The organism is Leminorella richardii, assembly GCF_900478135.1.
GTDB lineage: Bacteria > Pseudomonadota > Gammaproteobacteria > Enterobacterales > Enterobacteriaceae > Leminorella > Leminorella richardii.
Window position 1 is genome coordinate 427,501 of the sequence record NZ_LS483470.1, and the last position, 57,671, is coordinate 485,171.

Consider the following 57,671-nt stretch of genomic DNA (forward strand, 5'->3'; position numbering starts at 1 on the left):
GCCGAAAGGCGTAGTCGATGGGAAACGGGTTAATATTCCCGTACTTGGTGTTACTGCGAAGGGGGGACGAAGAAGGCTAGGCCGGCCGGGTGACGGTTATCCCGGTTTAAGCGTGTAGGTGGGCAGTCCTGGTAAATCCGGTCTGCTGTATAACACTGAGGCGTGATGACGAGTCTCTACGGAGATGAAGTGGTTGATGCCCTGCTTCCAGGAAAAGCCTCTAAGCATCAGGTAACACGAAATCGTACCCCAAACCGACACAGGTGGTCAGGTAGAGAATACTCAGGCGCTTGGGAGAACTCGGGTGAAGGAACTAGGCAAAATGGTGCCGTAACTTCGGGAGAAGGCACGCTGGCAGTAGGTGAAGTGGCTTGCCCATGGAGCCGAAGCCAGTCGAAGATACCAGCTGGCTGCAACTGTTTATTAAAAACACAGCACTGTGCAAACACGAAAGTGGACGTATACGGTGTGACGCCTGCCCGGTGCTGGAAGGTTAATTGATGGGGTTAGCGTAAGCGAAGCTCTTGATCGAAGCCCCAGTAAACGGCGGCCGTAACTATAACGGTCCTAAGGTAGCGAAATTCCTTGTCGGGTAAGTTCCGACCTGCACGAATGGCGTAATGATGGCCAGGCTGTCTCCACCCGAGACCCAGTGAAATTGAACTCGCAGTGAAGATGCTGTGTACCCGCGGCAAGACGGAAAGACCCCGTGAACCTTTACTATAGCTTGACACGGAACATTGAACCTTGATGTGTAGGATAGGTGGGAGGCTTTGAAGCATGTACGCCAGTACGTGTGGAGCCAACCTTGAAATACCACCCTTTAATGTTTGATGTTCTAACTTAGCCCCGTTATCCGGGGTGAGGACAGTGTCTGGTGGGTAGTTTGACTGGGGCGGTCTCCTCCCAAAGAGTAACGGAGGAGCACGAAGGTTGGCTAATCCTGGTCGGACATCAGGAGGTTAGTGCAAAGGCATAAGCCAGCTTGACTGCGAGAGTGACGGCTCGAGCAGGTACGAAAGTAGGTCTTAGTGATCCGGTGGTTCTGTATGGAAGGGCCATCGCTCAACGGATAAAAGGTACTCCGGGGATAACAGGCTGATACCGCCCAAGAGTTCATATCGACGGCGGTGTTTGGCACCTCGATGTCGGCTCATCACATCCTGGGGCTGAAGTAGGTCCCAAGGGTACGGCTGTTCGCCGTTTAAAGTGGTACGCGAGCTGGGTTTAGAACGTCGTGAGACAGTTCGGTCCCTATCTGCCGTGGGCGCTGGAAGATTGAGGGGGGTTGCTCCTAGTACGAGAGGACCGGAGTGAACGCACCGCTGGTGTTCGGGTTGTGATGCCAATTGCATTGCCCGGTAGCTACGTGCGGAAAAGATAAGCGCTGAAAGCATCTAAGCGCGAAACTTGCCCCGAGATGAGTCTTCCCTGGGATTTTAAGTCCCCTAAAGGAACGTTAAAGACCATGACGTAGATAGGCTGGATGTGTAAGTGCAGCGATGTATTGAGCTAACCAGTACTAATGAACCGTGAGGCTTAACCTTACAACGCCGAAGGCGTTTTGAGACGAGAGACGAAGAGAATTATTGAGCTTGTTGAAGGATTGAAGTTCGTGGTTGGGTTGTTGGTAGAACAACAGCGTCAACGGTGAACAATACAGACTTTGCCTGGCGGCGATAGCGCGGTGGTCCCACCTGACCCCATGCCGAACTCAGAAGTGAAACGCCGTAGCGCCGATGGTAGTGTGGGGCTTCCCCATGCGAGAGTAGGGAACTGCCAGGCTCTTAATTTAAAGAAGAAACAGAAGGCCACTCGAGAGAGTGGCCTTTTTGTGTTTGTAGGGTTTATAACGGCGATTGCGGAGTGTTGTGATAAAAAGCTGTAGCGCCGAGGGTAGTGTGGGGCTTCCCCCTGCGAGAGTAGGACAAAAGGCAAAGCCTTTTGAACGTTGCAACGCAACGGCCCGAAGGGTGAACCTTGAAGAGGTTCATCAACTGCCAGGCTCTTAATTTAGAAAGAAACAGAAGGCCACTCGGAAGAGTGGCCTTTTTGTGTTTGTAGGGTTTATAACAGCGCGTGCTGCATTTGTATCCTTCTTAGTAAGTCCCATTTTTATTGTGTTCTACAATTCAAGTTACTCGCAGTATCTCGCAACATCGAACACAATCAATTCTTCATTTTCCTTTTCACTAAAGAAAAGTCGCTGATTGCAGCAGCTTTTTTACTTTTTAGCATTAGGTAAATCGCCCTTAGGGCGCGTTTGGCTCTCGACAGCTGATACAAAAGACGTTATCTTTAGCGGTATAGAAGTCTAAATGTATAAACGTATAAATGGATATTTGAGGATCTAGCAATGCCAATTCGTATTCCTGATGAACTGCCCGCCGTTAACGTATTGCGTGATGAGAACGTCTTTGTGATGGAATCTTCACGCGCAAGCCATCAGGACATCCGTCCGCTAAAGATCCTTATCCTTAACCTGATGCCGAAAAAAATTGAGACTGAGAATCAATTTTTACGCCTGCTTTCTAACTCGTCCCTGCAGCTGGACATTCAACTTCTGAGAATAGACAACCACGAGTCTAAAAATACGCCCACAGAGCATCTGGATAGCTTCTATTGCAATTTTGAAGATATCCGTGAGCAAAACTTCGACGGTCTGATTGTTACCGGCGCACCGCTGGGGCTAGTTGAGTTTAAAGACGTCTCTTATTGGGATCAGATCGAGCGTATTACGCTGTGGGCTAAAGAGCACGTCACGTCGACGCTGTTTGTGTGTTGGGCGGTGCAGGCCGCGCTAAACATTCTTTATAATATTCCTAAAATTACAATGACCGAGAAGCTCTCCGGCGTTTACTGGCATTCTGTTACCCAGCCGCTGGCGCTGCTCACCCGCGGCTTTGACGATCGCTTCCTTGCTCCCCATTCACGCTATGCGGGTTTTCCCTCTGAGGCTATTCGCCAGCATACGGATCTGGATATTTACGCAGAATCAGAGCAGACCGGTGCATATCTGTTTGCCAGCCGCGATCGCCGCTTTGCCTTTGCGACCGGGCATCCTGAATATGATGCTCACACGTTGGCGGCGGAGTTCTTTCGCGATTTGAACGCTGGACTGAATCCCGCACTGCCCGAGAACTATTTTCCTAACGATGATATTGAGTCAGAGCCGAAGGCTACCTGGCGCAGCCACGGCTATTTACTGTTTAACAACTGGCTTAACTATTTTGTTTATCAGAGAACACCGTATGATTTAAGCCAGATGAATCCGACTATGGATTAGTATTTCACTGGCGGTGGGCGAAGTATTACGGGGTCTGAAACAATTCATTTATCGTTAGAGGTTATTTTGGCAAACCATACTGAGACGTTAGCGCAACAACTGTCAAAGCGTATTCTGATTCTGGACGGCGGCATGGGCACGATGATCCAAAGCAATCGTCTTGAAGAACAGGATTATAGAGGAGAGCGGTTTGCTGACTGGCCGTGCGATCTGAAGGGTAACAACGACCTACTGGTATTAACTAAGCCGGATGTTATCTCTGCTATTCACGACGCCTACCTTGAGGCCGGTGCGGACATTCTTGAAACAAACACCTTTAACGCTACTGCTATCGCGATGGCCGACTACCAGATGGAGTCTTTGGCTGCTGAGATTAACTATGAGGGAGCTCGTCTGGCCAGAGCCTGTGCCGATGTGTGGTCGGCCAAAACGCCGGACAGGCCTCGCTACGTTGCCGGCATCTTGGGACCGACTAACCGCACAGCCTCCATCTCCCCTAATGTCAACGATCCTGCCTTTCGCAACGTCACGTTTGACGGGCTGGTAGAGGCCTATACCGAATCGACGACCGCGCTGATTCAAGGCGGCGTCGATCTCATTATGATCGAGACTATCTTTGATACGCTAAATGCCAAGGCGGCGATTTTTGCCGTAGAGGGCGTTTTTGAGGCACTTGGTGTCAGGCTGCCGGTGATGATTTCTGGAACAATCACTGATGCGTCAGGCCGGACGCTGTCAGGGCAGACAACAGAAGCCTTCTATAACTCTTTGCGCCACGTGAAGCCTATCTCTTTCGGCCTTAACTGCGCCCTAGGCCCTGATGAGCTACGCCAGTACGTGGCGGAGCTGTCTCGTATCGCTGAATGCTTTGTTTCCGTTCACCCTAACGCGGGTCTACCTAACGCCTTTGGCGGCTACGATCTTGAGCCTGATGAGATGGCTGCGCAGGTTGCTGAATGGGCTCGTTCAGGCATGGTGAATATCGTTGGCGGCTGTTGTGGAACGACGCCAGCCCATATCGCAGCAATGGCAAACGCGGTTGCTAGCATAGCTCCCCGTAAAGTGCCTTCCCTTTCTGTCGCCTGTCGTTTGTCTGGGCTAGAGCCGCTTAACATTGATTCGTCTACGCTGTTTGTTAACGTTGGCGAACGCACTAACGTAACTGGCTCGGCAAAGTTTAAACGACTGATAAAAGAAGAAAAGTATTCAGAAGCGCTGGATGTAGCGCTTCAGCAGGTAGAAAACGGCGCCCAAATTATTGATATCAATATGGACGAGGGCATGCTGGATGCAGAAGCGGCAATGGTGCGCTTCCTCAACCTGATTGCAGGGGAGCCGGATATTGCACGGGTGCCCATTATGATCGACTCTTCTAAATGGGAAGTTATTGAGAAGGGGCTTAAGTGCATTCAGGGGAAAGGCATTGTTAACTCTATCTCGATGAAAGAGGGAGAAGACAAGTTTATCCAACAGGCTCGACTGGTGCGCCGCTACGGTGCTGCCATGGTTGTTATGGCCTTTGACGAACAGGGGCAAGCAGACACCCGAGCTCGCAAGATTGAAATTTGCCGCCGCGCCTACCGGATTTTGACGGACGTTGTTGGCTTCCCGCCGGAAGACATCATTTTTGACCCTAACATTTTTGCCGTTGCGACCGGTATTGAAGAGCACAATAACTACGCGCTCGACTTTATTGAAGCCTGCGGCGACATTAAGTCTGAGCTTCCCCACGCGCTGATTTCCGGCGGCGTTTCTAACGTTTCCTTTTCTTTCCGCGGTAATGAGCCGGTTCGTGAAGCTATTCACGCCGTATTTCTGTACCACGCTATCAAGAACGGCATGGATATGGGGATCGTCAACGCCGGCCAGCTGGCGATTTATGACGACTTGCCTGCCGAGCTGAAAGAGGCGGTTGAAGACGTGGTGCTAAACCGTCGTTTGGATGGAACGGAGCGGCTGTTGACGGTAGCGGAAAAATATCGAAGCAGCTCAGCGGACGATGAGTCAAACAAGCAGCAGGCAGAGTGGCGAGGCTGGCCGGTCAACAAGCGTCTGGAATACGCGCTGATTAAAGGCATCACGGAATTTATTGAAGCCGATACCGAAGAGGCTCGTCAGCAGGCGACACTGCCGCTGGAAGTGATTGAAGGGCCACTGATGGCCGGTATGAACACCGTCGGCGATCTGTTTGGTGAGGGGAAAATGTTCCTGCCGCAGGTTGTGAAGTCTGCGCGCGTTATGAAACAGGCTGTGGCCTATCTTGAGCCCTATATTGAGGCGAGCAAGCAGAAAGGCGCAACGGCGGGAAAAATTCTGCTGGCGACAGTTAAAGGCGACGTTCACGACATTGGTAAGAATATCGTCGGCGTTGTTTTGCAATGTAATAACTACGAGATTATCGATCTTGGCGTAATGGTGCCGACCGAGAAGATCCTGAAAACCGCCAGAGAAGAGAAGGTTGATATTATTGGCCTATCAGGGCTGATTACTCCTTCACTGGATGAAATGGTGAACGTCGCCAAAGAAATGGAGCGTCAGGGCTTTACTCTGCCGCTACTGATCGGTGGGGCGACTACGTCCAAGGCTCATACTGCGGTTAAAATCGAGCAGAACTACAGTGGGCCTACGGTATACGTTCAGAATGCATCGCGCAGCGTCGGCGTTTGCTCCGCTTTGCTTTCCGATGCGCAGCGGGATGACTTTGTTGCAAGAACGCGTAAAGAGTATGAAACCGTCAGGATCCAGCACGCTCGGAAAAAGCCCAGAACGGCGCCTATCGTACTGCAGGCTGCCCGAGACAACGGATGGACGTGTGACTGGAACAGCTACGTTCCGCCAGTGCCAAAGACGCTGGGCGTACAAGAGGTCGAGGCCAGTATCGAGACGTTAAGACGCTATATCGACTGGACACCGTTCTTTATGACCTGGTCGCTAGCGGGTAAATACCCTCGGATCCTTGAGGATGAGGTGGTGGGTGAGGAGGCCACTCGCCTGTTTGCCGATGCTAACAGCATGCTAGACCAGCTTGCTGAAGGACAGAAGATTACGCCTCGCGGCGTGATGGGTATTTTCCCGGCTAATCGCGTGGGAGATGACGTTGAAATATACGCTGATGAAGATCGTCGAAACGTGTTGACTGTAGGCCACCACCTGCGCCAGCAAACCGAGAAAACCGATTTTCCTAACTACTGTCTGGCTGATTTTGTCGCAGCGAAAGAGAGCGGTCTGGCAGACTATATCGGCGCGTTTGCGGTAACCGGTGGCTTAGAAGAAGACGCGCTGGCGCAGGCCTACGAGGCAGTTCATGATGACTATAACAAGATCATGGTGAAGGCGCTTTCCGACCGCTTGGCAGAGGCGTTTGCTGAGTATTTACACGAGCGAGTGCGTAAAGATATTTGGGGCTATGCCGCGGATGAAGCGCTCAGCAACGAAGAGCTTATTCGGGAAAACTATCAGGGTATTCGACCTGCGCCGGGCTATGCAGCATGTCCAGAACACACTGAAAAGAGCGCCATTTGGCAGCTGTTGGTGGTTGAAGAGCGGATTGGCATGAAGCTAACGGAGTCTTATGCCATGTGGCCGGGAGCTTCGGTATCCGGCTGGTACTTTAGCCACCCAGACAGCAAATACTTCGCTGTTGCTCAAATCCAGCGGGATCAGGTGGAAGACTACGCCGCGCGTAAAGGAATGAGTATTGCCGACGTTGAGCGCTGGCTGGCGCCAAACCTAGGGTACGATGCGGATTAGTGTCTGAAGTCTATCTACAGAAGTATTCTGGATAATATAAGAAAACGGTAGCCAATTTATTCAGATTGGCTACCGTTTTTCTTAAGCGATCAGTAAAGACCGATAATTTTCCACCAGGCCAGACCGAGGGTCAGGAAAATGGCCTGATTGAACAGACTGACGACAAACCCCGTTTTCCACCAGGTGCCCGTTGGCACATAGCCTGCACCAAACAAAATCGGGCCGCGGGCGTGAGAGTACTGAGTCAGCGAACAGTAGAGGCTGCTGGTAAAGGCCAGCATCAGCGCCATTGGCGCGGCAGGAATGTGCAGGCTAATCCCTACGCCGAGGAATACAGCATACAGCGCCGCAATCTGCGCGTTGCCGCTGGCGAAGAAGTAGTGGGTGTAGAAATAGGCCGCGTTCAGTATCAGCAGGATCAGGATCCAGCTGCTGTCTCCCATGACGATACCCACATATTTTCCGATTTCGTCGCCAAACCAGCTGGTAAAACCAAGTTTTTTAAGTTGGTTAGCCATCATTAGCAGGGCTGCGAACCAGATTAGTGTATCCCAAGCGCCTTTTTCGCTTTTTACGTCTTCCCAGGTCAATACGCCGGAAAGCAGCAAGAAAGAGAGGCCAACGAAAGACGCGGTAGTGGCGTCGACGCCTAAAGCATCGCCGAAAATCCACAGTACCAGCAGTAAAACGACGGTCGCTGCCATGATCCACTCGCTGCGGGTCATGTTCCCCATTTTTGCCAGTTCGCTTTTCGCCAATTCCGGTGCGTCAGGCGTGTATTTGATTTCCGGCTTAGTCAGCCAGTACACCAGCAGCGGCACGATGATGAGCGATGCCAGACACGGAACGACAGCGGCCACAAACCAGCTGCCCCAGGTTAGCGTTACGCCGGCATTCGCCGCAAGCTTCATGGCTAGCAGGTTGCCGGTATAGCCCGTCATAAACATGGCCGCAGTGACATCGTTAACGTTGCCGATACAGGTGATCAGGAATGTGCCGATTTTATTGCGGGACTCGTCTTCAGGCCTAGAGTCAAAGCTGCGGGCCAGAGAGTCGGCAATAGGGTATATCACGCCGCCGCAGCGAGCGGTATTGCTTGGCATCGCCGGCGAGAGGATCAGGTCAGCTACGGCAAGCCCATAGGCCAGTCCTAGCGTTCTTTTTCCCAGCAGGCGGATCATCTGTAGCGCGATGCGGCGCCCGAGACCGGTTTTAATAAAGCCTCTGGCGATCATAAAGGCTACGACGATAAGCCAGATAAGTGAGCTGTTGAGATCGCTGAGAGCGACTAGGATCGCGTCCGAGGCAGTTTTAGAACCTGCTGCGTAGGTGAGAGCAAAAACGGTAATGCCGATAAGGCCAACGGCACCAATGGGAAGCACCTTGGCGACAATACAGGCGATAGTGGCGATGAATACAATGGCAGAATGCCAGGCTGGAGCGCTCAGCCCTTCGGGCGGCGAGATATGCCACAGAACGGTAGCACAGGTCGTGATGATGATGAGCGGGAGCCATTTAACTGGGGAAAGCTTAGTTGAGGCCACGAGACGTCCTTACTATGAACGGAAAACGAAAAAAAGGACAAAGACATGTGCCTTTGTCCAGCTATATTAGAATAGTCACCCGTTGGGATTTTTTCGTTTGTAAGGTTGTGACCAAATGTAAACAGAAAGGCGTCTTGTTGCTTGACCGCTAAGCGAACGGATTAGCCCGCTCGCTTAGGGTAGGTGAAACGCTTCAGTCAGGGCTATTTGTTACACTTTTCGTGGGTTTTCCCTGCCAGTAACCGGCCAGAAGAGATCCAGACAGGTTGTGCCACACCGAGAATAGAGCTCCCGGTAGTGCGGCAACGGCAGAGAAGTACTGTGCTCCTAGCGTAGCGGCAAGGCCGGAGTTCTGCATGCCGACTTCAATGGCCAGTGTCCGGCAGGTAGACTCATCAAATCCGCACAGTCTCCCGCCCCAGTAGCCACCTAATAGGCCAATGGCGTTGTGTAATACAACGGCGATAGCGACGACAAATCCTACTGAAGCGATGTGGCTTTGGCTCTTGGCAACTACCGCACTGATAATGGCGAGTATGCAAATCATGGATAGTGCCGGAAGGAATGGCTCTATGCGCTTCACCAGATTGGGCAGAGTATGGTGAATAATCAGGCCTGCGCCGATCGGAATAACGACGATTTGTAAAATGGACATCAGCATGCCCATGACGTCAACATTGATCGATGCGTCTACATATAAGTAGGTCAGCAAAGGCGTTGCAAAAACGCCGACCAGCGTTGAAACAGAAGAAATAGTCACTGAAAGGGCAACATCTCCACGAGCCAGATAGATCATCACGTTAGATGCTGTGCCGCTGGCAACGCTGCCCACCAGAATCATCCCCGCAGCGAGATCTGCCGGCATGCTAAACAGCTTAGCCAGAATCCAGGCCGCCAGAGGCATGATGAGATAGTGAAGCAGGGTACAGGCAATAACGGGCATCGGGCGCGTAACGACTCGCTTAAAGTCACCAAGATTAAGGGTAACGCCCATAGCGAACATAATCAGCATCAGCAAGTAGCTAACGTTGGGCGCAATGCCCGTAAAGGTGCTAGGGGTAAAATAGGCTGCCGCTGACAGCAGAACCGCCCACAGCGGAAACAGGCGCGTAATTTTAGCTAACATGTTGTGTGTATTCCTTATTGAGACGTATGTTGTGCTTTGCAGGGGGTTTGCCCGCCCTGTTTTTGTTTTTATTTACGTTACCAGTGTCGTGCTGAAGGCGTTGGTAAAAATAAATGGGCAACGAGAGTCGTTGCCCATTCAACATTATTGCAAAATAACGCTGTCATTCAAACAGATTGCGGTGCAGCGTCTTCACTACATGTTCAGCATCGCTACCGGGAACCAGCAGGCAAAGGTTATGGCTGCTGGCGCCGTAGGAAATCATGCGGATGTTAAACGGCTCCAGAACGCCAAATACCTCTTTGCCGACGCCACGAGCCTGAGCAAGCTGGTTGCCGATAAGCGCGACCAAAGCCAGATCTTCCTCAACTTCAACGCGACAGAGTGAAGACAGTTCTGTCAGCAGCGCGCTGGTCAGAAGGCTGGCACCGCAGGTTGATGAGCCCGCGGTATCCAGCGTTAGCGCAATGCTGACTTCTGAGGTAGTAATCAGATCCACGGAGATGTGGTGATTGGCCAGAATGCTGAAAATTTTGGCCAAAAAGCCGCGTGCGTGCAGCATATTCAGGCTGTGCAGAGTGAGTAGAGTTTGCTTACGGCGCAGCGCAAGAGCGCGAAACAGCGGTGGATTCGTCGTTTTATCACAGACTAGCGTGCCGCCAGCGGCAACGTCTTTGCTAGAGCCGACAAACACTGGGATCCCACGGCGGACAGCGGGAATCAGCGTCGCAGGGTGAAGAATTTTAGCGCCAAAGGTGGCCATTTCTGCCGCTTCTTCAAAGCCAATTTCATCAATACGCTGCGCGTTGGGAACGATTCGCGGATCGGTGGTGTAAATGCCGGGAACGTCAGTCCAGATATCTACGCGCTTTGCGTTGAGGGCTTCGCCCAGCAGTGCTGCGGTATAGTCGCTGCCGCCTCGACCCAAAGTCGTGGTTCTTCCCTTGCCTTCACTGCCGATAAAGCCTTGGGTGATCACTAGCGCGCCGGAGCTAATTCTCGGGGCAAGATGCTGTTCACTGAGAGAAGACAGGGCTTCGACTTCAGGTTCAGCCTTGCCGAAGCGGTCATCTGTCTTCATGACGCGGCGAACGTCAAACCATTCAGCGTTAACGCTGCGGCTTCTTAATAGCTCAACGAACAGCAGTGTCGACATCAGTTCGCCGTGGCTGACCAGCTCATCGGTCAGCGCCTCGGAGGTGGCGAGGCTAGCTGCTTCTGAAAGGGTGGTAATGTTTTCCAGCATTCTGTCGATTTCTTCTCTTACCACGTCAGAGCCCGGCAGAGTGTCCAGAATTTGGTACTGAATGGCGCGGATCTGCGCGATTTTATCGGTGCGGAGATCTGGGTTACAGCCGTTGGCTAGGTCGACCAGCAGATTGGTCACGCCCGCAGACGCCGACAGTACGACGACGCGCACGTCTGGGTTTGATAAAACGACGTTAGCGGAGTTGTTCATGGCGTCGCTGTTTGCAACGCTGGTGCCGCCAAACTTGGCAATAACGATTTGAGACATGTAAAAATTCCCCGTGTCAGGTGGGGCCAACGAGGCCCTTATTATTCATCAGCCTTGGCACAAAGGAAGCGCGGTAAACAGGGAGCAGGCGTAGGACGGAAGCACTACGATACACCCAGAAGCGCCCCACCTTGCCAGAACCTTTTACTGCGAAACGCAATCGCGGCGCGGGTTCTACTTTCCGCAATATGTCTGCGGAGTACATTGGTGACAACCCAAGGGATTCAGCCCTTGTGGTCGACGACATTCCCATTCGGTAGGAAAATCGCCTCGGCGTCATATCCCCTAGAGTGTCTTCTTCGGATACCGATTCCTCTGACACTTTACCTGAATGACGCGCCTCTTCTGGCTTGCGTACAGGATACGCAAGTAGGCCTTAACAAATAGCGGGTTATGGCGGCGGTGTCAATGGCGAGGCTTTGTTTACTCTTGTTTTTTGTCATTTTTTGAAGAGATATTCGATTTGTTTTTGCTGATTTCAGTATAGGCTTCAGCTGAAAGCGTTAGGCTGATTTGCTTTTTCGATATGAGAATCTGGCTTTCGCCCTATTAGTATAATTATTAATTAAAATGACTGGTTAAAGGCGCATTGAAAGAATGATCTAACGAGAAGAGCATCGACGCGTGGGTAGCACGTGCCGATGCTTTGACGAGAAGATGAGTTTCAGGTGCTACCGTTAGTCTGCAACTACGGTAAAACGCTGGCGTATATGTTTACCCTGTTCCACTTCGTCAATCATTGCAATGGCATAGTCTGAGTAGCTGATGGTGCTGTTCCCCTCAGCATTAACCAGCAGTCGATCTCTTCCGAGCGTATAGACGCCAGTACGCTTGCCGTCGGCAATAAACATCGCCGCTGGGCTGAGGTAGGTCCAATTCACATCCGGACGCGCTCTCAGCTTAAGGAAGGCTTCCCCCATATTGCTGGCAGTCGGCTTATAGGCGTCGGGGAAATCTGGCGTATCTACCACTCGCAGAGTAAGGGCGTCGTCAAGGTAGAGGCTACCTGCACCGCCAACAACCAACAGTCGCGTTTTGGGCTGGTTAGCCAACAGGTCGGCCAAATGAGCTAGCGAAGTCTGATGCTGAACCTCATGCCCGGCTGGCGCATTAAAAGCGTCGATGACTGCGTCAAAAGAGGCTAAATCCTCAGTCGTCAGATCGAACAGGCTTTTTTCCAGCACGTTTACCGACAGGTTAGCTACGCTTGCCGCACGCCTGACGATAGCGGTAACGTGATGACCTCGCGCTAAGGCTTCTTGTGCAATAAGGCTGCCGGCTTTGCCGCCAGCGCCAATGATAGCGATATTCATAATGTGTTCTCCGTTATGCGCCAAGCAGTAGGGGCGCGTTTCTGTGGCTTAAACTAAGCCTATGCTCTTTCTATTGTTTTAAAAATAGAGTATTTAAATATGCTCTGTTGCAGAAATTGAGCGAATAAATGGACCAGTTAACCGCAATGAAGGTTTTCGTTGAGGCCGTTGAACGAGGAAGCCTAACGTCAGCCGCAGACAGACTGGGGCTGTCGCGAGCAAAGGCCTCTCGGTATTTGGCATTTCTAGAACATCAGATGGGAGTGCGGTTGCTACACCGCTCGACCCGCAGTCTTAGCCTAACGGGGGAGGGGCAGCAGGCGCTGGTGGACTGCCGCCAGATTCTGGATGTGCAGGAAAGAATGTTCTCTAGACGCAGTGAGCAAGCCTCGAAGCCTAAAGGTGAACTGCGTATCACCTGCAGCCAGTCTTTTAGTCAGGCCTACTTAGCGGGCGTCATTGCGGAATATGCGCTGCGCTATCCCGACGTCAGTATCGATATACAGTTGCTGGAGCATAGCGTCAATTTGGTGGATGAACGCATTGATCTGGCGATTCGGATAACGAATACACTGGATCCCAGCGTTATTGCTAAGCCATTGGGAACCTGTCATGCGCCTCTCCAGCCTACCTAAAGGCAAAAGGAAGACCCGACGAGCCGGACGCGCTGCTAAACCACGTTTGCCTGACTCACTCGCAGTTTGAAACCTACCGCTGGCGCTTTCAGTCTTTGCCGTCTGAGGAGTGGATTAAAGTTGCGGTGAAAGGGCAGATTCGGGCTAATGACGTAACGGTTCTGAAGCAGGCTGCGCTGGCGGGGGTTGGTATCGCTATGTTGCCGACCTATCTGGTGAGAGAGGAAATAGCCTCTGGTCAGTTGGAGGCTTTACTGCCGAACTGGCCTCTGTTACCGCTGGGGATCTATGCGATTTACACCTCCCGTTTGCATATGCCGGCCTCAATGAGAACTCTGCTGGATTTTCTTGATGAAAAGTTCAGCGCTGACGACTTTTGGCAAAATAACAGATTGTTGTAACAGATTTTTTTTCGAGTACGCGTCTATAATTTAAAAATCAGCGCTAAAGGCTGAATCCAGCCAGCGTTCATCCTGTCGATAGAATGTGGCTATTGGTGAAAGTCATATTTCCGAAGCGCAAACGGGATACAATCGGCAGCGCACTATCTTTGTCTTATGAATTCAGGGGAGCCACAATGAAAAGCATTAACCCAACGACAACGGCAGCATGGCGGGCGCTAGACGCGCACTTTAGCGCGATGAAGGACGTCACAATAGGCGAGCTTTTTGCCAAGGATACAGCGCGGTTTTCCCGCTTTAGCACCGAGTTTGAAGGGCAAATGCTGGTGGATTTCTCTAAAAACCGCATTACCGATGAGACGCTGTCTCTTTTAAGGGCGCTGGCGGAAGAGTGCGACCTGTCGGGGGCTACCAAAGCGATGTTCAGCGGCGAGAAAATTAACCGCACCGAAGATCGCGCCGTGCTGCATGTGGCTTTACGCAACCGCACCAATACACCGATTCTGGTCGACGGCAAAGACGTTATGCCAGAGGTTAACGCGGTGCTGGAAAAAATGCGTTCATTCTGCCGTCGCGTAATCAGCGGCGAATGGAAAGGCTATACCGGTAAAGCGATAACAGACATTGTAAACATCGGCATTGGTGGCTCCGATCTGGGGCCTTATATGGTGACTGAAGCGCTACGGCCCTATAAGAATCACTTAAACGTACACTTTGTTTCCAACGTTGATGCCACCCATATGGTGGAAACCCTGCGAGACCTGAGCCCAGAAACTACGCTGTTTTTGGTGGCGTCAAAAACCTTTACCACGCAGGAAACCATGACGAACGCCCATACCGCTCGGGACTGGTTCCTCAGCGCGGGCAAGCCGGAGGACGTCGCCAAGCACTTCGCTGCACTGTCGACGAATGCGAAGGCGGTGGCTGAATTTGGCATTGATACTGACAATATGTTTGAGTTCTGGGACTGGGTCGGCGGGCGCTACTCTCTGTGGTCTGCTATTGGCCTGTCAATCGCCCTTTCCATTGGTTTCGACAACTTTGAGAAATTGCTGTGCGGTGCCCACGCGATGGACAACCACTTTGCCCACACGCCGCTGGCGCAGAATCTCCCGGTGACGCTGGCGCTGATTGGTCTGTGGTACAGCAATTTCCACGGTGCCGAGACGGAAGCCATACTGCCTTACGATCAGTATATGCATCGCTTTGCGGCCTATTTCCAGCAGGGAAATATGGAATCCAATGGCAAATATGTCGACCGCAATGGAGAGGTCGTTTCCTACCAAACTGGGCCGATTATCTGGGGCGAGCCGGGGACTAACGGTCAACACGCGTTTTATCAACTGATCCATCAGGGAACTAAGCTGATCCCCTGTGACTTTATCGCACCGGCTAAAAGCCACAATCCGCTGGGAGATCACCACGCGAAGCTGCTGTCGAACTTCTTTGCTCAAACGGAAGCGCTGGCATTCGGTAAGTCAGTGGACGAGGTGCGCGCAGAGTTCGACAGGGCGGGAAAGGCGCCTGAAGAGGTTGCATCGGTTGTTCCCTTTAAGGTTTTTGAAGGCAACCGCCCGACTAACTCTATTTTGTTGAAAGAGGTTACGCCTTATAGCCTAGGTGCACTGATAGCGCTCTATGAGCACAAGATATTTACTCAAGGCGTGATTTTAAACATATTCAGCTTTGACCAGTGGGGCGTTGAGCTGGGCAAGCAGCTGGCGGGGCGTATTCAGCCAGAACTGGTAGACAATAAGGACATCAGTAGCCACGACTCCTCTACCAACGGCCTGATTAATGCCTATAAGCGCTGGCGCTAGTGCGGCTGAATGCTATTTTCGGGAGGCGTAGTGCCTCCTGTTTTATTGGGATCTTTTCAGAGGCGAAGAATTATGTCGGATAACGCAAAACGCAGAATGTGGATAGCCAACGTGATGCAAACGGTGTTGAACATCGGCCTACTGCTGCTGGGCGCCATTCTGATTGTGTTTCTGGTGAAAGAGACCTACGCGTTAATTCAGGTGCTGTTTGTTAACTCAGCTCAGTCATCAAGCTACTTGCTGATTGAAGGCATCGTTATCTACTTTCTCTACTTCGAGTTTATTGCCCTGATAGTTAAGTATTTTCAATCAGGTTATCATTTCCCACTCCGCTATTTTATCTATATCGGCATTACCGCCATTATTCGACTGATCATTGTTGACCACAAAGATCCGATGGATACGCTTGTGTATGCCTGTGCCATCCTGGTGCTGGTAGTGGCGCTGTATTTAGCCAATACTGATCGCCTAAAGCGTGAGTAAAAATACGCCAAATATTGCAGGGTCATTAGGCTGTGGCTGCATTAAATGTGTCCATCGTGTTTGCTGCCGTTTGTTTTACGCTACAATAGTCGCGTTTTTTCTGTCGAAGCCCTTTTCGCGGGCTAACTAAAGGCTCAAGCACAAATGAAACAGACGCTCTCCGTACCTCGCTGGAAAGAGAGACATTGGCGACCCTCGCAGCGCGGTGAGCTAAATCAGCGACAGTCTGAATGGCTGCTGGAAACAGGCTCGATGACCTGTCGCTGTGAACAGTTTTGCCAGTCCGTGACGGTTCAGCCGCAGTTTGAAGGCTTTGTTGCCGCATCGCAGCTGGGAAATGAAGGTGCGGAGCTGCCAGCAGACGATCGCTATTGGATTCGTGAGATCTTTCTGTTTGGTGATACTATTCCGTGGATATGGGCTCGCACGGTAGTGCCCGCGAAAACGCTCGACGGGCCGCTGGCTGAGGTCGCCTCTTTAGGAAAAATACCGCTAGGGCGCTATCTGTTTGGCCACGCGGAGCCTGAGCGGGACTATATTCACGTGTCGTTAGATGATGGGCTATGGGGCAGGCGTTCTCGCTTTCGTCTGTCGGGAAGCCCTTTGCTGCTGACGGAAATTTTTTTGCCAGCGGCACCGCTGTACTGACTGGGGGAGAAGGTGACTCAAACCAAATGGCTGGCATACTGCCGTTTGATGCGTATCAATAAGCCTATCGGCGCTCTGCTGCTGCTTTGGCCAACGCTCTGGGCGCTATGGCTGGCGGGCAGTGAAATGCCGAACGTGTCGATTTTACTGATTTTTGTTGTTGGCGTTTTTTTAATGCGGGCTGCGGGCTGCGTGATAAACGACTTTGCCGATCGTCACTTTGACGGGCACGTTGAACGCACACAGTCTCGCCCTATGCCGAGCGGCGCGGTTACGGAGAAAGAGAGTAAAGTGCTGTTTTTAGCGCTGGTGACGCTCTCTTTTCTGCTGGTGCTGATGCTAAATCATCTAACCATTGGGCTCTCTTTTGCCGCGCTGCTGCTGGCTTGGATGTACCCTTTCATGAAGCGCTTTACCCACTTTCCTCAGGTAATTTTGGGGGTAGCGTTTGGCTGGTCGATTCCTATGGCCTATGCGGCAGTTAGCAATGCTCTACCGATGAGCTGCTGGCTACTGCTGTTTGCCAATATCTGCTGGACTGTCGCCTACGATACCCAGTACGCCATGGTGGATCGTAATGACGACATTAAAATTGGCGTTAAGTCGACGGCTATTCTGTTTGGCCGATACGACAAGCTGATTATTGGCCTGCTACAGTTTGTGGCGCTGCTGTCTCTGTGTGCGGTTGGCTACCTTAACCATCTTGGTGGGCCTTTTTACTGGTCGCTGCTGTTGGCGGGAGCGATGTTTGTCTATCAGCAGCAGCTGATCGCAGAACGCGAAAGGGATAAATGCTTCCAGGCCTTTATGAATAATAACTATGTTGGGCTGGTGGTTTTTCTGGGTGTCTTTATGGACATTGTTATGAAGTAAACGTTATGAAGTAAACATCAGCTATCTGAATATAAAACAAAACGGGCCGCAGTGGCCCGTTTGCTTTTCTGCCAGAAGCTTATGAGGCTTCTGCTTCTTGAGACGATTCCCCCAGAGACTGACTAACGCTCTCTATGGTCAGCGTAACCTCAGGCGTCATCAGGTGAGTCAGCATGTCGTACATTGACTGGATGTTCTCTGGAATAGCGTCGCCGTGGTCATTGATATAGCCAGCGCTGCGCAGCGTTGCAACCAGAGTAGAGAATACCGCCTTGTCGAAAAACTCCGGCGCGTTGATGCCGTGAAGCACGGACAGACGCTGGGCAAGCTGGCGACTTTCTTTTTCCAGCACGCCGCGGCTGATGCTCGGGTTATTACGCAGTAGGGATAGCGTAATTGTGTAGCGTTGGAGGGTTTCTCTTACTCCGGCAGCCAACAGCTGCAGAGGCCTGATTTTGGCCGGATTTAGCACCAACTGGCCGTCTTCGCGCTGTTTGATGAGGCTCTGACGCAGTAGTTCATTAATGAGCGTTTCGATAACCTGCGGGAGCTCGCTCTCTTCATAGTGCATAAAGAGTTCTGCGCGCAGCAGGGGATAAATGAGAGAAATTTTGTTAGCAACGTCTTTTCGGGACACGCCGTCATGGTGCATAACGATACTGGCAAGCAGCGATGGCAACACCAGCATGTGGTGAATGTTGTTGCGGTAGTAAGTCATCAGGACAGCCTGCTCGCGAGGCAGAATAATAATTTCTCCTGCACCGTCCTTCTCAACGTCAAACTTGCTCATCTTAAGCGCGTGAGCCAGCATTTGCTCCGGCGTATCGCTGGAGACAGTGGCGTCCTGTGCGTAAGGTACGTTGCGCAGAAGCTGAACGTAGCAGTCAAGCTGTTCAAGCAGCTGTTCACGCGTTAAGGCGCGCTGGCGAGAGGCAAGCAGTGCCGTACAGCACAGGTTCATGGCATTGGCGGCAGCGGCATTGTTAATGTTGGTCATCAGCCGGTCAGCAATTTGGTTAACCGTTGGAGTCAGCCAGCTTGGGCGAGGCGTTTCGATTGGGTCAATGTACTCTCGCCAGTCAGGAACGTTCTGATTGAGATAGGTCATCAGGGGAATTGGTTCACCAAAGTTAACGTATCCCATGCCCAGATTCCGCAGCTTGCGCATTGTGCGAACGACCTGCCAGAGGCTCTCTTTTTCCTTCGTCGCCCCGCGTAGCTCTTTGGCGTAAGTACCTACTTCCATAACGTGTTCATAGCCGATATAGACAGGAACAACGGTAATAGGGCGAGTGCCTCCGCGCAGCATGGCCTGAATGGTCATCGACAGCGTACCCGTTTTAGGCTCCAACAGACGGCCGGTGCGCGAGCGCCCGCCTTCAACGAAGTACTCTACAGAATAGCCGCGGCTAAATAGCTCGCCGAGGTATTCACGGAAAACGGTGGAGTAGAGCTTATTGCCTTTGAACGTCCGACGAATAAAGAAGGCGCCCAGGCGGCGGAAAATTGGCCCGGCTGGCCAGAAGTTCAGGTTGATGCCTGCGGCGATGTGCGGCGGAACCAGCCCTTGATGATAGAGCACGTAGGAAAGCAGCAGGTAGTCCATATGGCTACGATGGCTCGGTGCATAGACAATGCCGTGGCCGTCCTGCGCCAGCCTGCGAACGCGTTCTGCGTTGTGAACCTTAATCCCCTGGTAGAGGCGGTTCCAGGTCCAACTTAGCACCCTGTCAGTAACGCGTAGGGTTTCATAGGTAAAGTTAGCGGCGATTTCTTCCATCATGTCTACGGCGTTTTGCTGCGCCTTAGCAATAGGGATCTTCTTGGATGCCGCTTCTTCCTCTACGGCTTTCTCAATGGCCTTAGAGGTTAAAAGCTTATTAAATAGATCCTGGCGAACGGGAAGCTTAGGGCCGGTGGCGGCAAGCCGCAGACGGGAGAAGTGCATGCGCGCTACGCGAGCCAGCTTCTGGGCAATCGTCTTATCAGTACCGTGTTCGTCAGCCATGTGGCGGAGCGAAACGATGCGCGAGAAGCGGACAAAGCTATCGCGGCCAAGCCAAAGGATGACGAAGAACTTTTGAATACCGTTAAACAGGCGAAGGCGAGGCCCGTCGTGAGACTCATGGCCTTCACGGCCGGGAGAGCGACCAAACATCACAGAAACCGGCACCATCTGAATATCCAGAGTGGGGTGATTGCGGTGCAGATCGAGGTAGTCGTGAAACAGCTTCACTGACTCTTCTTTTGGCGCATAGTAGCTAAAAACGCGCGGGCCATCGTGAATGAATACATAGCGTGGAAGCAGCTGACCATCTATCTCAAACGGCTCAAGAGGATCGGGTAATTCTTGTGCCAGACACTGGGCGCGCAGCGTTAGCAGGTCTGCCTTTGAGTTATAGGGCAGAACGTACAGAATTGGGCGAGTGGTATCCAGACCTAAATCGGCCACCGGATCGGTAGGAATACATTTGCTACGAACCAACGTTTTTATAGGAATATTCAACAGTTTATAGTAAAGATTTCGCCAACCGGACATAGATAACGTGTGCCTCTTACTGGATAATGAAACGCAAGAATACCAGAACTGTACGCAATCTGTGATGATGTGGTTACTGATAATTGCTAAAATTTGGAAAGAATCTGCCAATCAACGGTGAATAAATGAATCAGGCAACAGGATTGACGCGTATCGTAAAGGCCGCAGGGTACTCGTGGAAGGGATTATGCGCCGCTTGGCGGCACGAAGCGGCGTTTCGCCAGGAAAGCATTCTGTTTATTGTCGCAGCAGCAGTCGCGTGCTGGCTCGATGTCTCCCTCGTTGAACGAATTTTGCTAATAGGCTCGGTCGCACTCATGGTGGTCTTTGAACTGCTAAACAGTGCGATAGAGGCCGTTGTCGATCGCATCGGCAGCGAGCGCCATGAGCTTTCTGGTAGAGCTAAGGATATGGGATCTGCTGCGGTACTGATAGCGGCTCTGATTGCGCTGTTTATCTGGGGCAGCATACTGTATCAGCACTTCTGGGGAGCTGCCTGACTGTCTGTCAGGCGATCAGACGAGTTTAGTTGCGAGGGCTACGAGCCGAAGTGTACGCAGTGTGGATCATGCGGCGCTTCTGTTCAACCTGCTCCATCAGCCAGCGATAGAGAGGATGGCTGCTGTCGGCCAGATAGTGTATCTGTGTATCGCCCCAGCTTTCATATTCAAAGGCCAGTTCGTCTTCGAGGTAATGAAAGCCGATAATGATGCGGGAGTGAAGCCTGCTCCAGTCGCAGTGTTCACAGCCCGCATCTAGCTGCTTTTTTATGTGCAGCCCCGGTGCTGGAAGGATAAAGTGACGATGGCAGACGGTGCACTGAGACTCTCGCGTTTTGGCATTTATCACGTGAATACCGTCACAGTGCTTTTTTCCCGTAATAAATGCGCCGTAGCGGATATATTCGTTGATAGCTATTTCCCTGATGAGTATCCGTAGTTTTTATTCTGTTATCGTTTATTTATAAATAAAAAGTAAAGACGACGTGAGTTAAATAATTTACTTAAAACGAGAGGTTCCCCAGATCATTTTTTTGCATTAAACAGTCTTAATGCTTTTAATTCTATCGTATTCGCTTTTTTCAAATAAAAAAGAGAGGAGAAAGGGATAAGGCTTTCTCCCCCTGAATTGAAAATGCAATATTTCGTTTATAATGCATCGTTACAGCACGTAGCGATGTGGCGCCATTTTCCAGCACCATCAGCTGGTTGTCAATTAATTTATAAAGTAAACTATTTCTTTGTGAATAGAGTTTGATTCTGAAAAAATACAAGATGAAATTCCCCTTTATTTGGCTTTAGGCAGTGCGTCAGTTTGCTATTTTTAAATTTTATGAAATATTCCTTATTGCTTTGGCAAATGACGTCTTGCTTTATATACATACTTTTTATTAATTAAGTCTTTTGATGCACGATCGAAACGTTAATCATTCGTTATAACAATAGGAAAAAGTACCATTACGTTATTTTATGTGCTATTTCCGATGGGGATGGTAAATATAGTTCAAATGAATCATCGTTCCTTTTCTGAGGACTCTTTAGGATGCATTTTTAGATACGCCTCGTAATTATGTTGTTTAGTGGTTCCCATATGTCTGATACCTGTATATACTCACAGCATTACTGTATAAAAAAACAGGCTGAAGGAATCGAGAGATGAAAGCATTAACCGCTAGGCAGCAACAGATCTATGACATGATTCGCGAGCATATTGGTCAGTCCGGTATGCCGCCAACCAGAGCGGAAATTGCCAGAACGCTCGGCTTTAAGTCCCCTAATGCTGCAGAAGAGCACCTGAAAGCAATGGCGAGAAAGGGCGTTATTGAAATCGTTACTGGTGCTTCCCGAGGGATTCGGCTGTTGATGGAAGAGGCGGAGGAAGAGACGGGCCTGCCGCTGATTGGGCGAGTTGCCGCAGGGGAACCTCTGCTGGCACAGGAGCATATTGAAAGCCACTACCGCGTCGATCCGGCGCTGTTTCGCCCACACGCTGACTTTTTGCTACGGGTTAGCGGTATGTCCATGAAAGACATCGGGATCGTCGATGGCGATCTTTTAGCCGTTCACAAGACGCAGGATGTCCGCAACGGGCAGGTTGTGGTTGCGCGCATCGACGATGAAGTCACCGTCAAGCGTCTCAAAAAGCAGGGCAACGTCGTTCAGCTGCTGCCGGAAAATGAAGAGTTCTCTCCGATTGTAGTTGACCTAAGCGAGCAGAGCCTGACGATCGAAGGCTTAGCCGTTGGCGTTATCCGTAACGGTGATTGGATGTAAGAAATATCAAGCTGACCGATCGAGTACACTGATGCTGCTTCGGTCAGCGCGTTAACGCTAAAAGCGCCTTCGGGCGCTTTTTTTACGTGCGGAGTTTGGGTTCAGTTGTCGAGAGGGGGTAAGCGAGAGCCCTATGGGAGCTAACGGAGCTATGCGCTTTGCTTATTGCACTGGCCACAGGTACCGTGCGTTTCAAGCACGCTGTGCTGAATGGTGAAGCTGCTTTCATCCGCCAGCGACTTAAGCAGTTTGTCTATACCTTTAGCGTGGTGCTCAGCCACCAGTCCACAGCTGTCGCAGATAAACAGGGCGGAGGTATGCAGCGGTTCACCAACGTGGTGACAAACGACGTAGCTGTTGGTGGACTCAATCTTGTGAATAAAGCCCTGTTCAAGAAGAAAATCGAGAGCGCGATAAACCGTAGGCGGCTTCGCCTGTGGTTCTGATTCCCGCAGCAGGTCTAGCAGATCGTAAGCGCTGATGGCATTTGGCTGCTCGGCCATTAGCTGCAAAACCAGCTGACGCTGTGGCGTCAGGCGAACGGCTCGCTGTTCACACAGCTTTTGCGCTTTGGCTAACATTGAGGTGATGTTAACTGAGACCATCTTACTTCTCTCCTGATAAACAGAAAGCCAATACTACCACGCTAGAGCAAGAACGCCGATAGGGAGCTTTACGCATCCGTGAGCCGTGTGGGAGAAAGGCGCTTGGCGCTGAGGCTTTATTCGCTTGCTGTGTTACAATTATCGGCCTTTTATGACGCTGCTGTGCTGAAAATAAAGCACAGCAGCGACTTTGATAAAACCAAAAGAGTGAATTTTACGTCGATGTCCCAATTTCCTTCTCACCGCTTCTCCGTCGCTCCCATGCTGGACTGGACAGATCGCCACTGCCGATATTTTCATCGTTTACTCACTCGGCAAACCCTGCTGTATACCGAAATGGTGACGACGGGTGCAATCCTGTTTGGCAAAGGGGACTATCTGGGCTATAGCCGGGAAGAGCAGCCGGTTGCGCTACAGCTGGGGGGGAGCGATCCCGCGGCGCTAGCAGAGTGCGCGGCGCGGGCAGAGGCTTTGGGCTACAGCGAAATCAATTTGAACGCAGGATGCCCGTCCGATCGCGTGCAAAACGGGCGCTTTGGCGCCTGCCTGATGGCGGAGCCTGAACTAGTGGCAGACTGCGTTGCCGCGATGAAAGAGGCCGTGACTATACCCGTGACGGTGAAAACCCGAATCGGTATTGACGATAGCGACAGCTATGCCTTTTTACAGCGCTTTATTGAAGTCGTCTCCCAGCGGGGCGGCTGCCAGAGTTTTACGCTGCACGCGCGTAAAGCTTGGCTATCTGGGCTGAGTCCGAAAGAGAACAGAGAGATCCCTCCTTTGGACTATGATCGAGTTTATCGCGTTAAGCAGGAGCTCCCACACTTAACGATCTGCATCAACGGCGGTGTGAAAAGTCTTGAGGAGGCGAAAGGACACCTTGAGCACGTTGACGGCGTGATGATGGGGCGAGAGGCCTATCAAAACCCAGGCATTCTTGCCTGCGTTGACAGGGAGCTGTTCGGTGACTGTGCTGAACCGCTTGCTCCCGCAGCGGCGGTTGAAGCGATGTATCCCTATATTGAAAGCGAGCTGACTAAGGGGACTTACCTTGGGCACATTACTCGACATATGCTGGGGCTGTTTCAGGGGGTGCCCGGTGCGCGGCAGTTCCGCCGCCATCTGAGTGAAAATGCCCATAAGGCAGGAGCAGACGTTGAGATTCTTCGCCAAGCCCTCGCATTTGTTTCCGGGAAAGACACGTAGCGGCAGCGAATCGATAAAAGAAAGGCGACCGCGCGGTCGCCTTTCTTGTTTTTATTGACCGCTATTCGTGCCCGGCCAGCTCTCTGGGGCGATAGGGGGCTTCCAGTATAGCAATCTCTTCATCGGTCAGAGTGATAGACAGTGAAGCGATAGCATCGTCAAGGTGATGAGGCTTGGACGCGCCGACGATCGGTGCCGTAATGCCCGGCTTGCTGTGAACCCAGGCCATCGCTACCTGTGCCATAGGAATACCGCGCGCGCTTGCAACCTGTTCAACGGCAGCGACCAGCTCGTCTTCCTCTTCCTGATGGTTGTACCACGAATGTGCCGGAGCATCGGTTGCCGCACGCACGGTGGCATTCTTCCTTGAGCCCGTTAGGACGCCTCGAGCCAGAGGCGACCAAGGCGTAACGGCGATTCCCATTTCCCGGCACAGCGGCAGCATTTCCCGCTCTTCTTCACGGTAAATCAGGTTATAGTGATTTTGCATGGAGACAAAGCGCGCCATCCCGTGGCGTTCCTGAAGATCCAACATGCGCATAAACTGCCATGAGTGCATCGAAGAGGCGCCGATATAGCGCGCTTTTCCCGAGCGAACCACGGTGTCTAATGCGTCAATTGTCTCTTCGATAGGGGTTTCTGGATCGAATCGATGAATAATATAGAGATCGATATAGTCAGTACCCAAACGCTTTAGCGAATTGTCGATACTGGCAAGGATATGCTTGCGCGACAGGCCGCGATCGTTTGGGCTGTCGCTCATTGGGTTAAACACCTTAGTGGCGATAACCACGTCGTCCCTAGGTACCATCTTGAGCAGCGTATTGCCCAGCACCTCTTCGCTGGCGCCTTTGGAGTACATATCGGCGGTGTCGAAAAAATTAATGCCGAGATCCAGCGCCTTTTTAATAAAGGGGCGAGTCTGTTCCTCGTTTAGCACCCACTCACGCCACTGCGGGCTGCCGTAGGTCATGCAGCCCAAACAGATGGGGGATACCTTAAGGCCAGTTGAACCAAATCGTACGTATTTCATTGGGGATCTCCTGCTGTGTCTGACATAGGGAAAGAGCAATAGCCCTCGATCTTTTTATCCAGTACGGCGAGGCAGCTTTCCAGCTCAAGAATACGGGCGCGAACCACGTCACGGTGCGCTTCCAAAAGCGCTCGGCGCTCATGTTGAGTGTTGTCTCCTTCGGCAACGAGCGTCACATAGTGCTGCATTTGGCGCAGAGGCATGCCAGTTGTTCTCATCTTGCCGAGAAAATCCAGCCTTTGAAGCGTCGCGTCATCATAGTCGCGCTGCCCGCTGGCATCGCGATAAATCGGTGGCAGCAGGCCGATGCGCTCGTAGTAGCGCAATGTGTGTGGCGTCAGCCTGACCTTTTTTGCCAATGTGCCGATTTTCATAGGAAATTGCCTTCTCGTCTCTGGGATGAATAACTCTAAGGGTTAGAGTACGCTCTAAGTCAAGAAAGAAAATGATTCTTTAAGAAAGGAGAAAAAAGGCCGCTCGAAAGGTGCCTGCGGCCTCTAACTAACATCAGTAAATCGTTACCAGAACGTGGCTGCCGTCTTTCCGGCACTGCTGATAAAAATGGAGAAGCTGGTCTAGCGACTGAGTCAGTTCACTGAACAGCGCTTCGCTATCTTCCGAGAGCCAGATATTTGGGTAAATGTCTTCTTCATTGAGGCGGCTGGGAGAAAACTCACTCTTGAGCTGCGCTCTGTCAATGCTGCTCAGGGCGCGAATAATCTCTTCCAGCTCGTTGTGCCCCGTTGCGGCAATAAAGGTTTCATCATCGATAACGTGAACGCCGACAACGGCATCGCTAAGCGGATCCCCTTCTAACGGCTCACTGGCAGAGACGCCCGTCAGGATAAAGTGCAGGCCGTCCCACATTTTATCCAGATCCAGCGTCGGGTTTTTTTCTTCCAGCGCGTCAATTTCATCGACTATCGGTTCGTCGCCTAAGTCAATCAGTCGGTTGAGCTCGTCTTCACTGACGGCGATATAGCGGGCAAGCATACCCATAGGAACTCTCTCTTCTTAGTTTAGTTAACCCATGATTTGGTTAATTCATGATAAAGCAGCGCCGGAGATTTGGCATCTTCGGCGCGTGGAACATTAGGGGATCAGCAGTGACGAGCCCACAGTGCTGCGGCTTTCCAGCGTCTGATGAGCGCGAACGGCTTCACTTAGCGGGAAGCGCTGCTCGGCGGGAACGTCAACGTTAATCGCACCGCTGGCGACAAGGGAAAACAGCTCGTTAGCCGCCTGCTGTAGCTGGGTGTGTGTTTTCAAATAGTGTCCTAGAGACGGGCGAGTAACGTACAGGCCGCCTTTTTGGTTCAGAATTCCCAGATCGACACCGGTTACTGGCCCGGATGAATTACCGAAAGTGACCATCAGCCCAAGAGGGCGAATGCTGTCGAGGGAGGCAATCCAGGTGTCTTTACCCACGGAATCATAGACAACGTTGACTTTTTCACCATTTGTCAGGGCTGCAACGCGCTCGGCAATATTCTCTTCCCGATAGTTAATCGTGGCCCAGGCTCCGTCCTTCTTGGCTTGTTCGGCTTTCTCTGCGCTGCCAACTGTGCCGATAAGCTTTACCCCTAGCGCTTTGGCCCACTGACAGGCGATGCGGCCAACGCCACCGGCCGCCGCGTGAAACAGAATGATTTCACCGGGCTTAACGCGGTAGGTCATATACAGCAGGTAGTAAACGGTGAGCCCTTTTAGAAGGGAAGCCGCTGCCTGCTCGTAACTGATGGACTTTGGCAGCGTTACGACTTTATCCGCTGGAGCATTGTGCACAGAGCTGTAGGCACCAAGAGGCGCCTGAGCATAGGCGACTCGATCGCCGGGTTTTAAGTGTTGAACGTTTCGCCCGACCTTCACAACGACGCCAGCCGCTTCAGTACCCAAACCGCTGGGCAGACTGGGAACGGGGTAGAGTCCGCTGCGAATATAGGTATCGATATAGTTAATGCCGATAGCGTGGTTTTCTATTTGAACTTCATTGTCGCTCGGCTCGGCGGGTGTGAACTCAACAACGTCCAAAACATCTGGGCCGCCGTGCTGACTGAACTGGATACGCGCTGCCATGTGAACTCCTCGTAGCTTTCATTCTCAAAGGACGGAAGCGAGGCTCCCCATTTCTCTTCGGGTATAAAGCGGCCCGTGTACAGTGGTGGGATAGTCTCGTAGTGATTCGTGGAATGACTCAACGTTCGTTGCCTATATTATACTCTTCGGAATCGTTAACGTAGCCTGTGGGCGTCACGAAATTGAGCGAGCAGAGGGAGTGAGCCGGATTCAGTGCGCGTTCAGTTTGTCTGCTCGCTGACAAACTGCACTTGTCAGTGTCGATCGTAGGCAATAGAGGGTATACTTTTCCCCTTCTTCAGTAATGTATTTTGAGCGACGCTTTCACTATGGCAGGAAATAAACCCTTCAACAAACCGGCTGAATCTCGCGATCGTCAGATTGAAGGCGTGAAAATGCCGCCCCACTCCATAGAGGCTGAACAGTCTGTTCTTGGCGGTCTGATGCTGGACAACGAACGCTGGGACAACGTCTCCGAACGCGTAACGTCAGGGGATTTCTACAGCCGCCCGCACCGCATTATCTTTACTGAAATGCAGAGGCTGCTGGAGCAGAGTAATCCTATCGATCTGATCACGCTTTCTGAATCTCTTGAACAAAAGGGTGAGTTGGATCAGGTGGGCGGGTTTGCCTATCTGGCTGAGCTGTCAAAAAATACCCCTAGCGCCGCCAACATCGGCGCTTATGCTGATATCGTTCGCGAACGTGCGGTCGTGCGGGAGATGATCTCTGTCGCCAATGAAATCGCTGACGCCGGTTACGACCCGCAGGGGCGAAGCAGTGAAGACCTGCTGGATCTGGCCGAATCTCGCGTTTTTCAAATCGCTGAAAGCCGTTCGAATAAAGATGAAGGCCCCAAGAGCATCGATCAGATCCTTGAGGAGACAGTTAGCCGTATTGAGCAGCTCTATCAGCGCCCGCACGACGGTGTGACTGGGGTGTCTACCGGCTTCCACGATCTGGATAAGAAAACCGCTGGGCTGCAAAAGTCTGACCTGATTATCGTGGCGGCTCGTCCCTCAATGGGGAAAACCACGTTTGCGATGAACCTGTGTGAAAACGCGGCGATGATGCAGGAAAAGCCAGTACTGATTTTCAGTCTGGAGATGCCCTGCGAACAGATTATGATGCGTATGCTGGCGTCCCTGTCCCGTGTCGATCAGACTCGTATCCGTACCGGTCAGCTGGACGACGAGGATTGGGCGCGCATTTCCAGTACCATGGGCATTCTGCTCGAAAAGCGCAATATGTACATCGATGACTCATCCGGCCTGACGCCAACGGAAGTGCGGTCGCGGGCGCGCCGTATTTTCCGCGAGCACGGTGGCCTGAGCCTAATTATGATCGACTACCTGCAGCTGATGCGGGTCCCTGCTATGTCAGATAACCGAACGCTGGAAATCGCCGAGATTTCCCGCTCGCTGAAGGCGTTGGCTAAAGAGCTACAGGTGCCAGTGGTTGCGCTGTCTCAGCTAAACCGTAGTCTTGAACAGCGTGCAGACAAGCGCCCGGTTAACTCGGACTTGCGTGAATCCGGCTCTATCGAGCAGGATGCCGACGTCATCATGTTTATCTACCGCGATGAGGTGTACAACGAGAACAGCGAAGAGAAGGGCATCGCGCAGATCATTCTCGGCAAGCAGCGTAACGGCCCCATCGGCTCTATCCGCTTGACCTTCCAGGGGCAGTGGTCCCGGTTTGATAACTACGCGGGGCCAATGCAGTTTGATGACGAATAGTGCACTTTCAGGAATAGCGCCCCCCAACGAACGCTTTTTTTACCGCTTCACGACGGTTTCGTTTCCATTTCATATCGGCTTCACATAGGCAACCGAATAATAGCGGTAATCCTATGGCGGCGCCCGGAGCGCTACTCTTTTCGTATTGATTAACTAAGGATCCAACATGATTTCGGCAACGGCGGTCATCGATCGCAACGCGCTCAGGCACAATCTTCGGCGTATTCACGAAATGGCGCCGGGGTGTCGCGCTATTTCCGTCATTAAAGCGAACGCCTATGGCCACGGCCTGCTAGAGGTTGCCCATACGTTACCTGAATCAGACTGCTTTGGCGTGGCGCGCATTGAAGAAGCGCTGACGCTGCGTTCAGGTGGCGTGATTAAGCCTATCCTGATGATGGAAGGCTTTTTCTGTGCCGAAGACTTGCCGATGCTGGTGGTTAACAATATCGAGACCGTTGTACACAGCGTGGAACAGCTCGAAGCGCTGGAAGAGGTAAATCTTGAGTTCCCGGTTCGCGTTTGGATGAAGATTGATACCGGCATGCATCGGCTTGGCTTTCGCCCTGAACAGGCAGAGGAATTTTATACGCGCCTTAGCGCCTGTAAAAACGTGGTGCAGCCGGTCAACCTGATGACACACTTTAGCCGTGCCGACGAGCCAGAAGTTGACGCGACCCGCCAGCAGATTTCCCGGTTTGACGCCTTTGTTAGCGGTAAACCGGGGCTTCAGTCGCTTTCCGCATCAGGTGGGATTTTGCTGTGGCCTGAGGCCCATCGCGACTGGATCCGCCCGGGTATTATTCTTTACGGCGTTTCTCCCTTGCTAAACAGCGTAGGATCACAGTTTGGCCTGAAGGCGGCGATGACCCTGAAGGCTAGCCTGATTGCCGTGCGCGAACACAAGGCCGGAGAGCCGGTTGGCTACGGCGGTACGTGGGTGAGTGAGCGGGATACGCGCATCGGTGTTGTTGCTATCGGCTACGGCGATGGATACCCACGGGATGCACCAACGGGGACGCCCGTACTGATTAACGGGCGCACCGTGCCTCTAGTTGGTCGGGTTTCAATGGACATGATTACGGTAGATTTGGGGCCAGACGCAACGGATCGCGTAGGTGATGAAGCGGTTATTTGGGGAGAGGGGCTGCCGGTTGAGACGATCGCAGAATATACCCACATCATTCCCTATGAGCTGATTACTAAGCTGACTGCCCGGGTGGCGACTAAATACGTAGGGTAGGTTAAGAACAGTAAAACAAACAGGGCGCCCAAAAGGCGCCCTGTTTGTTTATTACTGGCTCTCTTGCCAGCTATCCCGATTAATCTTCCTCATCCAGCGGCTGGCGGCGGCTAGGGTGATATTCGTGGTTAATTTTCGCGACGGCGATGGTTGCGACGGTATTGCCGATAATATTAGTCACGGCCAGCGCCATGGACATAAAGCGATACACGCCGAACATAACGGCAACGCCTTCAAGCGGCAGGAGGCCCGTTGTCGTGATCGTAGCAGCAAACACCACGAACGCACCGCCAGAAACGGTTGCAGCGCCTTTAGACGTCAGTAGCATAATCAGCAGGATACCGAACAGCTGGTCAAGGCTAAGCGGAATGCCGTAGGCGTTCGCCAGAAAGATAACCCCCATCGACATATAGATTGAGGTACCGTCGAGGTTAAAGGCGTAACCGGTAGGCAGCACTAGCCCTACCGTCTGACGCGAAGCGCCGTACTTGGGCAGCTTTTCCAACAGCCGGGGCAGAACGCTTTCTGAAGATGCGGTACCAAAGGTAATGTAGAGCTCGTCTTTGATAAACCGAATGATGTCAAACAGGTTGAGTTTAAAGATTAGGCAAACGGTGCCTAGTACAATGACAACAAACAGAATCAGCGTAATGTAGAAGGCAACGACTAGCCAGGTAAGCTTAATCAGCATGTCTACCCCATTGCTACCTACTGCATAGGCAATCGCACCGAAGGTGCCGATCGGCGCCAGCAGCATGATAACGTGGATAAACTTAAAGAAAGCGTGAGCGACGTAGTTAAGCGCTTTTTCAACAACGACGCGCTCCTTTTCTTTTAACAGCAGAATACCGAAGCCGAACATCAGCGCCAGAACTAAAACCTGCAGCAGGTTATTTTCTGAAAAGGCGCCCATAAAGCTTTCGGGAAAGATTTCCAGAAAGAACTGACCGAATGACTTAGGCGTCGCTTGCGAGGCCTGAATCAGGTTGCTGGCCTGTGCGCTGACCTGTCCTTCGGCTAAAACGGTACCGCTGCCGACGCTAAACAGTTCACCCATGCCGAAGCCAAACAGGATGGCGATGGTAGAGACGATTTCAAAGTAGATGATGGCGGACAGGCCGACTTTACCTACCTGCTTAATGTCACCTGCGGCACCGATACCGAGCGCGACGGTTAAGAAAATGAGCGGAGCAACGGCGCTTTTAATCAACCGTAAGAAAATATCCCCCAATAGCTTCAGGCTAGTGGCAAATTCCGGCCACAAAAAGCCGACTAAAATACCTAAAATCATGCTGACGGCGATTTGAAAGCCAAGTCCTTTCCAGAAGGCCTTTTTAGGAGGAGAAGCATAGGATACAGCTTCTTTTTCCAGGGTATGAGTATGATTTGTCATCGCGTTTGCCTTAGCCGTTACTGATGTAAACTTATTGTGTTAATGAGAGCAAAACGAAAGGAATCATGCATCGGTTAGAGAGTCACTGCGGAGAGTTGAGTAACCTGAATTCGGGCTTTTCTGTTTTGCGACACTAAAACGGAGGCGTTTTTTGAAAGAGTAAAAACGTGTTAAATTTCCGTTCGCTATTGCTGTTATAGAGCCTCAGACGCATTTTACAAAGAGGTCAGCTGACTTTTTATGAGGTACCTAACAGAAATAAGGTGTTGAAACGGGAAAAGCATTTTTCATCATGCATTATTACTTTATTTTTGCTACAAGCGCCTTTAAATGCGCAGTTTATCCTATATCAGGGAAGGCCCTTCTGACAAGACTTGGTAACGGTATGAAACTATATTTTATCTCAGGATGTGATAATGAGCATGAGAAAAAATATATTGATTTTTATTTGCTTAAATAAAACTGATTGATTATCTAGACAATAATGTGTTTATGCACGATATACATAAATATGATTTATTAAATACATAAGAAAAATTAAATGGGATGCTTTGCTGCCTGCTTGACAACATTATTTTGTGACTTCTGAGAACACCGCTAGCATGCGGAGATGCTGGGTTTTTCTATAGGTCTAGTACGATTTATATACGAAATGGTAACGATAAATCCATAGTAAAAAGGCGAGGAGAATAAATATCATTCTTTAAGCATATATATATGTATTAACAGTGACTGCTGTGTTTTTTTCCTTAGAAAATATTCCATTTTTATTAGATAAGATAAACTCTGCTATTTATTCTCACATTAAAATAGTCTTTCTTATCCTTTAATATTTATTTGCTAGCGGATATTTTTAATCATTTATAGTTACGATCATCTGACTGTTCTTTTTACAGCGGCTGTAAAAGTGAGGTTAGCATCTTAGCTGTGCGGTGAAGGGGAGCGAGGAGAGAGATTTCTGCTGCATATCCCCTTTTATTGATACGCGAATGTGGTGTCTGGAATTGCTATTATAGATAAGTGCTAATTTAGTGAGTCATTGCTTTTTTACTTGGCTAATCGTGTAAGACGTTTCTTGCAGCATCTGAGGAAATATACATTTGTTATTATCCTCTTCTGTATTATCGGTAAAATGATGATGAACAGGCAGGATTTATTATAAATATAAGCCGCAAAAAGAACTGCCGCTTATATAAAATAGATTGAGAAAGTAATCGAAAGGCAGAGAAAAACAAGGGGGAGCCTTTCGGCTCCCTTTGCTGCGTTATCCTTTTGCCAAAATGGGCTTAAGGAATCGGCCGGTATGGGATTCAGAGCATCCCGCCACGGTTTCCGGAGTGCCGGATACCAGAATCTGGCCTCCGCCGCTGCCGCCTTCCGGGCCGAGGTCAACAATCCAGTCTGCGGTTTTGATCACGTCTAGATTGTGCTCGATAACCACAATGGTGTTGCCCTGATCTCTTAACTGATGCAGAACGCTAAGCAACAGCTCGATGTCGGCGAAATGTAGACCCGTCGTCGGTTCGTCCAGAATGTACAGAGTTTGTCCCGTACCTCGTTTGGAAAGCTCTTTGGCCAGTTTGACTCGCTGAGCTTCACCACCGGACAGGGTTGTTGCCGCCTGGCCTAAACGAATATAGGACAGGCCAACGTCCATCAGCGTTTGCAGCTTGCGCGACAGCGCGGGTACTGCGTCAAAGAATTCTCGGGCGTCTTCCACGGTCATCTCTAACACTTCATTGATATTCTTGCCCTTGTACTTCACTTCCAGCGTTTCGCGGTTATATCGCTTGCCCTTACACTGATCGCAAGGGACGTAGATGTCAGGCAGGAAGTGCATCTCTACCTTCAGCACGCCGTCGCCCTGACAGGCTTCGCAGCGGCCGCCGCGCACGTTAAAGCTAAAGCGCCCAGGGTTATAGCCGCGGGCGCGGGATTCCGGCACGCCGGAAAACAGCTCGCGGATCGGCGTAAACAGGCCAGTATAGGTTGCCGGGTTAGAGCGCGGCGTGCGGCCAATCGGACTTTGGTCAATATCAATGACCTTGTCGAAGTGCTCGAGACCGGTAATTTCTTTGTGGGGAGCCACTTCTTCCCCTGCTGCGCCGTTAAGCTGACGCTGGGCAACGGGATAAAGGGTATCGTTGATCAGCGTTGATTTACCCGAGCCGGAAACGCCGGTAATACAGGTAAACAGGCCAACCGGAACGGTTAACGTCACGTTTTTCAGATTGTTGCCGGTTGCGCCAATGACTTTAAGCACTTTATTCGGGTCTGCCGGGATGCGCTCTTTCGGAATATCGATTTTACGTTTGCCGCTCAGATACTGACCCGTCAGCGATTCTGGGGACTTAATGATATCTTCAACAGTGCCTTCCGCGACGACGCTGCCGCCGTGAACGCCTGCGCCGGGGCCGATATCAATAATGTGGTCGGCTTCGCGAATAGCGTCTTCGTCGTGTTCAACCACGATAACGGTGTTGCCAAGGTTTCGCAGGTGAATCAGCGTATTCAGCAGGCGTTCGTTATCGCGCTGGTGTAGGCCGATTGAAGGCTCATCCAGAACGTACATCACGCCTACCAGCCCGGCACCGATCTGGCTGGCCAGACGAATGCGCTGAGCTTCCCCGCCGGACAGCGTTTCCGCTGAGCGCGACAGAGACAGGTAGTTAAGGCCGACGTTAACCAGAAAGGTCAGGCGTTCGCCGATTTCCTTCAGGATTTTTTCCGCAATTCTTGCCCGCTGGCCGGAGAGCGACAGCGCGCCGAAAAACTTCAGGGCGTCGCCGATGCTGAGCTCGGAGATTTCCGGCAGAGTGGTGTTTTCAACAAACACGTGGCGGGCTTCTTCTTTCAGACGCGTGCCGCCACAGGAGGTACATGAACGGTTGCTGATGAATTTCGCCAACTCTTCTCGAACGGCGGTAGACTCTGTTTCTTTATAGCGGCGTTCCATATTGTTCAGCACGCCTTCAAAAGGGTGCTTACGCACGGTGGTGTCACCGCGGTCGTTAACGTACTTAAACTCGATGTTCTCTTTTCCTGAACCGCTAAGAATAATCTTACGCACGTTCTCCGGCAGGCTGTTGAACGGCGCTTCAACGTCAAAACGATAGTGATCCGCCAGCGAACGAATCATTTGGAAATAGTAAAAGCTGCGGCGATCCCAGCCGCGAATTGCGCCACCCGCTAGAGAAAGCTCGGGATTTTGCACCACGCGGTCAGGATCGAAATACTGCTGCACGCCGAGGCCGTCGCAGGTTGGGCATGCGCCGGCGGGGTTATTAAAGGAGAACAGGCGCGGCTCAAGCTCACGCATGCTGTAGCCGCAGACAGGGCAGGCGAAGTTGGCAGAAAACACCATTTCTTCTGCTTTGTCATCGTCCATATCCGCGACGATGGCGCTGCCGCCGGAGAGAGCCAGCGCGGTTTCAAACGATTCCGCCAGGCGCTGGGCCATGTCCTCACGCACTTTAAAGCGGTCAATCACCACTTCAATGGAGTGTTTTTTCTGCAGTTCAAGCTTGGGAGGATCGGACAAGTCGCACACTTCACCGTCGATTCGGGCGCGGATATAGCCCTGAGCCGCCAGATTCTCCAGCGTCTTGATGTGTTCACCCTTGCGCTCTTTGATGACGGGCGCCAACAGCATCAGGCGTTTGCCTTCAGGCAGTGCCAGCACGTTGTCCACCATCTGGCTGACCGTCTGTGCGGCCAGCGTGATATTGTGCGTTGGGCAGCGAGGCTCACCTACACGGGCAAACAGCAAACGCAGATAGTCATGAATTTCTGTAATCGTACCCACGGTCGATCGCGGGTTGTGAGAGGTAGACTTCTGTTCGATAGAAATTGCGGGAGAAAGCCCTTCAATGTGGTCGACGTCCGGCTTTTCCATAAGGGAAAGGAACTGGCGCGCATAGGCTGACAGGGATTCAACGTAGCGACGCTGACCTTCGGCATAGAGCGTGTCAAATGCCAAGGATGACTTGCCGGATCCCGACAGCCCCGTGACAACAATTAGCTTGTTGCGCGGCATGGTCAAATTGATGTTTTTCAGGTTGTGGGTGCGGGCGCCCCGGACTTCTATCTTATCCATTTCTACGGTTACCTCTGACAGGGATCTGACTATTATTACACACATTGAGCTGAATGGATATACAGTGTTATTATGTGGGCAGATGAAGCTGATTTCTATGAAGTGGCTAAGCTAATGATAATGGAATGATTTCTAAGTATATGAGAATGAAAGAATTTATTGGTTCTGCGTGGTGCCTGTTGTTGGTGATTTTAACCATTGGTGGCTGCGTGAAAAAGCACGAGCCGATAAGCCTGAACTATATTTCCTTGCAGCGAGTTGAACATCCTACGCAAGGTGGTCCTGAGGGATTATTTCACGTTTATGAAGTGAAGTTTTCGACCAGCGCAGATCTGAAAGGCGTTTTTGACCATCCTTACGACTGGTTACCTAATCTGTTTTGCGTCGTTAGCAGCCCCGAGCGCCAATATAGAGTTGCTGATATACCTGAGGGGAAGGTGGGGCTTTACGCTGAAGGGTCTTTGTTCAATCCTAATCGCGAATCTGGAGGCCACCGAGATTTTAGAGTTGAGAATGGCGTTTATAGCGCGGAGATTTTTTTTCTAAGTGGAAACTTCTCGTCGGCAGTCAATATCGATTCTGCGCTAAGTGAATTGAAAGATGCAGAACAGGAAGGAGGAGCAATGCTCTGTCAGGTCGTTATTAGTGGCGGTAATCTCAGTGTACCCGGCGAGAGTAGTTTTATCGGTACGTTGAAGTGGTTACAGACTAGGCCTTTCTATTCCGAAACGATGACGTTTCCGATTAGTGAACTTATGAAGTAAACGCTGAACGGGTGTCGCATCATTGAATGATTATTGGCTGTTGTTGGCATAGTATTACGGCCTATGCAGCATATTTTTACCTTTATACGCATTAGACGATTGCCATGCTACAATCGTCAGATCACTATAGTGAACTCAATTTATTTATCAGGAGAATCGACATGGCCAGCAGAGGCATTAACAAAGTAATCCTTATCGGAAATCTGGGGCAGGACCCGGAAGTTCGTTATATGCCCAACGGCGGCGCGGTAGCCAATATTACCGTAGCAACCTCTGAATCCTGGCGCGATAAGCAAACCGGTGAGCAAAAAGAGCGTACCGAATGGCACCGCGTCGTGATTTTCGGCAAGCTGGCTGAAATCGCAGGTGAGTATCTGCGTAAAGGTTCTCAGGTATATCTGGAAGGCCAGCTGCAAACTCGCAAATGGCAGGATCAGAGCGGCCAGGATCGCTATACCACCGAAGTGGTTGTTAATATCGGTGGCGTAATGCAGATGCTGGGCGGCCGTCAGGGCGGCGGTGATTCTCAGCCGTCTCAGGGTGGTTGGGGCCAGCCTCAGCAGCCACAGGCACAGCAGCAGTCTTCTCGTCCTGCGCCACAGCAGAGCCAGAGCGCACCGATGCAGCAAAACGAACCGCCGATGGACTTTGACGACGATATTCCGTTCTAATACCGTACGGTCATTCGTAAAATATTACTTTTTAAGCTCCGTTTTTACGGAGCTTTTTTATGGTAGGTGAATGGCTGTTTCTACCATAAGGTGATGCGTCACCAGCTATAGTGTTCAATCGAATTAGAGGTAACGAAATAGCAGTATTAAAAAAGATAGGGTAAAAATTATGGAATGGATGCCAGAAAATAATTTCACAACGGTTGGTAGAAAGTCAGTTTTTATATAGTTTGACCTTCCCCAAAAGGCTGCGTATTAGGCCTTTTTCATTGTTATAAAACCCTTTATGATGAGAGTGACTTAGCTTTTATCCTTAACGGCTGCGGCGCAATATGGCATCTACTCCTATCGGCGACAGGTTTAAGAAAGTTCCTCCTATGCTGGCGGCGGCCGTCCTGTTTTTACTGCTGCTGGTCGTGCCTTTTCTTTATTTATCAACATGGGTGACGATTGCCGTTGCGCTGATTGAGCTGGCGGCGATTCTATTTTTATTTCGCTATCGGGGCAGAAGAAATGCGGCAATACTTTTTATCGCGCTGTCCGGTATTTGGATATGGCAGGCTCATTTTACCTGGCAGGGATACTTTTGGGTAAACGGTGACGCTCTTGAACAGCTGGCTAACCGAATTGAAACCTATGGCAAAATACGCTCTTTAAGCATGGGAAAAGACGGCCGCTATCGCGGAGGTGATGGCGTTGTCCGCTATGATGCCTACCGCACGCTGAACGGCGTTCGCATTACTCACTATTCCCACAGCGTAGACGCGGAGGGCGAGGAACAGGCATTTTTATCGATGACTACTGTAAAATGCATAATATCTCACCTGACGCTTACTACGCGCTGCGCCAAAAGCTGGAAACGCTAAATATTAACGGCTTCAGCATTATGGAAAATGGCGATATTTATTTTAATCTGTGGATGAAAAGCGGCGTGTCGAGAACGATAAATCTGATCCGCATTGCTGACGGTACGCATCCGCTTAACGGTGAAACACTTGAGAAGCTGGGCGACCGCTGGTACATCGCCACAATCTTTGACTAATGGGTATCCACTTTTTCACGGGATGGGAGAGCTGTAATGAACAGGCATGAATACTATATGAACATCGCCATGGCCGTGCGCAAAAAGGCAAACTGTCTGGGCCGTAAAGTCGGCGGTGTTATGGTTAAGGATAACCGCATTATTTCAACGGGCTACAACGGCACGCCGGAAGGCATTACCAACTGTACTGACGGCGGCTGCGTCCGCTGCCGAGATAGAGCAGCCTACAAAGCCAGCGTGGGCTATGACGTATGCATTTGCGTTCACGCTGAGCAAAACGCCATTATTTCTGCCGCTCGCTTTGGCAATCCGGTTGAGGGTTCCGTGGTTTATTCCACGCTGCGTCCGTGTTTTGACTGCACGAAAGCCATGTTGCAGGCGAAGGTTCAGGCTATCTACTACCTCCACGATTGGAAGCACCCCATCGGTGAGCTGCAGGAACAGTACGAGGTTCTACAGGCGCAGTTCCCCGAGGGCGTGCATCAGGTGGTGATGGAAGATCCGGAGGCGGACTGGGCTAACGGCGTAACGTCTTAGCCGCAGGAGCGTCCATTAGATCAATACCCTTTCAAGCCGCGCCAGAGATGTTCAATCAAAATGTCTACTGGCGCAGTGCAATTACCGTTCATCTTTGAGCGTTAATTCCCTTTATCAAGCCGGATTTCTTCAATTTCTGAAGGAATTGGGCGCCTTCCCAGCGGCTTATTCATTCTTTGAGCCAGAATCACACCAATAAGAGAAAGTCCTCCGCCGAGCAGATGGTAGCTGTGAATGGGCTCGTGTAAAAAGATAATGGCGATCGCGGCGGTAATAATCGGCGTAATGTTCATAAATAGCGCGGCCTTGCTGGCGCCGAGCTTCATTACACCCTGGATCCAGACAAAGGGAGCGATAACGGAGGCGGGAATGCCTGCATACAGCACCAGTGGGATATTTATCGCGTTCAGCTCTACGTTTTCTGCCATAAGAAATCCCGGCAGGAGAAGCAGCATTCCAAACAGCGCCTGCATATAAACCGACTGCCAGTTAGGCAGCTGAATGGCCCAGCGCTTTGTTAGCACACCGTACAGAGCGTAGGCGATAGCTGCTGTCAGCATCATCAGTTCGCCCTTTCCAATGCCGATTTCCAGCAGTTGTGCTGGATCTCCGCCGCTGATAAGCCAGAGAATGCCGCCAAAAGAGAGCAGGCCGCCAAACAGGGTCCCCTGTGTTGGCGGAGTTTTCAGTACGATGATACTAATAAGCACCGTCAACAGGGGAATCAGGGAGACGAAGATACCAATGGTCAGTGCGCTGATGGTGTAGGCCGCGTAGTAGGCTAGACTTTGGTAAAGCGCCATGCCCAGAAAGCTTAGGATCAGTAATTTCCACCAGTAGGTTTTAACGAGTTTCCAGTTGCGAAGCGTGCCGGGCAGAATAAACGGCGTTAGCAGCAATACTGCCAAAAACCAGCGATAAAAAGAGATAGCCGCCGGGTCGATAGCTCCCGCAGACAGCTTGTTAACAATTGTATTGACTGCCCATATCAATACGGCAATCAGAGGATAAATTATCGCCATAGCGAACGCTTTCTCACCCGAATAAATAGAGAGCCAGAGTGTACATGTGTCGCATTTGAAATATATACTTCAAATCAGACAATTGATAACGATGTTCAGACAATCATGAAACAGGCCTTAAAAAGAGTGCCCGGACGGCAGCGTATTTCTGCGTTGGAAAGCTACCCTGGCGGCATTGCCTTCTTTCGCAATGAAGAGATCAGTGCGGATACGGAGTTTCGCACCCATGCCCACCAGTGGGGGCAGATGATCTGCGTGAAGTCGGGAATTATTGCTCTTAACACGGCGGGGCAGCGTATTCTTGCTCCGGCAGGGTTTGCCGTGTGGATCCCGACAGGTATGGAGCACTCTAGCTATAACCATCAGCACATTCGCTTTCGTTCGATCAATATTCATCCTCGATTCTGCTCTAGGCTGCCGCAGGAGGCGCGGGTTCTCAACCTGAGCGCGCTGTGCAATGAAATCATCGACACCTGCTTTGAACGAGGCATTGAGACGGTAAGCACGCTGGCAGAATGGCGGCTGTGTCGCGTGCTGATTGACGAGCTTGCCGCAGCGCCCGCGGAGTTGACCTACCTTCCTGACAGCGACGATAAGTATCTGTCACCCGTGTTACGGGCGCTGGAAGCGTCTCCGGGAGACAGCCGTTCTTTGGCACAGTGGGCTGAAATGGTTTACACCACCGAAAGAACGCTGGCTCGGAGGTGCACACAGGAGCTGGGTATGCCGTTTAGCGAGTGGCGACAGCGGCTGCGCTTTCTTTGCGGCGTGTCGCTTTTAGAACGGGGCAAGACCGTACAGCAGGTCGCACTGGAGGTGGGGTACAGCTCGGCATCGGCGTTTATTACTATGTTTCAGCAGATTGCCGGTACCACTCCTGAACGATACCGACGCCGCTGATGATCACGGCGCGGCTACCTATTCCACGCTATTCATTGTTGCGAACGACAGCATTATACTCACGCCACGATAAGGCAATTAGCGCCGTAGTAAAGCCAGAACAAACCAGAACGAAGGAGTAACGAAACCATGTTAAGACGAATTTCCTGGGGGCTGGGAGCGCTGTCTGTACTGATGCCTTTGGCCTTTTTTGCCTGGCAATGGTTTGTGCGTCAGGAGCGGCTTGCCGCAGGGGTAACGGAGAGCTCCATGAGCTGGACGTTCGGCGTGCTGATTGTCGATTTATCTCTGGCGGGGTTTATTGCCTTTCTGGCGGTGGTGTTTAACGCGCTGTCGCTCTCTCGTGTGCCAAACGACGGTTCGTTTCGACCGTTGCCTAGAATGCTTGAGATGGGGCTTTTGGCGCTTCCCCTGTTAATTAGTCTGTTCTTTTTCGGTGCGGTCATGACTCACGGCTAGTCGCCGTAGGGAGAAAAGCTCGTGCGGTTTTTCCCTCAATCACCATCTGAAAGAAAAAATCTCTCAAAATCGAACAATAACGGTTGAAATAGAGGTCGGTAAGCTCAGATAATCGTTTGCCTTACGACGTTAAACTGAATTTACTCCTTTTTTGAGGGCATTCTTCATGTCAAATCCAAGCGGGCAATCTCGGCCTGGCGCGTTAGAGCGCCTCTTTACTCTTTCTGAACGCAAAAGCAGCGTACGTCAGGAAGTGCTGGCCGGGCTTACCACTTTTCTGGCGATGGTTTACTCTATCGTCGTGGTTCCTAGCCTGCTGGGACAGGCGGGTTTCCCGGTTGAGACGGTCTTCGTCGCAACCTGTCTGGTAGCCGGCTTGGGATCTATCGTGATGGGCCTGTGGGCAAATTTGCCGATGGCTATCGGCTGTGCCATTTCCCTGACGGCCTTTACCGCCTTTAGTCTTGTTTTAGGGCAGGGGCTTTCTATCCCAGTTGTGCTGGGCGCCGTCTTTATTATGGGCGTTCTGTTTACGCTGATTTCGGCAACCGGAATTCGAGCCTGGATCCTGCGCAATATTCCAATGGGTATCGCCCACGGTACCGGCATCGGTATCGGCCTGTTTCTACTGATGATCGCTACCAGCGGTATTGGCGCAGTGGTGAAGAACCCTAATGCGGGGCTACCGGTGCAGTTCGGTGACTTTACGTCGTTCCCTGTCATGATGGCCTTTATCGGTCTGGCTGTGATTATTGGCCTTGAGCGCCTGCGCGTACCCGGCGGTATCCTGCTGGTTATCGTGGCGATTTCCGGGCTAGGGTTAGCGTTTGACCCGAACGTGAAGTTTCAGGGGGTAAGCTCAATGCCTTCGCTAGTGGCGCAGGACGGCACTTCGCTGATGTTCAGTCTGGATATCCCCGGCGCGCTTAAGCTCACGGTTCTGCCAAGCATTTTGGCACTGGTGATGACGGCGGTTTTTGACGCTACCGGGACGATTCGCGCGGTGGCCGGTCAGGCAAACCTGCTGGATAAAGACGGTCAGATTATCAACGGCGGTAAGGCGTTGACCACAGACTCCGTGAGCAGCATTCTGTCCGGCGTTGTGGGGGCTTCTCCTGCGGCGGTGTATATTGAATCTGCGGCCGGCACTGCAGCGGGTGGGCGTACCGGCCTGACGGCTGTCGTCGTCGGCGTTCTGTTCCTGCTGCTGCTGTTCTTCTCTCCTCTGGCTAGCCTAGTGCCCGCTTACGCAACGGCTCCGGCGCTGATGTACGTTGGCCTGCTGATGCTGAGTAACGTTGTAAAGCTGGACTTCGAAGATTTCGTTGACGCTATGTCTGGTCTGGTTTGCGCCGTTTTCATTGTACTGACCAGCAACATTGTGACGGGCATTATGCTTGGCTTTGCTACGCTGGTGATTGGGCGCATTTTCTCCGGCGAGTGGCGTAAGCTGAATGTCAGTATTGTGCTGATTGCCGCCGCACTGGTGGCTTTCTACGCAGGCGGCTGGGCTATCTAGCTACTTTGATCCCGGCCTCATCTCTTGACGGCCGGGATTTTTACCCTCTGTTTCACTTTGTTATCCTTTTTTCACTTCTCTTTACGCGACGCCGACTTTTTCTGTTATACCTTAAAGCGTGTAGGGCCTTACCTGTCGTGAATATTGGTTGGCTGTTTCAGCGCTATTTAATGTCCGATGTGGCATGTTGCAGCGAGTGCGCTGCGGTGTGCCTAAACGCATCTTTTTGTGCAACGGGTTGTCTGGATGATGATATTTTATAGGCGGATTTCGTTCTGTTGCCTGGGGACAATATGGAAATATTTTTTACAATACTGATTTTAATTCTGGTGGTTTCACTGTCGGGCGTCGTCACAAGGATGCTGCCGTTTCAAGTGCCCCTGCCGTTGATGCAAATTGCCTGCGGAGCCCTGCTGGCTTGGCCAACTTTTGGCCTCCACGTTAACTTCGACCCTGAACTGTTTTTAGTACTGTTTATTCCTCCACTGCTGTTTGCTGACGGCTGGAGGACACCGCTGCGAGAGTTTCTGCACCACGGTCGAGAGATCTTAGGGCTGGCTTTAGTACTGGTAGTGCTGACTGTTGTTGGCGTTGGCTATCTGATCCACCTGATTATTCCCAGCATTCCTCTGGTCGCCGCGTTTGCGCTGGCGGCAGTGCTGTCGCCAACGGATGCGGTGGCGCTGGGTGGTATTGTCGGTGAAGGCAAAATCCCCAAATCCATTATGAGCGTGCTGGAAGGGGAGGCGTTGATGAACGACGCGTCTGGTCTGGTATCGCTGAAGCTAGCCGTGGCGGTTGCCATGGGCACGATGGAGTTTACTGTTTACGGTGCAACCGTTGATTTCCTGATTGTCGCTCTCGGTGGCGTTGCGGCAGGCGTAGCAATTACATGGCTGTACAGCAAATCTCTCCGCCTATTTAGCCGCTGGAGCGGCGATGAGCCAGCGATTCAAATTGTTCTGATGCTGCTTTTACCCTTTGCTGCCTATTTGGTTGCTGAACACTTCCATGTGTCAGGCATTTTGGCCGCGGTAGCCGCCGGGATGACAATTGCGCAATCAGGGGTGATCCGCAACGCGCCGTTGACTATGCGCCTGCGGGGAAACAGCGTGTGGAGCATGCTGGAGTTCGTGTTTAACGGGCTGGTATTTATCATGCTGGGTCTACAGCTGCCGGATATTCTCTCTGCCTCGATTCTACAGGCGGAAAGTGATCCGTCTATCGAGACCTGGCACCTGTTTATGGACATCGTGTGGATTTACTTCGCCCTGATGGTGATGCGTTTTGCCTGGCTGTGGCTGATGCGGCTGTATAGCCGTCGATTCCTGAAAAAGCGCCCGCTGTTGTTTAACGGCTATCGCACACGGGATCTGTTTGTCGCCACGTTCGCGGGCGTCAGGGGGGCGATTACGCTAGCGGGTGTGCTGTCGATCCCGTTGATACTGACCAGCGGTCTGCCGTTTCCCGCCCGCTATCAGCTCGTATTTCTCGCGACCGGAGTAATTCTGTTTTCTCTGGTGATGGGTGTTGTCCTTTTACCGCTGCTGCTGCGCGGCATCACCAGCAGCGACGGCGCGACGCGAGAAGAGGAAATGCGTCTGGCGTGGGCTTCAATGGCAGAAGTGGGCATTGTCAGTCTGGAGAAGCTCCGGGAGCGGATTGAATCCAGCAGTGAAGAAAACGTCGATCCCCATCTGTTAACAGAAGTCAGTTCGAGAGTGATTGGGTCACTGCGCAAGCGTATGTATACCGATGACGAGCGCGCCCGAGCGCTGGAAGACGAGCGGCTCGAGCGACGCTTTCGCCTGACTGCGTTGAGAGCCGAGCGGGCGGAACTTTATCACTTGAGAGCGACGCGCAAAATCAGTAACGAAACGATGGTCAAAGTGCTTTACGACTTGGATCTGATAGAAACGCTGCTGGTAGATAAAGTTCACTAGCGGGCGTTGATCAAGCGGGTTATTCGTTGAGTACGGGCAGCTTTTTAGCTGCCCGTACTGTTTCTAGCGCGTGTTGTTTTCCATAAGAAACGTCGTAAACAGCTTCATATGGCTGAGGGACGCCAGCTCAGTGAGCCAGACCGCCTCAAAGCTCAGCGTCAAAGGTGACCCTCGTTTATTGGTGAGCAGGCTGGCATTATTGTCTAAAGCGTGCCGCTTTGATTCAGGCAGGATAGCTGCGCCAAGACCCAGCGCGGCCCACTCTTCCAACACCTGATAGCTTAAGGCTTCCCCCGGATATTCATTCAGCCTGCGTCGATGGCTTCGGAAAAGTGCCCGAGTGGCTTTCGCTAAGCCGCAGACGTTGGGCACCATTACAAAGGTTTCTTCTGCAATGTCTTCGAACATCACTTCGCTTTTACCCTGCTCACCGTCGCCGCGGGGAATAAAATAGAGGTTTTCCCGATAGAGATCCGCGCTTGACCAGCTAGGACGATGGGCGTCCGCTACGCCGAAGACGATGTCGAGCAGTCTGTCGTCCAGCATACGGTATAGGTCAGCCATATTCTGTTCATGAAGAATAATATCGATACCGGGGTGCGCCTTGCGAAAGTCTTCCAGCATGGCGGCAAGCCAGCCGGAACGCAGCAGAGGAGAGGCGCCGATACGAACTGTATTTCCCGCCGGATGAACGAAGTTTCGGGACTCATGCATGAGTTCCGCATGTGCATCAATAACGCGATCGATAAACGGCAGAATGTGTTCACCAAAGGGCGTTAGCGCAACGGAGCGCGTAGTTCGCGCGAACAGACGCTCTTCGAACTCCTGCTCGAGCTGGGCAATGCTGTTAGAGAGCGTTGGCTGAGTAACGTAGCATGCCTGTGCAGCAAGAGTGAAAGATCCCGTTTCAACAACGGCCTTAACGTAGCGAAGCCGAATTAGATTCATAATTTATAGCTTTTTAGAATAAGTGAGATGTGAAAAGACAATTTTTTTCAACGCGTCGTGAACGGTATTGTCTTTGCCACAGCGCTTTTGCTGTAAACGTATATATCTTCACAAGGAGAAACACAATGGCCTATCTGGAAATTACCTTGAAAGTGTCTAACGAAAATCGCCCAGCGGCCGCTGGCGTCTACAGCAAATATAAGGGACCGTTCCTTGATTTGATCAAGGGTGCTGAGTCTAAAGAACTGCTTATCAGAAACGAAGACGTACAGGTTCTCCACGGCTTTGCAACCATTGCTGATGCGAATGCCTATCTGCAGAGCGAGCTTTTTAACCAAGACGTGGTGACCGGTTTAGCGCCGTATTTGGACGCGGCTCCTGAAGTTCGTATTTACGACGTCGCTTAGTACGTTAACGACCTATCTCGGTCTACAGGCCTCGCTGGCTATCAGCGGGGCTTTTTTTATGCTTTCCGTTTATGTCTCTTGGTTTATCTCTGTTTGAGCAGTACCACTAGAGCTAAAAGCGTCTATTTTTTAATAAGAGGATTTACAGCTCTTGGTTTGGCTAAGATGTCTTTTTATTCACGCACTACAAAAGGGATAAAGCGTTGTAAACTTCCGAACGTACTTATTATTCACGGAGTGTGCCGTGTAAACAGGAGGTCAGGAGATGCCTGTTTATTTTGATAGCGGCGCACTGTCTGTTTTATACATCATAGAGGACGGATCCCGCTGCCTCCGCTGCCCTGTGCGATGAGAGAGCAAATAGATCATAAAAAGGCTTTAGATAATGAATTCGCCTACAAAGCCAGATGAAAAGCTTTCTCACGTTAAGCTTGAACAAAGCCGACAGCGCATTCTGGCGCTGCTGTCAGATCGCCTGCTGGTAGCGGCGATAGACTACGGGAAACGCAGCACCAGCCTTTCAGACAGCTCGCTGGAGAAGGCGCGCTACGAGCTGGCCGAGCGGGTTAACGCGCTGCACGCGGCGGATATCGCCGACTTATTGGAGTCTCTGCCGCAGAGCAAGCGTCAGGCGGTTTGGGGCTTACTCTCCGAGCGTAAGCGCGGTAAAACGCTGGTTGAAGCGTCAGACGCCGTTTGGGACAGTCTGATAGCCGACATGAGCGATCGCGAGCTGCTGTCAGTGCTAAAACATCTGGATCTGAACGAGCAGGCCTATTTAGCTGCACATCTACCACGGGATCTGGTTGAACAGCTGCTGGTGTCGCTGGATGTAGGGCAGAGGGCGCGCATTGCCGAGGTGATTCACCTCGACAAGGATAAGATTGGTGCCCTGATGGACTTCGATATTATCGCCATTCGCGGTGATGTGACGCTGGCCGTGGTGCTGCGCTTTCTACATAGGAAAAAGGCCATCCCCGACTCGACGGACAAGCTGTTTGTGACCGATCGGGATAACCAGCTGCTGGGGGAGCTAAAAATTACCGATATTTTACTTCACCCACCAGAAACTCTGGTGTCAGCGCTGATGCTCAGCGATCCGGTGACCTTCTTACCCAGTGACGATGTGCAAGAGGCTGCCAGCGCGTTTGAACGCTATAACCTTATCAGCGCTGCGGTAGTTAATCACCAGAACCGGCTGATAGGCAGATTGACGGTAGAAGATGTGGTTAACGTCGTGATTGAAGAAAGCGACAGTGACTTGCGCAAAATGGGTGGTCTGACGGAGAAAGAGGATATTTTTGCGCCGGTTATGACGTCGGTTCGCAAGCGCTCTACCTGGCTGATGATTAACCTGTGCACCGCATTTATCGCTTCCAGAACGATTGGCCTGTTTGAACATACCATCGCTCAGCTGGTGGCACTGGCGGCACTAATGCCTATTGTGGCGGGCATTGGAGGAAATACCGGCAATCAGACGATCACCATGATTGTTCGGGCACTGGCGCTTCATCATATTCGCTCAAAGGATTTGCCGTCGATGCTGCTGCGGGAGCTGGGCGTGGCGACGATTAACGGCATTGTCTGGGGCGGGGTGATGGGGATTATGACTTGGCTGCTGTACGGTAGCCCGGCGATGGGCGGCGTGATGACGCTGGCAATGCTGCTCAACCTGCTGCTGGCGGCCTTAATGGGGGTGACTATCCCGATGGTGATGAACGGGCTGGGACGGGATCCCGCCATTGGCTCTAGCGTAATGATTACCGCATTAACCGATACCGGCGGGTTTTTTATCTTTCTCGGTCTGGCAACGCTGTTTCTGATTTAGCAATGAGCGCCTTTGTTTGACAAAGGCGCTCGCCGACCTCAGGCTTTGTTGCGCTGCTGCTCATAGGCTTTCAGATGAGCGTAGGCCGTTTGCAGACGGATCAGCGAGGCACTGCTGACGTTTGCCTGCTGGGCTCTTTGCAGCAGATCGCCGACAATGTGATCGGCTTCGATCCTGAAACCGTTTTGTAAGTCGCGGTACATGGAGGCGGTCAGCGGGGAGCCCGGTTCAGTCAACATGCTGTGGGCGCGCTCAACGCTGGGTGAGTAGCCGTTGGCGAGAGCAATGGCTCTGATTTCCTCAATCAGCGCCAGAATAAACGCCTTGCCGCCCGGTGCGGCGACAATTTCACCGATAGGGGCTCGCATCAGGCAGGTGCTGGCGGCGAGGGAGGCGAGGAACAGCCACTTTTCCCACATGGATAAAAGAACGTCGCTGCTCTGCTGTGAATTAAATTCGGCCTGACCAAAGGCGCTAGCAATGGCGTTAACCCGCTCAGTCACGCTTTTATCGAGTTCACCAAAGGTGATGTTTTGTACCGGAGTCATGCGGTGCACAGCACCGCTATCGTCAAGGGTGGCGACAATGTTGCACAGCCCGCCTAGCACTTTCTCTTTACCAAATCTGTCGCTGAGGATTTGAATATGGCGCATACCGTTAAGCAGCGGCAGGATTGCGGTTTGTTTGCCCACTGCGGCGCTGAAGGAGTCCATCGCGTTCTCAAGGTCGTAGGCTTTACAGCTGAGTAGAATCAGGTCGAAAGAGGGCGTGAGAGCCTGTTCCAGAACGGTCGGAGGCGACTTTATCGCAACGGTTTTTTCAGGGCTGTGGAGTACGAGACCGTTTTTCTCCAGCAGGCCTGCACGCGCAGGGCGGACGAGAAAGGTGACATCCTGTGATGCCTGTAGCAGTCTGCCGCCAAAGTAACCGCCGACGGCGCCGGCACCTACAACGAGTATACGCATGACTTCTCCTTACGCTTGTCGATAACGTGGCTATTTAGAAAGAGTTAATGTCTGCATTATCATAGCGCTTAATAGCGGAACTGGCTGAGAATTGTGCCTGATTTCGCTACCGTATCGAAACTATCAGCAGGAGATTTTACTTCGGCTTTCTGTCGGAGGCAGTGGTATAATCGCAGACCTCATCTTAGTTTTTTAAACGTTTGTCTTTTAAACACACTTTCCCACTGAAGGTTCTATCACTTATGGAACAGGCTGGTCTTGGTTTTCCCACATTGACGGTCACGGTATTTGTCGTACTTGCCGTTTCTGCGCTAACGATCGATCTTATTGCCCACCGAAAAGATCGGCCGATTAGCCTGAAAAACGCGGCGATGTGGTGCCTGTTTTGGCTTTCTATCGGCCTTGGATTTGGCGTGTTTTTATATTTTCAGCACGGGGCTGAAATTGCCAGCCTGTACCTGACCGGCTATGCGCTGGAAGAGGTGCTGTCGGTAGACAACCTGTTTGTGATTATGGCGATTTTTGCCTGGTTCAAAATCCCGGAAGGCTACCGCCATCGGGTGCTGTACTGGGGAATTATCGGCGCGATCGTTTTTCGCGGCATCTTTGTTGCCATCGGCACCGGCCTGCTAGCCTTAGGCCCTTGGGTGGAAATGGTTTTTGCTCTGGTAGTGTTTGCTACAGCGATTATGATGCTGCGGGCGAATCACGACGGCGAAGAGATCGAGGACTACTCTAATCACCCTGCCAACCGTCTGGTTCGGCTGTTTTTCCCAGTATATCCCAAGCTGGTGGGGCACCGCTTTCTGGTTAGCGCTCGTGAAGTCGAAGAAGATTTGGCGCGTCCGGAAAACAGCGGCTTTCAGTTTTCTGTTAAGAAGAACGTGCGTTACGCAACCCCTCTGCTGCTGTGCGTCGCGGTGGTTGAGCTTTCTGACGTGATGTTCGCTTTTGACAGCGTTCCTGCTGTGATTGCCGTCAGCCGTGAGCCGCTGATTGTCTATTCGGCGATGATGTTCGCGGTACTGGGGCTGAGAACGCTCTACTTTGTGCTTGAAGCGCTGCGAAGCCATCTGGTGCATTTGGAAAAAGCCGTGGTTTTTCTGCTGTTTTTCGTTGGCGTAAAGCTTGCGCTAAACGCTAGCAATCACCTCTGGCACCACGGCTATGAAATCAGCGCTTCGGCCAGCCTTCTGGTTGTGCTAGCCGCGCTGGCGCTGGGTATTGTCGCCAGCTGGATTTTTCCTGCCAAAAAGAGTGGCAAAGAGAGTGAATAGACGCTTACGCGTTAATAACAATTTTATGATAGTTGTCGTTATCAAGGTTGCCGACTTCTACCGAGATTTCCGTTTTCACACCGTTTGCTGAGGTGAACAGTGACTTAGCGCTGGCCAGAATGATTTTGGCAACTTCCTGCTTGACCGCTTCGCTTCGTCCGGCAAACATGCGGAAATCGACGTGTATGACGGCCTTGTCCTGCTTGCCTAGTCCGATAACCGTATGGGGAGCAGGAACCAGATAGGTCTTAAAGTTCTCTGCATCGGAAGCTATCACTGGTGACACTAAACTGTGGATCTGTAGCGCAAATTTCTCCAGCTTTTCTTTACCGGGCAGGTTGGGCGTATAGGTGACGTGAATATTTGGCATTGGGCGCTTCCATATGAAAAATAAAGGGAACAGGCGATCATATATACCCGAAGCGCCTGAGCTAACGCAATAAAAGTTAACGTAATAAAAAACTAACGTAATAAAAACGCCAGCCTATTTCCTGACCAGCGTTACTGGCGACCGCACAGGGCGGCCGCCGTAAAAGGGGCTACTTTTGCAGCTTGGCGAGCAGGGTTTTTCGGGTGATGCCCAACTGTTTGGCTGCTTCAGTTTTATTTCCACCGGTTTTCTCCAGCGCGGTCAGAATGGCCTCTCTTTCTACCTGCTCTAACGGCTGGATGGGGGCGTTGATATCTCTTTCCTGCGCCGCTGGCTGAGTCTCTATAAACTGATTAATGGACAGAGGCAGCTCTCGTTCACTGATGTAGTCGCCGCTAAGCAATATCACTGCCCGTTCGACGGCATTTTCCAGCTCCCGCACGTTGCCAGGCCAAGGGTACTTTAACAGCATATCCATTGCCTGTGGGGTAAAGCCTTTGACGGTTTTTCGGTTTCTGGCGGCAAATTTTTCCATAAAGTGCATGGCTAACACAGGAATGTCTTCCATGCGATCGCGAAGTGCAGGGCTGTCAATAGTAACAACGTTAAGACGATAGTAGAGGTCTTGGCGGAAGCGTCCTGCGTCAACTTCAGCCATCAGGTCGCGGTTGGTGGCGGCGATTAGGCGGACATCGACGTTTAGTGTCTGATTGCTGCCGACGCGCTGGATTTCTCGCTCCTGTATCGCGCGCAGCAACTTAGCCTGCATAAGAAGGGACATTTCGCCGATTTCATCCAGAAATAGCGTGCTGCCGTCGGCTTCCATAAAGCGGCCTTCGCGCCGCCGGTCTGCGCCGGTGAAGGCGCCTTTTTCATGGCCGAACAGTTCTGATTCCAGCAGTGATTCACTCAGCGCCGCACAGTTTACGGTCACCAGCGGTTTGTCTTTGCGCGCGCTGTTGGCGTGAACCGAGCGGGCGATGAGCTCTTTCCCCGTTCCTGATTCACCGCAGATAAGCACAGTCGCTTCCGAGGGGGCTATGGTGGCGATCATTTCCATCAGTCGGCGCATCTGAGGGCTGCGGCCAATCATGTTTTCTCTGTCGAGGGTCAACTGCTGGCGAAGATCCTGATTTTCTGTTTTCAGTCGAGTGTGTTCCAGCACTCGCTCAAGAGTCAGACGCAGCACGTCGAAGTCTAGCGGTTTGGTCAGGTAGTCATAGGCACCGGCCTTGATGGCCTCAACGGCTGACTCGACGTTGGAGTAGGCGGTCATAATCAGAATGGGAATTGCGGGATTGTAGGCCTTGATTACCTTCATGGCCTCAATGCCGTCCATTTCAGACATGCGAACGTCGCTGAGTACGACATCGAACGGCGTCTGTTTTACCCGATCGATTGCCTCAAGGCCGCTGTGTGCCAAAGTAACCTGATAGCCCCAGCCTTTCATCAGGGCTTGAATAATGGTGCAGTGGCTGATGTCATCATCGACCACCAGAACATGGGGCTTATGATTCATCATGGTTCTGAGTCTCCTCGGTCTGGTTCTTCGGCGCGCGCTGCGTGGGGATATTCATTGTAAATCGCGTTCCTTCTTGAGGGCGGCTGGTGACGCCGATTTTCCCCTGATGCTCTTCAACCACTTTCTGCACAATGGCAAGCCCTAGCCCTGTGCCGGAGGCCTTGGTGGTGAAGTAAGGGTTGAAAATGTTGACGAGGTTGTCCGGCGGGATGCCTTTTCCGCTGTCCTGAACGAGAATATTAATAGTATCGTTCGGCGCGCTTTCAAGGATCACGCTTAGCTCGCCTTCCCGATCGATCGCCTGAATGGCGTTCAGATACAGGTTCAGCAGCGCTTGAGTAAAGCGGTCAGGGTCTATGCTGACGTTAGGCAGAGTGTCGTTGCGCATAAAGCGAATGGCGATGTGACGAGCCTCGGCGTCCTGACGGATAAGCAGCAGGGAGTGGTCGATAACGTCGTTAAGGTTAACCTCCTGCTCTTTCAGATCAGAAGGGCGAACCAGCTCCAGTAGCTCTGTCACTACGCGGTTAAGGCGATCGACCTCTTTTGCCATCACCTGAGCGAGGGCTTTTTCTTCTTCGCCCAGCGCCGGCAACCCTTCAAAATATTTAGCAAATCCCTTGATGGAAGAAAGTGGGTTACGGATTTCGTGGGCAACGCCCGCCGCCAGATTACCGATAGCGGCAAGCTTTTCCTTACGGCGAACCTCTTCCTGTAGCTGGCGGACTTCCCGCATGTCGCGGAAGATAAAGATATTGCCTAAAAATCCGCCGTCGTCGCTCTTGATGATAGCGACGCTAATGCTCAGCGGCACGGTTTGCCCGCTGTCCAGACGGATATCCAGCTCCTGCTCAATAACCGGATGCTGGCCATGAGAAGTTTCTGCCAGCTGGCACCACTCTGCCGGAAGCGCCTGACCGATGTACCGATCGCACAGCGCCTCGGCGCGTTTAGCGAGAATATTCTCCGCCGCCTGATTGACGATAGCGATACGAGAGTCAGCGTTAGTGGTGATTAGGCCAATGGGCAAGTGGCTGATAATCTCGCCGGAAAACGTGCGGGAAACCTGAAGCTCTCGGCTGGAGTGTTGATATCGTCTGGCCCAAAACATGGCAAGAACGCCCGCCAGCGCCAGAAGCAGCAGGATGGTGAGAGAAATGACGGTGTTGCGAATATCTTTGGCCTGCATGGCGTCCAGAGCGCTGGTGTCAAAAGCGGCGAAGATAATCTGTGAATCTTGCCTGTCTTCTCTTGGCTCAATATCTTCCTCCTGCTCCTGACGCATCATCCCCATATGGCCGCGATGACCCGTGCGCATCATGGGTTTAAAATAGCGGTAGGCTTCAAACGCGTTTTGTGAGGCGCCTTCTTCATTGGTTGCTCGGGTCATCCGCCACTGTTCCTGAAGGCCTGGCTGTAGCTTTTTCATTTCCTCTTCAGAGTAGAGACTGCGACCAATAAGCTCAGGATTGCTGTGGGCGATAATTCGGCCAGAGGCGTCGGTGACAGCAATATAGAGAACCCCCGGCTGGTAGGTCATTTCCTGCAGCAGCGCCTGACGAAGCTCTTTGCGCCAGCGCATGCCAATTCCCGTGCGAGTGCCGGATTCGAAAGCGCGGATGAGCACTGCGCTTTTTTCCTGCAGAGTTTGAATTTCGCTATCTCGGTTACGGTTAAGATCTCTGACCGCCATGCTGACGATGATACCAAGCAGTACCACAATAAAGCCGACAAATAGCCACGACGGTAGAGTAAACAGCGGACCCGGATCTTTTCTCACAGTTTTAAACATCGTATTCCTCGCTAGCGACGGGAGTGAGTCATTATAACTCGCGACGAGTAATTTTTACCCGAACTATGCCTGAGATGGGTAATTATTACTCGCAGGCGGCAGCGCTTTTTATTTTTTATGCCAAATAGATGAGTGCATTCCCTTACCTGCCCCTGAGGCAATTGAAGGTAAATTCAGCGTAACTTGCTTATAAAACGGCATTTTTCTCTTCTAAGTCACATTAATTACCATTCAATTTTCATGCCAAACGTGAAGTTGGCACGGTGATTGCAAAATACTCTGTGGGTACGCCGAAAGGCTAATGTCAGATTTTATGAACTGAAAAAGAAGGAAGATGATGATGACTTTTAAGAAAACTGTAATTGCTGCCGTTATTTCTTTAACTGCCATTGTGAGTGGCGCTGCGATGGCTCAAAACGGTGGGCTGATGCACTCAGGTCCCGCAGTCACTAACGGCCAAGGTATGGGACACGGCGGATATCATCGCGGCTATGGGGCTAATCTGACTCAGGAACAGCAGACTACTGTTCAAAAGGCCTATGACGATTTCCAGACTAAAACTGCCGACCTGCGCCAGAAGATGATGTCCAAAAACTATGAATACCGCGCGCTGCTAACCAGCAATCCGGTTGACGACCAGAAAGTTCAGGCCGTTGGTAAGGAAATTTCGGCACTGCGAGACTCTATTTATCAGCATCGCGTGGAGCTGGATACTCAGTTGGCCAAGGCAGGGATCCCCATGATGGGGCGCGGTATGGGCGGAGGTCATAAGGGTATGAGAGGGGGACATATGGGCGGTGGCCATATGGGAATGAATGGCGGTATGGGGATGGGAGATATGCCCTGCGGCCGTTAACGTGTAAATAAACAACCTTTGGTATAAGGGCAAAAACCCCGACGGGCGACGGGGTTTTTGTTTTTTTGTTCCCACACGTTATGATAGGCAGCTATCGGAGCTTGCACACTGGGTGCAGACAGACACGGGACGTTTTTTATGAATCGCCTTCTTTCCTGCTTTTTCTCACTGTTTCTTATCTTTCCGCTTTTTGCTCAGGCAGAAAACGCATTTCGCATTGATTTGCCCAGCGGTGAAAAACTGGAGGTTCAGGCCCCAGACGACTGGCGAAAAAATGAAGACAAGACGCCTTTTGACCTGCAGCTGCTGTCCGGTAACGAGCGGGCGAACTCGGGCATCTTTTATTACTACAAGAGCGATTTGTCTGAAAGCCAGACTCCTGCTGTCGTTTTCCAAAAGCAGATTGAGGACATGCAGTCCAAGCGGCAGAACTTTCGCGAAGTAGAAAAGGCGCGTCAGGAAACGATAGGGCAAAAGAGTGTTACCTACGTTTTGTACAAAGGCGAGAGGAACGACACGGCGTACTATTACTATTTCACACTGGTTGAGTCCTCTGCGCATCCCGATATGTTTTTGGTGATGGTACAGGTTACCTTCCCGAGCGAGTGGAAAATTAACCAGCCTACACTTGACGCTATCTCTGCGTCGGCGAAAGTACTGAAAGAGTAAGACCGATGAACCGAAGTGCCAGGCTTGCGCTGACCATTGCTGCTCTGAGCACTTTCTTTTCAGCCGGATGTGCATCAACAACGTTCCCTGTGCAGCAAGAGGTGAGGATCGTTGATCGAAAGTATGACTATGAGTATGGCGATCGGGGCGGCCCTATTCTCCGTATCCGCATTGAGCTGGAAAAAGAAAGTGTCTGCGGCGGGCGTGAGGCAATCGTGACGCCACAAAGCATGGGGCTTAGCCCGGAAGACTTCACCCGGTGGCAGGACAAAACGTGGCATCTTTTTTCTGCCCTTCAGTACGTTCGATTTACCTATTCAGGCTGTAGCGGCAGCATAGCCCAGATAAGCTATTTGGAAGTTTGTTCAAAGAATGGCTGCTAACATCAAAACAGTGCGGCAGCCAGATAAGGCCGCCGCTGTCGTTATTGTGGCCTATCACCGTAATTGACTCTATCCCGTAGACGGCTTAGGCCGATAGGGCTTACCGAAGCCGACGCCTTTAGGTTCAGACTCCGGATCGACCCTGATATCAATGGCGTTTTGCGCTACGGACATCATCAGCTTCAGGCGGTTTAGCTGGTTAACTTCGCTGGCGCCGGGGTCGTAGTCAATGGCAAAGATGTTGGCTGCCGGGTATTTCTGCTTAAGGCTTTTAAGCACGCCGCGTCCGGTAATGTGGTTCGGCAAGCAACCAAAGGGTTGAACACAGACGATGTTGTTTACGCCCATCTCCAAAAGCTCCATCATTTCTGCCGTTAGCAGCCATCCTTCTCCGGCCTGATTGCCGAGTGAAACTACGCTTTCTGCCATTGAGGCCAGTTCGGCGATGGACGGAGGCGCGCTAAAGCGCTGACTGCGCCTGAGCGCCTTGTTGACAGACTTGCGCATCCACTCGATGGTCGATGTGGCGACCTGATTAAGCGCCACGCTGAGAAAGTTAAGCCCGTACTGACGGCGATCATAGCGCGTGCCGTAAGTGCAGGACAGGAAGAAATCGAGCATGTCGGGAACAACAGCTTCACCGCCTTCCGCTTCGATTTGCCCGACTAGATCGTTATTGGCGCCGGGGTGGTATTTCACCAATATCTCACCGACGATGCCGACTTTGGGTTTGCGCACGGAACGCAGAGGCAGCCTGTCGAAGTCAGCGACCATTTCTGCTACGTCGTCCTTAAACTGCCCCATGCTGCCTTCGGCTTCCAGATTCTGTTTAGCTCTTTGGTTCCAGTAGTCATACAGCTTTTGCGCTGCTCCAGCCTCGACCTCATAGGGACGGGTTCTCAGCAGCGTTCTCATCAGTAAATCCCCGTAGACGATTGCCATCACGGCCTTTTTTACCATTCGGAAGCTGTAGCGGAAGCCGGGGTTTTCCTCCAGTCCGGAGGCGCTAAGGGAGATCACCGGTACCTCAGGAAAGCCTGCATCTTCCAGCGCTTTGCGGATAAAGGCGATGTAGTTGGTTGCCCGACAGGCGCCGCCGGTTTGGGTGATAATGGCCGCGCTGGTCTGAGGATCGTATTCCCCGCTGAGCAGGGCCTCAACGATTTGACCGGTAACCAGCACGCAGGGGTAGCAGGCGTCATTGTTGACGTACTTTAATCCTTGCTCAATTGCCGATTTGTTTACGGTTGGTAGCACCTGCAGCCGGTAGCCCTCGGAGCGGAATACCGACTGAATCAGGTCAAAGTGCATAGGAGCCATCTGCGGCGCCAAAATAGTGTGGGTGTCCCGCATTTCCTCAGTAAAAGGCGTTCTCTTGGAAATATAGGGAGTATCTGAAACGGCTACGCCCTGCCGCCTGCGGGCGTTCATGGCTGCTTTTAGCGAGCGGATGCGGATCCTAACGGCGCCTAGGTTAGCGCCTTCGTCAATTTTAATTAGCGTGTAGACCTTATTGGCGGCTTTCAGCACTTCCTCTACCTGATCCGCTGTCAGGGCATCCAGACCGCAGCCGAACGAAGTCAGCTGCACCAGCTCAAGCTGTGGACTGGCGGCCACGTAAGCGCCGGCAGCATAAAGGCGTGAGTGATAGGCCCACTGGTCGACAACGCGCAGAGGGCGACGCAGTAGCGATTCCCCTAGGTGGGCAACGCTGTCTTCTGTGAGAACCGCAATGCCTTCTTCAATGATAATTCGGTCGATGCCGTGATGAATACCGGGGTCAACATGATAGGGCCTTCCGGCGAGCACAATGCCCGGCTGGTCGTTTTCCACTAGCCACTTCACCACTTCTTTACCCTTGTGGCGAATGTCCTCACGCATAGACTGAAGTTCAAGCCAGCCGGCCTGTACTGCCAGCTTGACCTCTTTACGCTTTATCCCCAGCGGCTTAAGTTCTTCGAACAGCACTTTTTCCACTGATTCTAGGTGGTTAAAGTTAATGAACGGGTTGTGGAAAGGGATATCTCCCTGGCTGATAGCGTCAATATTCGTGCGGATTACTTCCGAATAAGTGCTGACTACTGGGCAGTTAAAATGATTATCGCCGCCCTGTGTCTCTTGCCACTCGTAGGTGACAGAAGGGAAGAAAATTCGGTCAACCTTACGGGATATCAGGTGTTCTATGTGGCCGTGCACCAG

General features: G+C 51.7%; 48 protein-coding genes, 2 rRNA genes and 1 riboswitch (2 of these 51 only partly in view). Of the genes, 30 read left to right on the plus strand and 20 right to left on the minus strand.

The annotated features are described in order from the left end of the window. From DQM29_RS02105 to metH, 4 genes are all read left to right on the plus strand, one after another. Positions 1-1,547: ribosomal RNA gene (locus DQM29_RS02105) — 23S ribosomal RNA — on the plus strand (it extends 1,451 nt beyond the left edge of the window). 122 nt (positions 1,548-1,669) lie between these two features. Then, positions 1,670-1,785, plus strand: a 5S ribosomal RNA gene (gene rrf / locus DQM29_RS02110). Positions 1,786-2,356: 571 nt separating this feature from the next. Then, positions 2,357-3,286 (plus strand): homoserine O-acetyltransferase MetA, encoded by a 930-nt coding sequence (gene metA, locus DQM29_RS02115; RefSeq protein WP_111739081.1) that lies wholly within the window; start codon positions 2,357-2,359, stop codon positions 3,284-3,286. 66 nt (positions 3,287-3,352) lie between these two features. Continuing rightward, positions 3,353-7,036, plus strand: coding sequence for a methionine synthase (gene metH, locus DQM29_RS02120; RefSeq protein ID WP_145960326.1), 3,684 nt, complete (start codon positions 3,353-3,355; stop codon positions 7,034-7,036). Positions 7,037-7,125: 89 nt separating this feature from the next. Here the strand turns inward: metH and DQM29_RS02125 are convergent, their stop codons facing one another. From DQM29_RS02125 to DQM29_RS02140, 4 genes are all read right to left on the minus strand, one after another. Continuing rightward, positions 7,126-8,580, minus strand: coding sequence for a DASS family sodium-coupled anion symporter (locus DQM29_RS02125; RefSeq protein WP_111739083.1), 1,455 nt, complete (start codon positions 8,578-8,580; stop codon positions 7,126-7,128). A gap of 193 nt (positions 8,581-8,773) precedes the next feature. Then, entirely contained in the window at positions 8,774-9,706 is a 933-nt protein-coding gene (panS, locus tag DQM29_RS02130; protein WP_111739084.1) for a ketopantoate/pantoate/pantothenate transporter PanS, read from the minus strand. A 163-nt stretch (positions 9,707-9,869) separates the two neighbouring features. Then, entirely contained in the window at positions 9,870-11,222 is a 1,353-nt protein-coding gene (lysC, locus tag DQM29_RS02135) for a lysine-sensitive aspartokinase 3 (RefSeq protein ID WP_111739085.1), read from the minus strand. A 111-nt stretch (positions 11,223-11,333) separates the two neighbouring features. After that, a riboswitch (Lysine riboswitch) is annotated at positions 11,334-11,575 on the minus strand. 324 nt (positions 11,576-11,899) lie between these two features. Further along, positions 11,900-12,535 (minus strand): NAD(P)-dependent oxidoreductase, encoded by a 636-nt coding sequence (locus DQM29_RS02140; protein ID WP_111739086.1) that lies wholly within the window; start codon positions 12,533-12,535, stop codon positions 11,900-11,902. Positions 12,536-12,663: 128 nt separating this feature from the next. Here DQM29_RS02140 and DQM29_RS18535 point away from each other — a divergent pair, with 128 nt between their 5' ends. From DQM29_RS18535 to ubiA, 6 genes are all read left to right on the plus strand, one after another. Further along, positions 12,664-13,170 carry a LysR family transcriptional regulator gene (locus DQM29_RS18535; protein ID WP_269472282.1) on the plus strand — a complete coding sequence of 169 codons (507 nt, stop codon included), beginning with the start codon at positions 12,664-12,666 and terminating at the stop codon, positions 13,168-13,170. 32 nt (positions 13,171-13,202) lie between these two features. After that, the gene (locus DQM29_RS18540) at positions 13,203-13,571 is read left to right on the plus strand and encodes a LysR substrate-binding domain-containing protein (RefSeq protein WP_269472294.1); all 369 of its coding nucleotides are present in this window, start codon (positions 13,203-13,205) and stop codon (positions 13,569-13,571) included. A gap of 176 nt (positions 13,572-13,747) precedes the next feature. Next, positions 13,748-15,391, plus strand: coding sequence for a glucose-6-phosphate isomerase (gene pgi, locus DQM29_RS02150; protein WP_111739087.1), 1,644 nt, complete (start codon positions 13,748-13,750; stop codon positions 15,389-15,391). A gap of 72 nt (positions 15,392-15,463) precedes the next feature. Beyond that, positions 15,464-15,874 (plus strand): phosphate-starvation-inducible protein PsiE, encoded by a 411-nt coding sequence (gene psiE / locus DQM29_RS02155; protein WP_111739088.1) that lies wholly within the window; start codon positions 15,464-15,466, stop codon positions 15,872-15,874. A 144-nt stretch (positions 15,875-16,018) separates the two neighbouring features. Next, positions 16,019-16,522, plus strand: coding sequence for a chorismate lyase (gene ubiC / locus DQM29_RS02160; protein WP_111739089.1), 504 nt, complete (start codon positions 16,019-16,021; stop codon positions 16,520-16,522). A 48-nt stretch (positions 16,523-16,570) separates the two neighbouring features. After that, positions 16,571-17,395, plus strand: a complete 825-nt coding sequence (gene ubiA / locus DQM29_RS02165; protein WP_232054941.1) for a 4-hydroxybenzoate octaprenyltransferase — start codon at positions 16,571-16,573, stop codon at positions 17,393-17,395. Positions 17,396-17,474: 79 nt separating this feature from the next. Here ubiA and plsB read toward each other — a convergent pair whose 3' ends face one another. Beyond that, positions 17,475-19,934, minus strand: coding sequence for a glycerol-3-phosphate 1-O-acyltransferase PlsB (gene plsB, locus DQM29_RS02170; protein ID WP_111739091.1), 2,460 nt, complete (start codon positions 19,932-19,934; stop codon positions 17,475-17,477). A gap of 125 nt (positions 19,935-20,059) precedes the next feature. On the opposite strand from plsB, the gene DQM29_RS02175 reads away from it, so the two are divergent. Then, a complete protein-coding gene (locus tag DQM29_RS02175) occupies positions 20,060-20,434 on the plus strand; it encodes a diacylglycerol kinase (RefSeq protein ID WP_111739092.1) in 375 nt (124 codons plus the stop codon). 25 nt (positions 20,435-20,459) lie between these two features. Here the strand turns inward: DQM29_RS02175 and DQM29_RS02180 are convergent, their stop codons facing one another. Next, positions 20,460-20,783 (minus strand): hypothetical protein, encoded by a 324-nt coding sequence (locus tag DQM29_RS02180; RefSeq protein WP_111739093.1) that lies wholly within the window; start codon positions 20,781-20,783, stop codon positions 20,460-20,462. A gap of 806 nt (positions 20,784-21,589) precedes the next feature. Between DQM29_RS02180 and lexA the strand changes: the two genes are divergently transcribed. Continuing rightward, a complete protein-coding gene (gene lexA, locus DQM29_RS02185; protein ID WP_111739094.1) occupies positions 21,590-22,207 on the plus strand; it encodes a transcriptional repressor LexA in 618 nt (205 codons plus the stop codon). A 149-nt stretch (positions 22,208-22,356) separates the two neighbouring features. Here lexA and zur read toward each other — a convergent pair whose 3' ends face one another. Continuing rightward, entirely contained in the window at positions 22,357-22,812 is a 456-nt protein-coding gene (gene zur, locus DQM29_RS02190) for a zinc uptake transcriptional repressor Zur (protein WP_111739095.1), read from the minus strand. Positions 22,813-23,034: 222 nt separating this feature from the next. Here zur and dusA point away from each other — a divergent pair, with 222 nt between their 5' ends. Then, positions 23,035-24,018, plus strand: coding sequence for a tRNA dihydrouridine(20/20a) synthase DusA (dusA, locus tag DQM29_RS02195; RefSeq protein WP_111741962.1), 984 nt, complete (start codon positions 23,035-23,037; stop codon positions 24,016-24,018). Positions 24,019-24,079: 61 nt separating this feature from the next. Here the strand turns inward: dusA and DQM29_RS02200 are convergent, their stop codons facing one another. The 4 genes from DQM29_RS02200 to DQM29_RS02215 form a co-directional block, all read right to left on the minus strand. Beyond that, positions 24,080-25,051, minus strand: a complete 972-nt coding sequence (locus tag DQM29_RS02200) for an aldo/keto reductase (protein ID WP_111739096.1) — start codon at positions 25,049-25,051, stop codon at positions 24,080-24,082. Beyond that, positions 25,048-25,425 (minus strand): MerR family transcriptional regulator, encoded by a 378-nt coding sequence (locus DQM29_RS02205; RefSeq protein WP_111739097.1) that lies wholly within the window; start codon positions 25,423-25,425, stop codon positions 25,048-25,050. The genes DQM29_RS02200 and DQM29_RS02205 overlap by 4 nt, the downstream gene beginning before the upstream one ends. Before the next feature lie 133 nt (positions 25,426-25,558). After that, positions 25,559-26,050, minus strand: coding sequence for a YfbM family protein (locus DQM29_RS02210; RefSeq protein WP_111739098.1), 492 nt, complete (start codon positions 26,048-26,050; stop codon positions 25,559-25,561). Between the two features lie 93 nt (positions 26,051-26,143). Next, positions 26,144-27,127: a quinone oxidoreductase gene (locus DQM29_RS02215; RefSeq protein WP_111739099.1), complete on the minus strand. Its 984-nt coding sequence runs from the start codon at positions 27,125-27,127 to the stop codon at positions 26,144-26,146. 329 nt (positions 27,128-27,456) lie between these two features. Here DQM29_RS02215 and dnaB point away from each other — a divergent pair, with 329 nt between their 5' ends. Together dnaB and alr are read left to right on the plus strand one after the other, a co-directional pair. Next, positions 27,457-28,866: a replicative DNA helicase gene (gene dnaB, locus DQM29_RS02220; protein WP_111739100.1), complete on the plus strand. Its 1,410-nt coding sequence runs from the start codon at positions 27,457-27,459 to the stop codon at positions 28,864-28,866. 166 nt (positions 28,867-29,032) lie between these two features. Further along, on the plus strand, positions 29,033-30,109 hold the full coding sequence (gene alr / locus DQM29_RS02225; RefSeq protein WP_111739101.1) for an alanine racemase: 1,077 nt from the start codon (positions 29,033-29,035) through the stop codon (positions 30,107-30,109). 79 nt (positions 30,110-30,188) lie between these two features. On the opposite strand, the gene DQM29_RS02230 is transcribed toward alr, so the two are convergent. Both DQM29_RS02230 and uvrA read right to left on the minus strand, forming a co-directional pair. Next, positions 30,189-31,502, minus strand: coding sequence for a cation:dicarboxylate symporter family transporter (locus tag DQM29_RS02230; protein WP_111739102.1), 1,314 nt, complete (start codon positions 31,500-31,502; stop codon positions 30,189-30,191). Positions 31,503-32,766: 1,264 nt separating this feature from the next. Continuing rightward, positions 32,767-35,598 (minus strand): excinuclease ABC subunit UvrA, encoded by a 2,832-nt coding sequence (gene uvrA, locus DQM29_RS02235; RefSeq protein ID WP_111739103.1) that lies wholly within the window; start codon positions 35,596-35,598, stop codon positions 32,767-32,769. A 146-nt stretch (positions 35,599-35,744) separates the two neighbouring features. Here uvrA and DQM29_RS02240 point away from each other — a divergent pair, with 146 nt between their 5' ends. The 5 genes from DQM29_RS02240 (at position 35,745) to DQM29_RS02260 (ending at position 38,612) form a co-directional block, all read left to right on the plus strand. Then, positions 35,745-36,362 (plus strand): hypothetical protein, encoded by a 618-nt coding sequence (locus DQM29_RS02240; RefSeq protein ID WP_145960327.1) that lies wholly within the window; start codon positions 35,745-35,747, stop codon positions 36,360-36,362. 161 nt (positions 36,363-36,523) lie between these two features. Further along, the gene (locus tag DQM29_RS02245) at positions 36,524-37,033 is read left to right on the plus strand and encodes a single-stranded DNA-binding protein (protein ID WP_111739105.1); all 510 of its coding nucleotides are present in this window, start codon (positions 36,524-36,526) and stop codon (positions 37,031-37,033) included. 332 nt (positions 37,034-37,365) lie between these two features. After that, positions 37,366-37,899, plus strand: a complete 534-nt coding sequence (locus DQM29_RS02250; protein WP_111739106.1) for a hypothetical protein — start codon at positions 37,366-37,368, stop codon at positions 37,897-37,899. After that, complete coding sequence (locus DQM29_RS02255; RefSeq protein ID WP_111739107.1) at positions 37,842-38,075, plus strand: hypothetical protein; 234 nt, start codon at positions 37,842-37,844, stop codon at positions 38,073-38,075. The genes DQM29_RS02250 and DQM29_RS02255 overlap by 58 nt, the downstream gene beginning before the upstream one ends. Positions 38,076-38,111: 36 nt before the next feature. Next, complete coding sequence (locus tag DQM29_RS02260; protein WP_111739108.1) at positions 38,112-38,612, plus strand: deoxycytidylate deaminase; 501 nt, start codon at positions 38,112-38,114, stop codon at positions 38,610-38,612. A gap of 101 nt (positions 38,613-38,713) precedes the next feature. On the opposite strand, the gene DQM29_RS02265 is transcribed toward DQM29_RS02260, so the two are convergent. Next, a complete protein-coding gene (locus DQM29_RS02265; protein ID WP_111739109.1) occupies positions 38,714-39,634 on the minus strand; it encodes a DMT family transporter in 921 nt (306 codons plus the stop codon). A 105-nt stretch (positions 39,635-39,739) separates the two neighbouring features. Between DQM29_RS02265 and DQM29_RS02270 the strand changes: the two genes are divergently transcribed. The 4 genes from DQM29_RS02270 to DQM29_RS02285 all read left to right on the plus strand — a co-directional run bounded on the left by DQM29_RS02270 (position 39,740) and on the right by DQM29_RS02285 (position 44,455). Then, the gene (locus tag DQM29_RS02270; RefSeq protein WP_111739110.1) at positions 39,740-40,534 is read left to right on the plus strand and encodes an AraC family transcriptional regulator; all 795 of its coding nucleotides are present in this window, start codon (positions 39,740-39,742) and stop codon (positions 40,532-40,534) included. Positions 40,535-40,663: 129 nt separating this feature from the next. Then, entirely contained in the window at positions 40,664-40,993 is a 330-nt protein-coding gene (locus tag DQM29_RS02275) for a hypothetical protein (RefSeq protein WP_111739111.1), read from the plus strand. 166 nt (positions 40,994-41,159) lie between these two features. Beyond that, the gene (locus tag DQM29_RS02280) at positions 41,160-42,512 is read left to right on the plus strand and encodes an NCS2 family permease (protein WP_111739112.1); all 1,353 of its coding nucleotides are present in this window, start codon (positions 41,160-41,162) and stop codon (positions 42,510-42,512) included. Between the two features lie 293 nt (positions 42,513-42,805). After that, positions 42,806-44,455, plus strand: a complete 1,650-nt coding sequence (locus tag DQM29_RS02285) for a Na+/H+ antiporter (protein ID WP_111739113.1) — start codon at positions 42,806-42,808, stop codon at positions 44,453-44,455. Positions 44,456-44,518: 63 nt separating this feature from the next. Here the strand turns inward: DQM29_RS02285 and DQM29_RS02290 are convergent, their stop codons facing one another. Continuing rightward, a complete protein-coding gene (locus DQM29_RS02290) occupies positions 44,519-45,403 on the minus strand; it encodes a LysR family transcriptional regulator (protein WP_111739114.1) in 885 nt (294 codons plus the stop codon). Positions 45,404-45,528: 125 nt separating this feature from the next. On the opposite strand from DQM29_RS02290, the gene DQM29_RS02295 reads away from it, so the two are divergent. After that, a complete protein-coding gene (locus tag DQM29_RS02295) occupies positions 45,529-45,810 on the plus strand; it encodes a hypothetical protein (RefSeq protein WP_111739115.1) in 282 nt (93 codons plus the stop codon). Positions 45,811-46,195: 385 nt separating this feature from the next. After that, positions 46,196-47,638 (plus strand): magnesium transporter, encoded by a 1,443-nt coding sequence (mgtE, locus tag DQM29_RS02300; RefSeq protein ID WP_111739116.1) that lies wholly within the window; start codon positions 46,196-46,198, stop codon positions 47,636-47,638. A gap of 38 nt (positions 47,639-47,676) precedes the next feature. Here mgtE and panE read toward each other — a convergent pair whose 3' ends face one another. Continuing rightward, on the minus strand, positions 47,677-48,603 hold the full coding sequence (gene panE / locus DQM29_RS02305) for a 2-dehydropantoate 2-reductase (protein WP_111739117.1): 927 nt from the start codon (positions 48,601-48,603) through the stop codon (positions 47,677-47,679). Positions 48,604-48,845: 242 nt separating this feature from the next. Between panE and DQM29_RS02310 the strand changes: the two genes are divergently transcribed. Continuing rightward, positions 48,846-49,880 carry a TerC/Alx family metal homeostasis membrane protein gene (locus tag DQM29_RS02310; RefSeq protein ID WP_111739118.1) on the plus strand — a complete coding sequence of 345 codons (1,035 nt, stop codon included), beginning with the start codon at positions 48,846-48,848 and terminating at the stop codon, positions 49,878-49,880. A gap of 4 nt (positions 49,881-49,884) precedes the next feature. On the opposite strand, the gene DQM29_RS02315 is transcribed toward DQM29_RS02310, so the two are convergent. From DQM29_RS02315 to DQM29_RS02325, 3 genes are all read right to left on the minus strand, one after another. Next, complete coding sequence (locus DQM29_RS02315; RefSeq protein WP_111739119.1) at positions 49,885-50,250, minus strand: 5-carboxymethyl-2-hydroxymuconate Delta-isomerase; 366 nt, start codon at positions 50,248-50,250, stop codon at positions 49,885-49,887. A gap of 169 nt (positions 50,251-50,419) precedes the next feature. Then, positions 50,420-51,772, minus strand: a complete 1,353-nt coding sequence (locus DQM29_RS02320; RefSeq protein WP_111739120.1) for a sigma 54-interacting transcriptional regulator — start codon at positions 51,770-51,772, stop codon at positions 50,420-50,422. After that, entirely contained in the window at positions 51,759-53,564 is a 1,806-nt protein-coding gene (locus tag DQM29_RS02325) for an ATP-binding protein (protein WP_111739121.1), read from the minus strand. The genes DQM29_RS02320 and DQM29_RS02325 overlap by 14 nt, the downstream gene beginning before the upstream one ends. A gap of 340 nt (positions 53,565-53,904) precedes the next feature. Between DQM29_RS02325 and DQM29_RS02330 the strand changes: the two genes are divergently transcribed. From DQM29_RS02330 to DQM29_RS02340, 3 genes are all read left to right on the plus strand, one after another. Next, positions 53,905-54,420, plus strand: a complete 516-nt coding sequence (locus DQM29_RS02330) for a periplasmic heavy metal sensor (protein WP_111739122.1) — start codon at positions 53,905-53,907, stop codon at positions 54,418-54,420. A 138-nt stretch (positions 54,421-54,558) separates the two neighbouring features. Continuing rightward, on the plus strand, positions 54,559-55,089 hold the full coding sequence (locus tag DQM29_RS02335; protein ID WP_111739123.1) for a hypothetical protein: 531 nt from the start codon (positions 54,559-54,561) through the stop codon (positions 55,087-55,089). Positions 55,090-55,094: 5 nt separating this feature from the next. Further along, positions 55,095-55,472 (plus strand): hypothetical protein, encoded by a 378-nt coding sequence (locus tag DQM29_RS02340; RefSeq protein WP_111739124.1) that lies wholly within the window; start codon positions 55,095-55,097, stop codon positions 55,470-55,472. Between the two features lie 69 nt (positions 55,473-55,541). On the opposite strand, the gene DQM29_RS02345 is transcribed toward DQM29_RS02340, so the two are convergent. Beyond that, positions 55,542-57,671 carry the end of a 2-hydroxyacyl-CoA dehydratase gene (locus DQM29_RS02345; RefSeq protein ID WP_111739125.1) on the minus strand. Its footprint extends 2,193 nt past the window's final position, so only the last 2,130 of its 4,323 coding nucleotides appear in the window; its start codon lies beyond the right edge, outside the window — the gene reads right to left on this strand; it ends in the stop codon at positions 55,542-55,544.

What these genes read in the sequence shown, in the direction of transcription:
- DQM29_RS02210 (WP_111739098.1), bottom strand. Translation starts at nt 26,050, where the DNA reads ATGGGTATGCTTGCCCGCTATATCGCCGTCAGTGAAGACGAGCTCAAC.
- psiE (WP_111739088.1), top strand. Translation starts at nt 15,464, where the DNA reads ATGTCGGATAACGCAAAACGCAGAATGTGGATAGCCAACGTGATGCAA.
- DQM29_RS02140 (WP_111739086.1), bottom strand. Translation starts at nt 12,535, where the DNA reads ATGAATATCGCTATCATTGGCGCTGGCGGCAAAGCCGGCAGCCTTATT.
- DQM29_RS18535 (WP_269472282.1), top strand. Translation starts at nt 12,664, where the DNA reads ATGGACCAGTTAACCGCAATGAAGGTTTTCGTTGAGGCCGTTGAACGA.
- DQM29_RS02335 (WP_111739123.1), top strand. Translation starts at nt 54,559, where the DNA reads ATGAATCGCCTTCTTTCCTGCTTTTTCTCACTGTTTCTTATCTTTCCG.
- DQM29_RS02290 (WP_111739114.1), bottom strand. Translation starts at nt 45,403, where the DNA reads ATGAATCTAATTCGGCTTCGCTACGTTAAGGCCGTTGTTGAAACGGGA.
- dnaB (WP_111739100.1), top strand. Translation starts at nt 27,457, where the DNA reads ATGGCAGGAAATAAACCCTTCAACAAACCGGCTGAATCTCGCGATCGT.
- DQM29_RS02325 (WP_111739121.1), bottom strand. Translation starts at nt 53,564, where the DNA reads ATGTTTAAAACTGTGAGAAAAGATCCGGGTCCGCTGTTTACTCTACCG.
- DQM29_RS02230 (WP_111739102.1), bottom strand. Translation starts at nt 31,502, where the DNA reads ATGACAAATCATACTCATACCCTGGAAAAAGAAGCTGTATCCTATGCT.
- DQM29_RS02310 (WP_111739118.1), top strand. Translation starts at nt 48,846, where the DNA reads ATGGAACAGGCTGGTCTTGGTTTTCCCACATTGACGGTCACGGTATTT.
- DQM29_RS02255 (WP_111739107.1), top strand. Translation starts at nt 37,842, where the DNA reads ATGCATAATATCTCACCTGACGCTTACTACGCGCTGCGCCAAAAGCTG.
- lexA (WP_111739094.1), top strand. Translation starts at nt 21,590, where the DNA reads ATGAAAGCATTAACCGCTAGGCAGCAACAGATCTATGACATGATTCGC.
- DQM29_RS02200 (WP_111739096.1), bottom strand. Translation starts at nt 25,051, where the DNA reads ATGAAATACGTACGATTTGGTTCAACTGGCCTTAAGGTATCCCCCATC.
- DQM29_RS02205 (WP_111739097.1), bottom strand. Translation starts at nt 25,425, where the DNA reads ATGAAAATCGGCACATTGGCAAAAAAGGTCAGGCTGACGCCACACACA.
- DQM29_RS02340 (WP_111739124.1), top strand. Translation starts at nt 55,095, where the DNA reads ATGAACCGAAGTGCCAGGCTTGCGCTGACCATTGCTGCTCTGAGCACT.
- DQM29_RS02270 (WP_111739110.1), top strand. Translation starts at nt 39,740, where the DNA reads ATGAAACAGGCCTTAAAAAGAGTGCCCGGACGGCAGCGTATTTCTGCG.
- DQM29_RS02265 (WP_111739109.1), bottom strand. Translation starts at nt 39,634, where the DNA reads ATGGCGATAATTTATCCTCTGATTGCCGTATTGATATGGGCAGTCAAT.
- DQM29_RS02320 (WP_111739120.1), bottom strand. Translation starts at nt 51,772, where the DNA reads ATGATGAATCATAAGCCCCATGTTCTGGTGGTCGATGATGACATCAGC.
- DQM29_RS02315 (WP_111739119.1), bottom strand. Translation starts at nt 50,250, where the DNA reads ATGCCAAATATTCACGTCACCTATACGCCCAACCTGCCCGGTAAAGAA.
- panS (WP_111739084.1), bottom strand. Translation starts at nt 9,706, where the DNA reads ATGTTAGCTAAAATTACGCGCCTGTTTCCGCTGTGGGCGGTTCTGCTG.
- DQM29_RS02260 (WP_111739108.1), top strand. Translation starts at nt 38,112, where the DNA reads ATGAACAGGCATGAATACTATATGAACATCGCCATGGCCGTGCGCAAA.
- panE (WP_111739117.1), bottom strand. Translation starts at nt 48,603, where the DNA reads ATGCGTATACTCGTTGTAGGTGCCGGCGCCGTCGGCGGTTACTTTGGC.
- DQM29_RS02240 (WP_145960327.1), top strand. Translation starts at nt 35,745, where the DNA reads ATGAAAGAATTTATTGGTTCTGCGTGGTGCCTGTTGTTGGTGATTTTA.
- DQM29_RS02285 (WP_111739113.1), top strand. Translation starts at nt 42,806, where the DNA reads ATGGAAATATTTTTTACAATACTGATTTTAATTCTGGTGGTTTCACTG.
- DQM29_RS02175 (WP_111739092.1), top strand. Translation starts at nt 20,060, where the DNA reads ATGAATCAGGCAACAGGATTGACGCGTATCGTAAAGGCCGCAGGGTAC.
- uvrA (WP_111739103.1), bottom strand. Translation starts at nt 35,598, where the DNA reads ATGGATAAGATAGAAGTCCGGGGCGCCCGCACCCACAACCTGAAAAAC.
- ubiC (WP_111739089.1), top strand. Translation starts at nt 16,019, where the DNA reads ATGAAACAGACGCTCTCCGTACCTCGCTGGAAAGAGAGACATTGGCGA.
- DQM29_RS02275 (WP_111739111.1), top strand. Translation starts at nt 40,664, where the DNA reads ATGTTAAGACGAATTTCCTGGGGGCTGGGAGCGCTGTCTGTACTGATG.
- DQM29_RS02280 (WP_111739112.1), top strand. Translation starts at nt 41,160, where the DNA reads ATGTCAAATCCAAGCGGGCAATCTCGGCCTGGCGCGTTAGAGCGCCTC.
- lysC (WP_111739085.1), bottom strand. Translation starts at nt 11,222, where the DNA reads ATGTCTCAAATCGTTATTGCCAAGTTTGGCGGCACCAGCGTTGCAAAC.
- DQM29_RS02215 (WP_111739099.1), bottom strand. Translation starts at nt 27,127, where the DNA reads ATGGCAGCGCGTATCCAGTTCAGTCAGCACGGCGGCCCAGATGTTTTG.
- ubiA (WP_232054941.1), top strand. Translation starts at nt 16,571, where the DNA reads ATGCGTATCAATAAGCCTATCGGCGCTCTGCTGCTGCTTTGGCCAACG.
- metA (WP_111739081.1), top strand. Translation starts at nt 2,357, where the DNA reads ATGCCAATTCGTATTCCTGATGAACTGCCCGCCGTTAACGTATTGCGT.
- DQM29_RS02245 (WP_111739105.1), top strand. Translation starts at nt 36,524, where the DNA reads ATGGCCAGCAGAGGCATTAACAAAGTAATCCTTATCGGAAATCTGGGG.
- DQM29_RS02330 (WP_111739122.1), top strand. Translation starts at nt 53,905, where the DNA reads ATGACTTTTAAGAAAACTGTAATTGCTGCCGTTATTTCTTTAACTGCC.
- zur (WP_111739095.1), bottom strand. Translation starts at nt 22,812, where the DNA reads ATGGTCTCAGTTAACATCACCTCAATGTTAGCCAAAGCGCAAAAGCTG.
- pgi (WP_111739087.1), top strand. Translation starts at nt 13,748, where the DNA reads ATGAAAAGCATTAACCCAACGACAACGGCAGCATGGCGGGCGCTAGAC.
- DQM29_RS02295 (WP_111739115.1), top strand. Translation starts at nt 45,529, where the DNA reads ATGGCCTATCTGGAAATTACCTTGAAAGTGTCTAACGAAAATCGCCCA.
- DQM29_RS02250 (WP_111739106.1), top strand. Translation starts at nt 37,366, where the DNA reads ATGGCATCTACTCCTATCGGCGACAGGTTTAAGAAAGTTCCTCCTATG.
- dusA (WP_111741962.1), top strand. Translation starts at nt 23,035, where the DNA reads ATGTCCCAATTTCCTTCTCACCGCTTCTCCGTCGCTCCCATGCTGGAC.
- mgtE (WP_111739116.1), top strand. Translation starts at nt 46,196, where the DNA reads ATGAATTCGCCTACAAAGCCAGATGAAAAGCTTTCTCACGTTAAGCTT.
- alr (WP_111739101.1), top strand. Translation starts at nt 29,033, where the DNA reads ATGATTTCGGCAACGGCGGTCATCGATCGCAACGCGCTCAGGCACAAT.
- plsB (WP_111739091.1), bottom strand. Translation starts at nt 19,934, where the DNA reads ATGTCCGGTTGGCGAAATCTTTACTATAAACTGTTGAATATTCCTATA.